We start from the raw sequence: 56317 nt of genomic DNA on the forward strand, positions 1-56317 counted from the left end.
CCGGTAGCGAGGCGAGCAGTTCGGCGACCAGGAAGTCGGCGACCGCGTGCGAGGGACGGGCCAGTGCGGCGAGGGCGGTGTCGCGGTCGGTCCCGGTGGCCGACAGACAGATCGCGGCGATGCGGACCAGTGCGGCCCAGCCACAGGTCAGGTTCTGGACCACGGCGAGCTCGTCGTCGTCGAGTCGGCAACCGTGCTGGGCGAGCAGTTGGGCGGCCCGGTCCGGGGAGAGGGCGAGTTCGGGCGCGCCGATCCGGGTGAGCCTGCCCGCCAGATCGAGGGTGTGCCAGCGTAGCGGCGGGTCGAAGCGGCTCGCGATCAACGCGGTGACCTGGGCGGGCAGGTGTGTGAGCAGGTATTCGAGGCCGGCGAGCTGCAATGGGTCGGTGAGCAGGTGGGCGTTGTCGATCACCAGCACTGTCGGCTCGACATCGGCCAGGGCGGCGACGAGGTCCGCGGCGCGGTCCATCGGCGTGTGCAGCCCGCCGGCCGGAACGAAATCCGGTGTGGGATCGAGGGTTCGGGCGATCTCGGCCAGCAGGTCGGTACCGTGCTGTTCGGCGACGGTCAACCACGCGACGCGCGCCGGGCACCGGCGGCGCACCCAGTCGACCAGCACGACGGTCTTTCCGCTGCCCGCCGGTCCGCACAGCAGCACCGTGTGCCCGGCGCCGGCCTGCGCCCGATCCAGGCGGGCGAACGCCTCGTTGCAGCGAACCGGCGCGAAGGACAGCTCGGGCAGGCCGGCGTACGGACCGACCACAGCTATCACCGAGCCGCCACTGTGAAAGTCCAGAAAACCCGACGACGAAGCCATCTTCACCCTCCTGAACACGCCATTCACCGCGCGGCGGCCGACCTCCGCCGAGATCGACGGTAGGCGAAACGGCGGCTGTTCGGTTGCTGGCCAGGTGAAGTAGGGGCGCTCGTTATCAGATCGAGTTCGACTCGTCGGTGAACGCTCAGTCGGGTAACTGGGACATGCTCAGCAGCGTGAGGCCGAGGGTGTCGATGCGGGCCATCACCCCGCGCATGGCCGTGCTGTCGGCGACGAGGCCGTAGAGGGTGGTCGTCCCGGTGGGCGAATGCGAACTGGGGCGCAGCTCGGGAAAAGCCGCGAGGACACGCTCGGACAGCTCGCCCTCGATGACGAACTGATAGCGCAGCGGACCCGACGTCGACATGGTTCCAGTGTCGCGGCCGGTCGCCGCGGCTGCCTCATCCGCTCCGGGTGAATTCGGTCGCCACCTGCGACGCAACCAGCCTCCACACTTTTAAACATCGTTATTTCAGTTTTCGGGACACGGGCCGGATCCGCTGGCTAATGTCGCGCTCATCATCAGCGCGAACAGGAGAACATCATGAAGATCTACCAGGCGCGGCGTGCCGGTTTCGGACTGACGGCCTTCACCGCGGTGGCCGCGGCCGCCGTACTGGCAGCACCGCAGGCATCCGCGCTCGTGCAGGGGATCGCGGTGAGCGGTAGCACCCACTATGTGGATACCGCCTACACCGTCACCGCCGATGTCACGGCCACTTCCTTCCTGTTCAAGGTGACCTTCACCGACAACGGCACCCAGATCGGTGAGCCGGTCTCGGTGTCGGACGGCAAGGCCACCATCACCTGGACGCCGAAGACCACCGGCGCGCACGAGATCAAGGCGGTGCAGGAGCTCATCAGCTCCAAGACCGTCACCATCACCGTCGCCCCGAAGCCGACCACGCCCGGCGGTGGGACGAGTACCGGTTCCGGCCTGGGTGGGCTGCTGTCGGGCTCGGCCGACTAGCCCGCCCGCACGCAACGGCCGCCGCGAACCTCTCCCCGCGGCGGCCGTTCGCGCGTTCAGGCCTGGTCGTAGGCCTGTTGCAGGGCGGCGATGTCGAGCTTGGACATCGAGCGCAGCGCCGTGCCGACGGCGATGACGCGCTCGGCCTCACCACCCATGAGCTTGGGCAGCACGGCCGGGACGACCTGCCAGGACACACCGAACGGGTCGGTGAGCCAGCCGCACGGGCCGGGGGTTCCGCCGCCCTGTGACAGTGCCGCCCAGAGGCTGTCGATCTCCTCCTGGGTATCCACGACCACCTGCAAAGACGCGGCATCGCTGTGCGGGTGGCCGGGGCCGCCGTTCATCAAGGTGACGGCCTGACCGTCGAGGTCGAGGGTGATGATGAAGGCCGAGCCGTCACCCTGGCGGGTGATCTCGACGATGCGCGAGTTCGGCACGGTCGCGGCATACAGTTCGGCCGCTGCTTCGGCGTCGGCATCGAACCAGAGGAAAGTGTTGACAGACATGATGTGCTCCTTCAGGTGAGTGGCTTGCTTCACCCACTGGTCGGAGCCGAACACCACGCTTCGACACATCCACCGAACTTATTTTCGCGGCAAGGTCTCGGCGAACCGCACTCCACGTTCGACCCATTCCCGCAGTGCCGTGTCGTCGTCGACCGTTGCGGGCGCCACTCGCAGCCAGCCGTGTAGTTCGCGCCCGCCCATCACCATCGGCGTGATCGCCGATCCATCGAGCAGGCCATCGCCGTCGGCCGGAGCGACCCGCACCAGCAGCCCGCCCTTGCCGCTGGCGGCCACGGCCATATTGCCGCCGATCAGAAAGGCCAGACCGCCGAACATCTTCTGCTCGGCGAGGTCGGGCCGCGGGTAGACGATCTCCCGGATCCGCTCGGCGAGTTCCTCGTCGTATGCCATCGGCTCAGTGTGCGCCGAGGCACCGACAAGAAGCGCAGATTCGAGGGCGGCGAATATCGGTACAGCCTCGGCCGCAGCTACCCCGCGTCGGGGATGGTTACCCGTGCGGCCGCGTCGGCGGTGACCACCTCGGCGAGCACCTCGTCCAGCGTCGACGCGGTGCGGCCGAAGGTGGAACGTATCGCCGAATCGTCGACGATGAACTCGCGATGGGACATGTGTCTCGTCTCGAACAGCTCAGCCCAGAACGGATCCTCCTCGGCGAGTTCGGTGATCTCCGCGTCGGTGAGCACTGCCAGTTCGGGTGTCGCGGCATCGGCCAGCGCGGCGAGCCGGTTCGCGGCCTCGCGCACGGTCGTGGTGATCACCGGGGCGTGCCAGGCCCTCCCCCACGACCGGTCGTCTCGCGCGAGGGTGACCAGTGCGGCCGCGGCATCACCGATCGCGGTGAACGAGTGCGCCAGGTCGAGTTCCTGCGGCACCCGGGCTGGGGTATTCGCCAGGACGGCGGACTGAACGAGCAGGGAGAAGATCGAGATCGCGCCCGCGCCGAGGAATTGACCCGCGCGCAGTTCGGTGACGCGCAACCGGCCCGCCTCGTGCGCGGCGAGCGCATCGGCCCACATTCTGGCTCTGACCGCCCCTTTACTACCCGTCGCGGCGAGCGGGGTGCGTTCGCTGACGACACCGTCGACCGGGCCGTAGCCGTACAGATTTCCCAGCATGACCAGGTCGGCGCCAACGGTTTCCGTCGCCGACAGAATCGAGCCGAACAAGGGCGGAACCGTGTGCGGCCAGGTGTGATACGCCGGCATCGCCAGGTTGAACACGGTGCCCGCACCGGTCGCGATCTCGGTCAGGGCGGTGGTGTCGAGTGCGTCGAGCGCGATCAGTTCCACGTCGGGATGGGTGGGGCCGAGCCCGCTCCGGCTCACCATCCGGACGCGATCCCCGGCTTCGGCTAGCGACAACGCGGTAGCGGTGGCGGTACCACCTCGGCCGATCACTACATGAGTGGACATGTGAATTCCCTTTCACAACAACATCTTTCGATGGGGCGATGGGGTTACGCCCGCACATTCAACGATGCCGTTCGCGGGACGACTAGACTAGTGGCCACAATGCCAGCTATCCCAAGGATCGGGCCATGAAGACCATTGCTGTGGTGGCCGTCCCGCCGGTGAAGTCCTTCGACCTGTCGATGCCGGAAACCCTGATGGGCTCGGTCATGATCGACGGCGAGCCCGGCTATCGGGTGGTGGTCTGCACGGCCGAGCCAGGAGTATTGCCATCGACGCCAGGCGGATTCGATGTCGTGATCCGGCACGGGCTCGACGTCCTCGACTCCGCCGACGCGGTGGTCGTGCCCAGTACGGGCAGCCGCACAGACGCGGATCCGGTGACGCTGAAGGCACTGCGCGCGGCCGTCGACCGCGGCGTCCTGGTCACCTCGATCTGCAGCGGCGCGTTCGTGCTCGCCCAGGCCGGACTGCTCGACGGCCGCACCGCGACCACGCACTGGGGCCTGGCCGAGGAACTGGCCCGCGACCATCCGCTCGTCCAGGTGCGCACCGACGCGCTGTTCATCGAGGACGGGCCGGTGACCACCGCGGCTGGCGCGGCGGCCGGAATCGACCTGTGCCTGCACCTGATTCGAGCCGACTACGGCGCCACCGTGGCCAACGCCGCCGCGCGCGCCGCGGTGGTGACACCCGTGCGGCCCGGCGGCCAAGCCCAGTTCGTCGACACCCCACTGCCCGCCGACGACGACCTCTCGCTCTCGGCCACCCGAGCCTGGGCACTGGAGCGCCTCGACACTCCCCTGTCGCTGCGTGAATTGGCCGAGCACGCCCGAACCAGCGTGCGCACCCTGACCCGCCGATTCCACGAGGAAACCGGACTCAGCCCGCAGAAATGGTTACTGGGTCAGCGCCTGCACCGAGCCCGAGAGCTGCTGGAATCGACATCGCTGCCGGTCGAACAGGTTGCGCGGCACAGCGGCATCGGGTCGGCGGAGTCGTTGCGCCAGCACATGGTTCGCCAGCTCGGCGTTTCCCCGAGCGTCTACCGGGCAAACTTCAACTACGGCGCGATAGGCGGATAGCCGGGGTAGGCCGGATAGCCCGGTGGCGTCCGCGGTGCGAAGTAGGGACCGGACATGCCGTTCCACAACAGGATCACCGCGGCCAGTCCGATAGCCAACGTGACCGTGCTGAACACCAGCGCGATACCGGCCGTCGAGGTGGCGATCGCCATCACCGTGCCGAAGACATAGAACAGCGCGTTGAGCCCGAAGAACACCGTCCCCGTGATCCGCCCCCAGTTCTTCCCCGCCCGGCAGACGAAGGCCATCCACACCCACAACCCCGCCGTCACCAGCGAACTCGCGAGGGCCCCACCGACGCTCGCGTACACGAGAAGATCCAGGTCGTCCCCCCGCAACACCCCACCCGACGCGTCGAGCGCATCGCTACGAGCCTCGTCGAGCATGGTGAGCGAGTAAGCCATCCCGAGCAGCGTGACCACGGCCCCGGCCAGCATCACGTAGAACGCGATCTGCACACTCTGCGGAACAATCCGCGGCCCGGCATCCACCGGCGGATACGCACCACCCGGCACAGGATAGGGAGCGCCCGGCCAATACGGCGACTGCGGAACAGGCGGCTGCGGAACAGGCGCGTAGCCCGAAGGATTCACCGGATACGCAGTCACCCCATCATCCTGCGATGAATACCCCTGACCTGCCGACGAATCAGACACCGAACTCCCCTTCAATCAGTACACACCACCCTATCCCCCCACCGCGAACAACGAGCGTCCCGCCCAACCGCCCAACCGCCCAAACCAACCACACCGTGCACCCCAAGCCCGCCATGACCGCCCAAACCAACCACACCGTGCACCCCAAGCCCGCCATGACCGCACCACCAACCACACCGTGCACCCCAAATCCGCCATGACCGCACTACCAGCCCCGCACTCCCGACCCCTGGGGAGGGACGGCCACGAAGTGGCCGGTCCGCGGCCGGGTCGCCGGTTAGCGCTCGAAAGCGCTGAGCCGAAGGCTCTAGTCTCGAGCGCTAACCGGCGGCCCCTTGGGGCCGCGGACACGCGCGCGCCAGCGCGCCAACAAACACAGCCCAAACCTGCCTGGGACTACCAATCCCCGGACATCAGCGCGCCCCGACCAGCTCCCGAGCCGCACTCCGATACCGATCAACAATCAACCGAACAACCCCAGGATGCACACCGATCGGCTCAGCCACCCCATCAGCCCCCGCATCATGCAACCGCTGATGAAAAAGACCGTGCGCCAACAGATAAGACGCGATGAACACCCGCGCCCCCGACTCACGAAGCGAGGCAACAACTTCAGGCACCCGAGGCGTCCCGGTCGCCACATACGCAATCTTCACCGGCGCACCGAGCTGCTCGGCAAGCATCCCCGCAGCCCGCCGAACATCCTGTCGCGCACGCGAATCCGAAGACCCGGCCGCCGCAAAAACCACCGCGTCACCCGGCTTCCACCCGACAGCCCGCAACCGCACCGCCATGATCGCGGTCAACGCCGGATCCGGCCCCATCGCCGCCGTCACCGCGACCGCGGAATGCCCACTCTCGGCGACCTCACGCGGAACGTCTTGATACACGTGATAACCCGAAGCGAGAAACGCCGGAACCACCACGGCGGGCCCGTCGAGATCGCGAAGAACCTCCGACGGTGAAGGTCCGAGCACGTCGACAAAAGCGGTCCGCAGCGCGGTATTCGGCGCCGAGGACACCGCGACGCCGAGTTCGGCGGCCACCGCATCGGCGAGCGCGGCGATCATTTCCACCCCGCGCGCACTGCGAGTCCCGTGCGCGACCAGCACCAGAGCCGGATCACCCGGCTGCGCGGCGCTCACCACGCCCCGATCGCTTGCGTGGGCCGGGGCGAGCGAGCGGGCGTCCCGATCCCCGCGGCGTGTGGTGACTGGACAGCCGCCCGCACGGGCGGAGTGTCGGAGCAGTCGGCCGCGTCCAACGCCAGCCGGTACCCACGCTTCACGACGGTCTGAATCGCCTTGGGAGTCCCGAGACCAGCCCGCAGGCGCGCGATCGCGGTCTCCACCGCATGGGTGTCGTCGCCGCCACCCGGCAGCGCGGCCAGCAGGTCTTCACGCGAGACAACCCGACCGGGCTGACGAGCCAGCGACCGCATCAACGCCATCGGAGCGGGCGCGAGCTGACGCACCTCACCGTCGACGACGACACAGCCACCACGCACGCTGATCAGATGACCGGCCGCGTAGATCCGGCTGGCGCGGCGCGGAAGTTCTTCTGCCACATGGCGAGCCAGCGCACCCAACCGGGCCCGGCCCGGCATCGTCGTCGGCACGCCGAGTTCTTCCAGCGGAGCCGCGGTGATCGGCCCGACACAGGCGGCGAGCACCCGGCCACGGAACGCGTGCAGCACCGATTCCAAGAGCCCGGTTTCCTTGGCGCGCATCAACAGCGACGCCACCGCGGGCGCGCTGGTGAAGGTGACACAGTCCAGGCTGCCGGAGATGATCGAATCGATCATCGAGTCCATCGGCCCACGATCGGCCGGCGGTTCCCACCGGTACACCGGCACCGGAACCACGTCGGCGCCCGCGCAGCGCAGCACCTCGCAGAAGTCGGGAACCGGCTCCCATTCGGTGGTCGCGCCGTGCAGCTGCACCGCGATGCGAACGCCTTCGACGCCCTCGGCGAGCAGATGATCGAGCACCTCGGCCGAGGACTCCGAGGCGGGCGACCATTCCTCACGCAGTTCGGCCGCGCGGATCGCGCCCTTGGCCTTGGGGCCGCGGGCCAGCATCCGGGTCGAGGCGAGGGTGTCGCGCAGGACCTCGGCCAGACCCCAGCCTTCGGCCGCTTCCATCCAGCCGCGGAAACCGATGCCGGTGGTGGCGACGGTGATCTGCGGCGGATCGGCGATCAGCAGCTCGGTGACACGTTCGAGCTCGGTGTCATCGGCCAGCGGGATGATGCGGATAGCAGGGGCGGACGTGACGGTCGCGCCCTTGCGGGTGAGCAGGGTGCTGAATTCCTCGGCGCGCCGCGCCGCGGTGACGCCGATGGTGAAGCCGGCAAGGCAGGGGCCAGTGTCGGTGGGTGAGGTCATGTGGTCTGCACCGGCTCGTTCGAGACCGCGACGACGCCGCCGTCGAGCTGGACGGCGTACACCGGCAGGGACTGGGACTCGTCGTCGAGACAGCGGCCGTCGATCAACGAGAAAGCCTGCTTGAGCAGCGGCGACGCGACGACGGGAACACCGCCACGGTCACCGATGATGCCGCGCGACATCACCGCGGCCCGGCCGAACGGATCAATATTGCCCACGGCGGCGAGCGTGCCGTCTGTGAGTAGGAACAGAGCCGCCTGACGGCCGCCCTTCAGCAGGACAGCAACGCCGCGCCCCGGGATCAGGAAATCGAGCCGGCAAGCCTGGGTCCAGGTCGCGGTCTCAGTGGTGATGGTGGGTGTGTCGATCACGGTCATCGGTTCCTCCTCCGAACGCCTTACCTATTGGTACAGGCGCCCTGTTTCCGCAGCGTTAAGTACTTATTTCCCGGCCGGTGCTGTGTCCGAACCAACACCGACGGGCATGCCGGGAAGACCGAGGAGCACGGGGACCTTGCGTTCTCCGCTGTCGTCGAACGAAATCGTCGCGTCGGCTTCGTCAGGGGCGTTGACGAAGGAGACGAAGCGCGAGAGCTTGTTCTCGTCCTCGAGCACGGCCGCCCACTCGTCCTTGTAGCCCTCGACGTGCTTGGCCATGGCGGCCTCGAGGTCACCGGCGATGCCGAGGCTGTCGTCGCAGACGACGGCCTTGAGGTAGTCGAAGCCACCCTCGAGGGCCTCCTGCCACGGCGCGGTGCGCTGCAGGCGGTCGGCGGTGCGGATGTAGAACATCAGGTAGCGGTCGATGTAGCTGATCAGGGTCTCGTCGTCGAGCTCACCGGCCAGCAGCACCGCGTGCTTGGGGGTCAGGCCGCCGTTGCCGCCGACGTAGAGGTTCCAGCCGTTCTCGGTGGCGATCACGCCGACGTCCTTGCCGCGGGCCTCGGCGCACTCACGCGCGCAGCCCGAGACGGCCAGCTTGATCTTGTGCGGCGAACGAAGACCGCGGTAGCGCTTCTCCAGCAGCACGGCCATGCCGACCGAGTCCTGCTGGCCGTAGCGGCACCAGGTGGAACCGACGCAGCTCTTCACCGTGCGCAGCGACTTGCCGTAGGCGTGGCCGGACTCCATGCCGACGTCGACCAGGCGCTTCCAGATCAGCGGCAGCTGATCCACGGTGGCGCCGAACAGGTCGATGCGCTGTCCACCGGTGACCTTGACGTAGAGGTCGAACTCCTTGGCGACCTCGCCGATCACGATCAGCTGGTCGGCGGTCACTTCACCACCGGGCATCCGCGGGACGACCGAGTAGGTGCCGTTCTTCTGCAGGTTGGCCAGGAAGTGGTCGTTGGTGTCCTGCAGCGCCGCCATCTCGCCGTCGAGGATGTGCTCGCTCGAGGTCGAGGCGAGGATCGAGGCGACGGTCGGCTTGCAGATATCGCAGCCCGCGCCCTTGCCGTGCTTGGCGATCAGCTCGGAGAAGGTGCGGATGCCGGTGACGGCGACCACGTCGTACAGCTCGGCGCGCGACTGCGAGAAGTGCTCACACAGCGACTTCGACACCGCGACGCCGGACTGTTCCAGGAGCTTCTTGATCATCGGCACACAGCCACCACAGGAGGTACCCGCGTTGGTGCAGCTCTTGACGGCCGGGATATCGCAGGCGCCCTCGGCGATCGCGCCGCAGATGGCGCCCTTGCTGACGTTGTTGCACGAGCAGATCTGGGCGTCGTCGGGCAGCGCGTCGGCACCGAGTTCGGCGCCGGCCGGGGAGATCAGCGCGGCGGCGTCGGCGGGCAGCGGGCGGCCGACCAGGGGGCGCAGCGCCGCGTACTGGCTGGCGTCGCCGACCAGGATGCCGCCGAGCAGGGTCTGGGCGTCGTCGGAGACGACCAGCTTGGCGTAGGTGCCCTTGGCCGCGTCGTGCAGCACGACCTCCAGGGCGCCTTCGGTGGTGCCGTGCGCGTCACCGAAGGACGCCACGTCGACGCCCATCAGCTTCAGCTTGGTGGACATATCGGCACCGGGGAACTCGCCCGCGCCGCCGAGCAGGCGGTCGGCGACGATCTCGGCGGTGGTGTAACCGGGGGCCACCAGGCCGTAGCAAACACCCTCGATCGCGGCGCATTCACCGATCGCGTAGACGCTCGGGTCGGAGGTCTGCAGGGTGAGGTCGGTCTGGATGCCACCGCGGGCGCCGATCTCGAGGCCCGAGGCCTTGGCGAGGGCATCCTGCGGACGGACACCGGCGGAGAACACCACCAGCGACGCCTTGATCTCGGCGTCGTCGGACAGGTGCACGGTGACGTTGTCGGCGCCTTCCTCCTCGATCGAGACGATCTTGGCGGTGCCGACTCCGGTGTGCACATTGAGGCCGATATCGGAGACGAGCTTCTCCAGGATCGCGCCACCGCCGGCGTCGACCTGGGCGGGCATCAGGCGGCCGTTGTACTCGATGACGTGCGGGGTCATCCCGAGCAGACGCAGCGCGTTGGCCGCTTCCAGACCGAGCAGACCGCCGCCGACGACCACACCGTGCGCGCCGGGACCGGCCGCTTCGGCGGCGGCGCGGATGCCGTCGAGGTCGTCGATGGTGCGGTAGACGAAGCACTCGGGCAGATCGTGGCCGGGGACCGGCGGCACGAACGGGTAGGAGCCGGTCGCCATGACCAGGGCGTCGTAGGCGATGACGTCGCCGCTGGTGCTGGTGACGGTCTTGGCCTCGAGGTCGATGGACTCGCCGCGCTGGCCGAGTCGCAGGTCGACCAGTGCGTCGCCGTTGTACATGTTGCCGGGCAGGGCCAGGTCATCGGCGTTCCAGTTGCCGACGTAGTAGGACAGGCCGACGCGGTCGTAGGCGGGCAGGCTCTCCTCCGACAGGATGATGACCTGCCACTGGCCTGCCTCGTCGCGCGAGCGAAGGGCTTCGACGAAGCGGTGTCCGACCATGCCGTGGCCGACCACGACCACTGTTTTGCGAGTGCTGTTCATGAGAGTGACCTCCTTGTAATGGTCGGTTGTCAGCGAGCCGACGAATTGGCCGACGAAGCGTTGGTTTCGGCCTCGAGGACCAGGGACTCGGCCTCGACCACGACAGCGGTGTCGGAGGTAAGGCGCGGACGGCGCAGGAAGACCGTCCAGGTAACGGCGGCGCAGACCACGTAGAAGGCGAGGAACACCCAGAACGCGGTGGTGGCCGAAGCGGTGCTGGCGTAGGAGCTGCGCAGCACCATGTTGATGCCGACCCCGCCGAGGGCACCGATGGCGCCGACGAAGCCGATCAGGGCGCCGGAGGTGTTCTGCGACCAGGCCGCCTGCTCGACCCGCGAGACGGGCAGGCTCTTGGACTTGGCCTCGAACACCGACGGGATGATCTTGGTGACGGCGCCGTTGCCGAAACCGGACAGAACGAACAGGGCGATGAAGCCCGCGACCAGCAGGGTCATGGTGGCGCCGGTGGCGATGCCGTTGTTGCGGTCGGCCAGCGTCGAGGCGGTGATCACGAGCAGCGCGGCGGCCATCATGGCGCCGAAGGTGACGATGGTGACCTTGCTGCCACCGATCCGGTCGGCCATCTTGCCGCCGTAGGGGCGGGCCAGCGAACCGAGCAGCGGGCCGATGAAGGCGATCGACGCGGCGTGCACGGCGGCCTGGGCGGCGGTGTCGCCACCGGCCTTGAAGCTGATCTGCAGGATCTGGGCGAAGGCGAAGCTGTAGCCGATGAACGAACCGAAGGTGCCGATGTAGAGGAAGGCGATCGCCCAGGACTGCGGCACCCGAAGGGCCTTGACCATGTAGGACAGGTCGGCCTTCTGGTTGGTCAGGTTGTCCATGAAGAACGCGGCGCCCACTGCGGTGACACCGACCAGGACGAGGTAGATGGCACAGATCACCGTGGCGTAGTCGCCGCCGAGGGTGACCAGCACCAGCAGGCCCAGCAGCTGGATCACCGGGACACCGATGTTGCCGCCACCGGCGTTCATGCCGAGCGCCCAGCCCTTGAGGCGCTGCGGGTAGAACGCGTTGATGTTGGTCATCGACGACGCGAAGTTGCCGCCACCGAAGCCGGCGAACGCGGCCACGATCAGGAACGTGGTGTAGGACGTGCCGGGCTGGTTGACGAAGTACGCGGTCAGCGCCAGCGGGATGAGCAGCATGAACGCGGAGAAGATCGTCCAGTTGCGGCCGCCGAAGCGGGCGGTGGCGACGGTGTAGGGAATGCGCAGGAACGCGCCGACCAGCGTGGGCATGGCGACCAGGAAGAACTTGCCCGCCGCGTCGATGCCGTACTTATCGGTGGGCATGAACAGCACCATCACCGACCAGATCGACCACACCGAGAATCCGACGTGCTCGGCGATCACCGACCAGATCAGGTTGCGCTTGGCGACATCCTTGCCACCGGCTTCCCAGGCCGCGACGTCCTCGGCATCCCAGTTGTCGATGTCGTGGTTCCGCTTCAGCGTGCTCAAGATTGGGCCTCCCAAAAGTGCGATGGCCCAACGGTAGGAAATGGGTATTGCCGAAATGCTGCGGGAAATGTCGCGCGAATCAACGGTTTCTCACCATCACCCGATCAGGGGGGTGAGATCAGCCCTTTTGTTTCGTGCATGTGACGCAACGATTTCCGCACGTAAGGAAGCAGCAAGAAAGCGGCAGAAACGCCCGTGAGGGTGTGATCTGCGCCGCCCCTCCGCCGATTCTACGACTGGGTCACACAGATCGCACTTCGGCAGGCAGGCGGCAGTGAGAAATTGTGCGTCAGCGAGTTACCGACGATCAGTCGGCATTTACCAGGTGTCTTCGAGCATGCGCGGTTTGCAGGCCTGCCAGGCGCCCGCGAGGAGGACACCGAGGGCGAGGAACAGCATGGCGAAGGGGACGAGCCAGCCGCCGGTCCAGGTGTGCAGCATGCCGAACAGCAGCGGGCCCAGGCAGGCGATCGCGTAGCCGACGCCCTGGGTGAAGCCCGACAGCGCCGCGGAGCCATGGGGTGTGCGGGTGCGCAGGTTGATCAGCGTCAGCGCCATCGGGAAGGTGGATGGGCCGAGACCCAGCAGCACGACCCACAGCAAGGGGGCGTGCATCGGTGCCACCAGCAGGCCGACGAAAGCGGTCGCGAACAGCACCATGCAGCCGACAACAACGGGGAACGGGTTGCGCATCCGCGAGACCACGGTGGGCGCGCCCAGTGCCGGGATCAGCCCCATCAGCGCGAACAAGCCCACCATGCTGCCGCCGAAACCGGCGCTCGCGCCCGCGTCGGACAGGATCTTGGGCAGCCAGGCGAACATCGCGTAGGTGGTCAGCGAGGTCATGCCGAACATGCCCGCCATCCCCCAAGCCACCGGCGAACGCCAGACCTTGCCGGTCTCGGGCGCTTCGGCGGGCAGCGCGGTGGTGTCGACCGTGTCGCGACCACGCCGATCGCGCAGCACCACCAACCACGGGATCGCGGCCGCGAAGCCGATCAGCGCCCACACACCCATCGAGATCCGCCAGCCGTGCGCCTCGGCCACCGGCACCGCGATGAACGCCGGAATGACAGTACTGAGCTGCACCATCACGATGTAGAGCGAGCTGATCACCGCCAGGTGATCACCGAAATACCGCTTCACCAGCGGCGGAATCACCACATTGCCGATGCCCATGCCGAGCAGCGCGACCCCGGAGAACCCCAGCAATTCGACGGTCCCGGTGGAGAACACCCGCACCAGCGACCCCGCACCGGCCAGCAGCATCGCCACCAGCACGGTCCGTTCGAGCCCGAATCGGCGCACGACCAGCGGCGCGATGAGCCCGGCGAGCCCGAACATCGCGGTCGGCAACATGCCGAACACCCCGATGATCCCCGCCCCGTACCCGACCTCGGCACCGATCCGCTCGGCAAGCGGACTGAATGCCGTGACAGCGGCGCGCAAGGTGAGCGCCGACATGATGATGGCCGCCAGAACGAGCAGCCGACCTTCGATCAGCGACCGCTCGGTGATCTCGGGAGACGGGTCGACGCGACCACGCCGGTCGTCCACAGGGGTCGACCCGGCGCCAGAAGCTGGCTGGAAATCACGGAGCGGCGGCACTCGAGAATCATAGGATGACCCGATGACTTCTACAAGCGACTGTGAGCGATCTCCCGAACGCGAGGACATGGGTAACTCACCGGGAACGGGCTGACGCACCGCCGACATCCCGCCGGCCGCCTGCCCAGGTCAACCCCGCGCACAAGTCCGGCCTGAAGTCCCGGGGAGGCGGAACAGCCCAGTACCCTTACCTACGTGCAACCCGTCCGGCGGACCAGCCTCATCGCCCAGGTAACCGAACAGCTTCGGGCCGAGATCCGTTCCGGCCGTTGGCCGGTAGGTCAGCGGATCCCCACCGAACCGGAGCTCACCGAGCTCACCGGGACCGGCCGTAATACTGTCCGCGAGGCCGTCCAGGCGCTCGTGCACGCGGGCATGCTCGAACGCCGCCAGGGCTCGGGCACCTATGTGATCGCCACCTCCGAGGTCGGCGGCACCCTTGGCAAGTATTTCGCCGACGCGCACGAACGCGACATCCTCGAGCTGCGCCAAGCCCTCGACACCACCGCGGCGGGACTGGCCGCGCGCCGCCGCGACGACGCCGATATCGCGAACCTGCAGCGCTTGCTCGCCGAACGCAGCAACCGGAATTGGGCCGAAGCCGACCCGGTAACCATTGCCGCCGATGTCGAACTGCACCGCGCGATCGTCGTCGCCAGCCACAACGCGGTGTATCTGGAGTTCTACGATTCGCTGCTGCCGATCATCGAGCAGGTGATCCACGCGCGCACCGCGAAATCCGACGACGCCTACGACACCGAGCACGCCGAGCTCGTGCAGGCCATCATCGACGGCGACTCCGAGCGAGCCGTGCAGGCCGCGAACTGCTTCCTCGGGTCACTCATCGCCGAATATCCGGACCGCTGAACAGCGCGTAGCGCCGCTTACTGAATCCAGGTAACCGGGCTGTCACCACCAGCGAATTCGCGCGGTGAGCCCGAGTTGCCTGGAATGTCACCTGAGGCCATTATCACGCAACAACCGGCTCCTACCTTTATCTCGACACCGCAAGGAGCATCGCCGAGCACCAGGCGAGCTGCTCCAATCGAGCCCGATCGAGAGGAAGCCGATGACCGCGATAGCCGCCACCGGCCATGAGACGGAAGCCCCGTCGTTCGAATACCAGAGGAAGGGCCGCTGGATTTCCCATTGGGACCCCGACAACAAAGGGTTCTGGGAATCCGGCGGCGCGAAGACCGCTAAGAAAAATCTGTACTTCTCCGTATTCGCCGAAAATCTCGGCTTCAGCTTGTGGGTCATCTGGGGCTCCATCGTCACCGCGATGGGCCCGGCCGGCTTCAGCTTCCTGGAGGGTCTCGGCAAGGGCAACGCGGTGGCCGTGAGCAACGCGCTGCTGCTCACCTCGATCCCCACCTTGGTCGGCGCGGCCCTGCGCATTCCGTACACCTTCGCCGTGCCGCGGTTCGGTGGGCGCGCGTTCACCGCGTTCAGCGCCGCGATGCTGTTCCTGCCCGCGCTCGGCATCCTCTACTTCGTCAACCAGCCGAGCACGCCCATGTGGGTGTTCCTGGTGCTGGCCTCCCTCGCCGGTGTCGGTGGCGGCAACTTCTCCTCGTCGATGTCGAACATCTCGTTCTTCTTCCCCGAGGGCAAGAAGGGCGCCGCGCTCGGCCTCAACGCCGCGGGCGGCAACCTCGGCGTCGCGCAGACCCAGCTCATCGTGCCGCTGCTGATCACCTTCGGCACGCACATCATGGCCAAGGACGCGGGCGGCTACCGCTTCGGTATCACCCTCGCCGTGCTGTTCTGGCTGCCGTTCATCGTGGTCGCGACCCTCGGCGCGCTGTACTTCATGGACTCCCTGGCCGAGGCGAAGTCCGACGGCAAGTCCTACAAGCTGGCGCTGACCAACCGGCACACCTGGATCATGTCGTTCCTCTACATCGGCACATTCGGCTCGTTCATCGGCTTCTCGTTCGCCTTCCCGACCCTGATCAAGGCCACCTTCCCCGATTTGGCCAAGATCGGCTGGATCACCACCCTGGGCAACCTGGCCTTCCTCGGCGCCCTGGTCGGTTCGTTCAGCCGCCCGTTCGGTGGTTGGGTCTCCGACAAGATCGGCGGCGGCGCCAAGATCACCGTGTTCGTCTTCGGTGGTATGTCGATCGCGGTGGCGGTCATCGTGCTCGCTGTCGACCTGAAGAGCTTCCCGATTTACCTGACCGCCTTCCTTGCCCTGTTCATCCTGGCCGGTATCGGTAACGGCTCCACCTACCGGATGATCCCGTCGATCTTCAACGCCACCGCCAAGAAGTACGCCTCCGAGCACGGCATGGACCTGACCGAGGCGGCCACCTCCGCCAAGCGTCAAGCCGGTGCCGCGATCGGTGTCATCGGCGCGGTCGGCGCCGCGGGTGGCTTCGTCGTCCAGCAGGCCCTGCGTCTGTCCAACGTCCACCTGAAGACCATGGCCCCCGCCTTCTGGGCCTACGCCGCCATCTTCCTCGTCATGGCCGCCGTCACCTGGTGGTGCTACCTGCGCAGCTCCTTCGCCACCGACAAAGCCCCATCCCTGGCCTACGCCAGCGTTTGATCCATCCACCCCGCCCAGCGGAAAGCCACGTTCGGTTCCCCTCCCGAACGTGGCTTTCGGCTGTGTGACAACACATTTCGAACCGTGTTGTGGCCGCCGCGCCCGAACTGCCCTTACTCTGGAGTTCAGACTGGCACCGGGGCGGGCAGAGGTGAGTGCTGTTGGACATCTCGAATGAGGTGGCAGAGCTACGGTTTCGAGCCGCCTCCGTCGAAGATCTGGTCGCGATAGCCGAGCTCGAATCCACCGAGTTCATGCCACTCGCCTACCCCTATTTCGCCCTGCGCCAACTGTTCGACATTCACGGATCCCATTGGGTGGTAGCGGATCTGGCTGGTTCGCTGTGTGGCTACGCGATGGTGGCCATCGGTCGGCACAACGCCTGGCTGCTGGGTCTGGCGGTGTCGTCCGGGCACCGGGGGCGCGGACTCGGCCGGCTATTGCTCGAGCGGGCGATGGCACACTGCCGGTCATCGGAGGTCGACGCGGTCTTCATCACCGTCCGTCCGTCGAATGTGCCCGCGTCGAATCTGTACAAGGATTCCGGCTTCACCTGGGCGAACTACGAGGACCAGTATTTCGGGATCGACGAACCGCGAGACCTGTTGGTCCATCGGCTCGGCTACGACTGGACCGCCACCGACCCCACCGACCGACGCTGGTTCAAAGACCGCGGACCGGTGGACGATCGATGACCGAGCACATCGGATTCGATCGTCCAGGCGATTTCGTCGCGTCCAAGACCACGCTCATCCGCCGGCATGCCAGCGCTTTCACCGACGTCGTGGCCGACTTCCTGCGATCCACGCACCGGCCGGACGAATACGAGCTACTCGATGACCTCAACCATCGGGTCGAACAGTTTCTCGCCGACTACGTCCCACCCTCGACTCGCCGGGTCGGCGACAGCCTCGTTTTCGCGCACCTCTATCGCGAGGCCGACCCCGGTGTGCTCGAATCCACCGGCCGCGAGCATTCCTGCGAAACGATATTGACGGCGTTGTTCGCCGCCGAGATCGAGTTCCGTGGGCCGTTGCGCCTGAGTCGCACGCAATCCACGCTCCTCGCCGATATCTACGAAGAGCTCGGTGGACAACTATCGGCACACCGCTTGCCTGCGCACGCCGCACTTGCCTACCGACAGGCTTATCGGCTGCACACCACCACCGAGAATCCGCGCGGCCAGGATCGTTGTGGCCTGAACATGGCGCGTGCCCGCACGAAGGCGCGCGGTCGACGCTTGCGGCGATTACCCGGCGCGGTCTCGGACCTGTTGTGTGGCTACGGTTATCGACCATTTCTTCTGCTGGCGTGGATCGCCGCGGAGATCGCGGTTTTCGTCACGGCCTTCTACGTGACCGCCCCTGACATCGAGTTCCTCGCCGCGGTACGGATCGGATTGGTCAACTTCCTGAATCCGGTCGACCCCGAGAGCGTCGGTGTGCGCAGCTTGCCCGCTAAGGCGACATTGATCGTCGAGTCGTACGCGGGCATCGTGTCAACCTCGGTGTTCTTCGCGCTGCTCGTGCGGCAGTTGTTCCGGCTGTGATCACCACCGGGACTGCGATCTGCTCAGCGCTCCCAGCGTCGCCACCGCGACACGATCGCGCAACTGACCGATCCGTGAGTTCCATTGCACGGTGAACCCGGGGTCGGTCTCGACAGCGTTCCACAACCCGCGCAGCGGTGGGGGCGTGAGTGCACCGGGAAGCCACAGGTGGACGAGATGCTCCAGCAACGGGGCGAGCACCTGAGCGGGCGAACTGCCCGACAACTCGGCCATCTCGGCCTCGTCGATCACCTCGGTGAGCACCGTCAACAGCCAGTCGTGCACCGCCAGGTCTTCGCAAAATCGTTGTGCCGCGGCCAGTTCGGTCTCATCGCCGACGACCACCGAGACGAGTCGTGTCTCGTCGTCGAGCAGCACGAACGACAGGCTCGGCGCAACGCCTGGCCGGACCTGCGCGGCCCACCGCAGCCGGGCCGCGCTGGTCTGGATCGGCGGTGTCTGGTTCAGCGTCAGATCAGTGCGCACCCGGGTGAACAGCCGGGCCGCGATGGCGCCTGGGTCGAGCGTCACCGTTGTCGGATCCGGCGGGCCGAGAAACCCGTCGACCAGTTGACCGCCGATGCCCGGCGAGAGCCGAGTGAGGGTTTCGACGGTGCCGATCCGGCCGAGGTAGTGCCCCCAGCTCCGCCGGTGCGTACCTCCACCGGCGACCACCGTGGCCATCGCCGAACTCTGCAGGATACGACCACCGCGGATCGTCGCGTGGGTGGCGACAGTGCCGACCGCGCGCACCTTACTGCGGTTCGGCGTCGCCAATCGGCAGTCGACACCTTCGTGGACGACCGGGGATTGCGCCCAGGTGACCGGCCGCTCCCGCGATTGCGCGCGGCGACCACGAACCAGGGTCAGCAGGTCTGCCGCCGATACCCGGCTCAGCGCCCGCGACTCGGGAAGTAGACCGGTACGGACCTCACCGAGAAGTGCCAGCGATCCGCCGCTGAGATGCATTGTCGCAGCGTATCCGGTATCGATCGATAATGCGGCATCGGAGCCTGGGCGCCGACTCGGGCGTGCTCGGCCTGCCGACCACCGGCTTCAGACGGCGCTCAGGAAGAAGTGCGAGAGCCGGTCGGCGACATCGCCGGTCAGCTCGATGTGCTGCTCGCGTGCCTGTCGGTTGAGCAACTCGACGACGCCGGGGTCCTGTTCGACATGGCCGAGGATCATGCGCACCGCGTGCTCGATACCCACGTAGCGCTGCGGCAGGATCGACAGCGACCGGAACGCTGCGAACGGGGCCGCGTGCTCCTGCAGCTTGATCACGCTCGGGAATTCGTCCCAGCGCGCAGGCCATTCCCTGTCCGGTCCCCATTGTTCGGCATCGACGATGGCTCGTCCTTCGAAGCGAAGCATTCCAAGACGGAGGAGCTGCCACACCGACGCCAAGAAGGGGCACGACCACAGCACATCCTGCGTCGCGGCACGGTTGCGCCACATTTCGACATCGAGGAACAGCGAATGATTGCGCGCGGCGAACTCCGCCGAGGGCCGGTAGTTCACCTCCATCGCCTGCTCCCCCTCACGATCACTCGATCGCTGGCCGTTGCAGAGCCAGCCGGATTCCGCGGTGGGCGGGCGACGTCCGGCGCTGCCAGGAGCCGGTTCCGCGATGATCGAGTCAGCGACCATCTGCGCCAACGGAATCAGTGTTTCGTCATGCTGCCTGCGCCGATGTTCGTGGCAGCCCGCCTCGCTACCGAGATAGTCGATCCGCACCCCTGACTCGGCGGCGACGCGGAGGAGGTTGGGCACGATCACGCGCGGGTCGGCGTCGGTCTGAAAGTAATCATCGAGGAGGAAGCAGGTACTCACTCGAACGCGCGATGGGCCGCCGGCAGCGGCGGCAAATTCCTGCCTCGCGACCTCGGTGAACATCTCGACCAACGGGGCTACCCGGCGAAATTGCGCGGCGATCGCCGCTTCACCGTTGATCAGGTCGGACATATAGAAATGCCCTACCTCGATGGAAACATGTGCCAACGGAACAGCTTCGACACGCACAGACGCCGTCGACTCGGCGTAGACGGCGCCAACCACAAATTCACAGCCCCTTTGTCAACCGATCCCGGACAGAACCGCGTGCGATTCTAGTCACGGAAGGGCCCTATCGGGCGACAACAACACACACGACGGCCCAATCATCCCCTCTCCCAGTCCCTTTCGCAAGTTTTGTCCCTATTGCGATGGTCGCTACACCCGCACCCAGGTCGCTCTATCCCACAGCCTGCGCGCCAACTCTTCGAAGGCCTCGACTGTCGCCCGATTGGCGATACCCGCGTTGACATCGGCGTCGAGGACGATCTGCTCCCGCCATTGCAGGACCGGCTCCACCGGCGTCTCCCCCAACAGCGCGCCCGCGCCGAGTCGATACTCCGCCGCGAGCGACTTCAGCGCGTCGTTCTGCTTGAGCAACCACGCCGCCTGTGGTCCGCCGCTGGCCGCGTGCTCATCGGTGACGCGCGGCACCGCGGTGCGGACGAAACGGATTCGGGCCAGCAGATCCTCGGCGGAATAGCCGAGGTCAACACCCGTCTTCAGCAACCCGTTGGTTCCGTGCACCAAACCCTGCGCCGCCATCAGATGCTGACGCGTCCAGCGGTGGTAGACGAGCCAGAACACCTCTTTGCCCGGCATGTCCTGCGGCCGAGTGGCTTCCAGCGCGATCTGCATGGCCACTGATCGTCCGGCGCTGAGGTCGACGATCACCACCTTGTAGGTGCTGTCCAGATCGAGCAACAGTTCACGGCAGCGGCGCACCACCTGCGAATCGTTGGCCGACATGCTCTCGCCGCCGCCCTCGTCACCCGGTAGCAGGAACAACTTGCCGCCACGTCGCTGTCCGCGCAGCGCATCCCGGTTGGTGCTCGCCCGCACATCGAGGCGCTGCGGAACACTGTTGTGGCCACGCAGATAGCTGTGCACCCCGTTGCCGGGTGTCGTGCCACGTTCGACCGAGCTGATCTCGAACAGCGCGCCCGCGGTCGGTGAACCGAAGTCGAAGTCGACGTAGACGGTGTTGATCCCGCGCAATCCCAGCCGGTAGGCAAGGTTGCAGCTGGTCACCGAGCGGCCCGTTCCACCCTTGTCGGAAGTGGCGAAGACGATCATCGGATCAGGAGCTCCTCATCGCGTCGAGGCGGGCATAGGCGAGCCGATCGAGTTCGATCAGGGCGGCCGAGGCGAGCGTGAAGGCCGTTCCCGGTTGGGTATTCACCACATTTCTGGCTCTGGCCAGTTGCTGCTCGACGCCGTCGAGCGAAATGCGATTGGCCGAGGTGTCCTCGACGCTGACGTTGAGCATCTCTTGATTGAGCAGATGTTCGGCCTCGTTGAGCAGCTCGACAGCACGAACCACCATGGCCGGGGACCGCAGGGGCGCTTCTCGGTAGGTACGGTCGGCGGTGACCAGACATTCGATCACCCGCTCGGTCATGTACCAGGACGGCAATGTCTGACCGGCGGCTGTCGCCGACCCGAACGCGGCGCCGGGATCGTCCCACAGCCCGACCGCGTCACCGTCGGTGATCATGCGCAGATCGATATGGTCCATTACCTTTTTCGCCAGCTCCATCAGCCGGTCACGCGCGGTGATGTTGCCCGAGAGACGAGCTGCCTGCAGCGAACGCTTGAGCAGCACCGGCGCGAAATCCGAGGCGACCCATTCCAATCGAGGCCCACCGCCTTCGACGAGTTCGCTCCCGCGCAGTTTCATCCGCACGCCCGGATAGTGCAGGGCGATCGACGGGTCGGCCTTCGTCGGTCGGCGGACGATTCGACCGCGGCTGGCCAGCTCGTCGAAGATCCCGATCGCTCTGGTCAGATCGTCGTCGGAGGCGGTGCGGGCCACCAGTTCCTGGATCAGCACCGCCGACACGATGAGACTGAAGTAGTCCGATTCCTCGCCATCGGAGGTGCGCCACGGAATGTCCTCCAGCGGCCATGTTCCGGTGCCGAAACGGGCGACGGTGGACCAGTAACGCTGAGTGATATCCCAGCGCACTCGCAGCGCTTCGGCCAGGCGATACTGGGTGTCGTCGAGCAGGTCGAGCTCTCTGGTTCGTTGCGAGAGAACGTCGTTGATGCCGTCGAGCGCGGTGATGGTGAAGTAGAGGTAGGGCCGAGGGTCGGCATAGCCGGTGCCGGAGCCGATCGCACTCGGTACGAAGTCGACCGGATCCGCACCCTGGACCACGCCCCAGCTCCAACCGCACTCGAAGAGCAGGTCTTCGTCGTCGAGTTCGGATTCCGGCGCCCGGCCGAGCGTGACGTCACTGCGCAAGCGGGCGCGCACGCGCTCGAGGCTGCGAGCGACGGCGTCGATCACCGATTTCTCCGGCTGCCCGGACTGATTGAGCATCTCGAGCATCGCCTTGCCCGACGGTGACCGCGGTGATGCCGTGTTGACTACGAAGCTCCGAACGAGGCCGGTCATCGCGGCCGTCAGCCGAGTACTCAGACCGGCGCTCAGATCGACGATCCGAGCACTGATGTCCTTGCGTCGCTCAGTCCGGGCCCACCGATCGAAGACCCGCGCGAAGCCGAGCGCCGCGATACACACGGTGACCGACATGGAGTACCCGTCGACGACTTCGAGCGCGTGCTGCGTCGGTGTCGGTTCACGGTCCGCGGGCGCGGACAGGTAACTCCCCGCGTCGAAGCGGGGTAGCCCGTCGGCACTCGTGTTGCGCGCCAGATACTCCTCGGTGAGACCGAGCACCGTGATGCCGATTCTGGCTTGTCCGCCGAATGCCTCCAACGCCACTTTGACGTCGTCGGACATGGCGTCCGGCCGATCCAGCGCGAAACTCTCGATCTCCGTCGCCGGGTACAGCAGGCACAGCAGCTGTTCGGAATCGCTGATCGAATTGGCGCCGAGGACGCCGTCCCAATGCCACTTCTCGTCCCGATAACAGGCCGAGAGCATGGCGCTCCAAATGTCCAGAATCTGTTGTCTGGGCTGGATTCTCACCCGCAGCAATCCTCACCGCTCGTGACGGGCCGCAGTGGATCCCCCGGGTCCAAGGCAGGACACATGGCGGCGATGCTCGATGAAGATAGCACGCGTGGCAGCAGGAAACGTTGGGTCTCAACGGATTTGAGACCACATCCGACCCATCGGTCACGATGCGCGCAATTCGCCCTTACAGCGCCAAACGGACCATGTCCGCGGTGCGGGCGAGCCCGGGGAAGGCTTCGGGGGTGGAGCGGGGGTGCAGGGCGTGCACAGCCAGGCGGAACATCAAGGCGCGTAACAGCATTTGGGGCCATTCGGGCAGCGTGGCCCAGCGGTCGAGTAAGCCGTCGTCGCCACCACCCCAGGCCAGTGCGTCGACGACCACGACCCCGGCGGCCCAGGTGGCGGGGCGCCAGTATGGGGTGATGTCGGTGAGGCCAGGGGTGTGGGCGCCGGTGAACAGGACGGTGCCGAAGAGGTCGCCGTGGACTAGTTGGTTGGGGCTACGGACGGGTTTGCGCAGCGTCGAGAGCTGGCCGATCAGTTCGAGGGAACGCTGACCGTCGGGGGTGGCCGCGACGGGGACACCGCCCGCGCGCAGGGTGCGCAGCGGGACCGATTCCCAGGCGGCGCGGTCGGCGGCGACGAACACGTCCACGTCCACCCAGGGTGCGACGGGAGGCTGGACCAGGAAGCGGGGGCGTTCCAATTCCGCTGTCGCCTTGTGCAAGCGCAACGAGACCGAGACGACCTCGTCGTGGCGGGGCTCGGGGGCACCGTCGACGAAGGTGTCGGCGCGCCAACCGGAGACCACATAGCGACCGTCGGTGGCGCGGACGGGGCGGGCCACGCGCAGTCCGTCGACCGCGAGATGTTCGCGTACTTTCGCCGACCACGCGGCCCGCGCGTGATCGGCGACGGGGCTGAGGACCACGTCACCCATGCGCCAGCCACCGTCCCAGTCCCCTAGGGAAACCGGCGTCACTTCGCGAAGCCCGAATGTGGCTCGCACATGCTCGGGAGGTTCGACTGAGGTCACGGCCGTACCGTAACCCCGCGATCACCGGAGGTGTCCCAAGGCACGCTGTGATACTCCACTTTGCGACCTCACCGCAATAAGCGGCGAGGCCGCAAACCGGCAGCTATCGGGTCAGTAGACCGGCAGCGACGGATCGACCTGCTTGGCCCAGGCCACCACGCCGCCCTGCAGATGGGTGGCGTCGGCGAAACCGGCGCGCTTCAACGCCGCCAGCGCCTCCGCGGACCGGATGCCGGTCTTGCAGTGCAGCACGATCGGCTTGTTCTGCGGCAGTTCGGCCAGTGCCTCGCCGGACAGGATGCGGTCCTTGGGGATCAGGGTCGCGCCCGCGATGTGGACGATGTCCCACTCCACCGGCTCGCGCACGTCGATCAGCTCGATCTTGTCGGCGTCGAGCAGATCCTTGAGCTCGGCGGCGGTGATGGTGGACCCGGCCGCGGCGGCGGTGCCTTCCTCCGACACCACACCGCAGAACGCGTCGTAGTCGATCAGTTCGGTGATCGGCTCACGCTGCGGATCGCGGCGCAGCTTGATGGTGCGGTAGTTCATGTCCAGTGCGTCGTAGACCATCAGACGGCCGAGCAGCGTCTCACCGATACCGGTGATCAGCTTGATCGCCTCGGTCACCATCACCGAGCCGATCGACGCGCACAGCACGCCGAGCACGCCACCCTCGGCGCAGGACGGGACCATGCCCGGCGGCGGGGCCTCCGGGTACAGGTCGCGGTAGTTGATACCGCGGCCGTCGGGGGCGTCTTCCCAGAACACCGAGACCTGGCCCTCGAAGCGGTAGATCGAGCCCCACACATAGGGCTTGCCCGCGAGGACGGCGGCGTCGTTGACGAGGTAGCGGGTGGCGAAGTTGTCGGTGCCGTCGACGATCAGGTCGTATTCGGCGAACAGTTCGACCGCGTTCTCGGGTTCCAGGCGGATCTTGTGCAGCCGCACGTCGATCCCGGAGTTGATCTCCAGGACGGAATCGCGGGCGCTGTCGGCCTTGGGCCGGCCGATATCGGATTCGCCGTGGATGATCTGGCGCTGCAGGTTGGAGGCGTCGACCTCGTCGAACTCGACGATGCCGAGGGTGCCGACACCGGCGGCGGCCAGGTAGAGCAGGGCGGGCGAACCGAGGCCGCCCGCACCGATCACGAGGACCTTGGCGTTCTTCAACCGCTTCTGCCCGTCGACACCGAGATCGGGGATGATCAGGTGCCTGCTGTAGCGAGCGATTTCGTCCTTGGTCAGTTCCGCGGCCGGCTCGACGAGCGGCGGCAACGTCCCATTGAGAGACACGTGAGAACTCCTGTATCTATGGCGGCGGGCGCGGCCCGATTACCGGTGGCCGCTCTGCTGACTACAACAAGACCTGCCGCGCTGTTCTTCCCCGTTCATGTTCCCGCATGGGCGGGGCCACTATCCGCGCGGGTACGGCCAGGGGTTGAAGCGGCAGGTTTTGCCGTCGGCGGGGACTACGCCGTGGGGGTCGAGTCGGGCGATGTCGTTGTTCCTGGTGCCGAAGGTCTGCTGCATCATGATCGGCGCGAGGCCGCCGTCGGTCTCGCACGGCTGGTGGCCGTGGTAGCCGATGGCGTGGCCGACCTCGTGGTTGATCTGGTACTGCCGGTAGGAGCCGATGTCGCCGTCGAAGGCGAGGGCGCCGCGCACCCAGCGGACCTCCGACAGCACGACGCGATCGAGGTCGGCGTTGTAGCACGACGAGTCGATCGGGATCTCGAATCCGCACGCGGCGCGGGTGCTCTCGCGCGAGGTGAGCGAGAGGCGGAAGTCGGCCGGGCCTGCGTCGATGCGCTGGAAGCCGAACTTGGGGTCGTTGGTCCAGCTCTTCGGGTTGGCCAGGGTGGTCTCCACCATTTTCGCCACGGCATCGTCGCCACCGAACGGTGAGGTATCGATGCCGTCCTCGACTTCGACGGTGTAGCGGAACACGCGCTCGGTGCCAACGCCGACCTGCGCGCTGGTGCCCGGAACGACATGCCAGGTGCCCGCCGCGCGGTCGGCGTACGCGCCACCCTCTGGCAGCGCACCGAGGGGCAGATCGGCGGGAAACTTGCCGTCGCCTGCGGGGGGTGCGCCGATGATGCCGGACTGCGCCACCTTGGGACTCAACGCGCCGAAGCCTGGATCGTTCGGTGGCGGTAGAGGGCCGGTGCGCACCGCGTCGACGGCGACGAGCACGGTGATGGCGAGCAGCACCGGCAACGCGTAGGCACGCCATCCGTAGGCGGAGACGAATCGGCCGAGCGCGCTCTGCTTCTTCGCTTCACGCAGCGGGCTGCGCGGGCGGCCGTTGTCGTGGTCGGTGGGATCCCAGCGGGCCCGCAGCGGCTGCCGGGATCGATCGGCGGGCTGATAGAGCCCGAGCGGGTCGTAGACCTGCAGTTCCCGCCCCTCCGACGCCGACGTGACAGCACCGGACTCGGAGGGTTGCGTGGAGCGAGCGACATCGCGCCCGCCGTCGGCATGGTCATCCATCCGGTCGGTCACCCCATCAGATTCTCACAGTGCGCAAATCCGCCGTGCGGGCGGCCGGAGGAGTTCGCACGGTTACGGCCCGGCGAACGCTGTGGACTGGTACTACATTTCCAGGGCGAGACGCAGGGCGAACACCGTGCGAGTATCGTTCGTGGGATACCCGGACCGCACACCCGATGGTCAGGGGAATCGACTATAGAGAGCCGAGATGACTGACCTCGTGGACCGCATGCCCTCGCGCCGATCGGTGCCGGAGACGGTCCCGGCCAAGCGCGGCACCCGCCTGCCTCGTGACGAGCGCCGCCAGCAGTTGCTGCTCGCCGCCAGCGAGGTCTTCGTCCAGCGCGGCTACCACGCGGCGGGCATGGACGAGATCTCCCAGGTGGCCGGGGTCAGCAAGCCGGTGCTGTACCAGCACTTCGCCAGCAAGCTCGAGCTATACCTGGCGGTGCTGCAGAACTACGTCGACATTCTGGTGTCGAGCGTGCGCCAGGCGCTGCGCTCCACCACCGACAACAAACAGCGCGTGCGGGCCGCGGTCGCCGCGTACTTCGATTTCGTCGACAACGAGATGCAGGGCTTCCGCCTGGTCTTCGAATCCGACCTCACCAGCGAACCGCAGGTGCAGCGCCGGGTCGAGCAGGCCACCGAGGCGTGTGTCGACGCGGTGTTCGATCTGGTCGCCCACGACTCGGGTCTGGACCCCTACCGCGCCCGGATACTGGCCGTCGGCCTCGTCGGTGCGAGCCAGTTCTCGGCGCGCTACTGGCTCGAAGCCGATCGCCCGGTGCCCAAGGACGAAGCCGTCGACACCACGGTGTCACTGGCGTGGGGTGGCCTCAAGCACGTCCCGCTGACCGCCGCCCAGCGCGCGTACTCGCAGGATTTGTAAGCCCGATTCAACAAAGAATGCCCCGCCATCTCGAAGATGACGGGGCATTTTTGTGCTCGCGGATCAGACCGTTGCGAAGCCGACTCGGCCCGCGGCGGGGGAACCGATTTCCACGTAGGCGACCTTCGCGGCCTGGATCAGGAACTTGCGGCCCTTCTCGTCGGTGAGCGACACGACGCCGGCGGAGCCGCTCAGCGCATCGGACACCAGCGCCTCGATCTCGTCAGGGCTCTGCGCACTGTTGATGACGAGCTCTCGCGGGCTATCCGAAATACCGATCTTGACCTCCACGGCCAACCTCCGAACGTAAGAGTCCTGTGTTGTCGACTCCCAGGCTAATGCAGGCGGCCGACAGTGGTGTCACAGCCGCCTGCGCTCTGAGCGAACGAGTCAGGCGTACCTCCGCCTGCGCTCCGGCCATGCGCGGCTGAGGAACGCTTCGCGTCGGCGCCCGCTACGCAGGCTCGATCAGTTCGATCTCGAGTTCGATCTTCACGGTGTCGGAGAGCATGCCCGGCATGGCGACGCCGACGCCGAAGTCGGTGCGCTTGATGGCGCCGGTGGCGGAGAAGCCCGCGTGGCGGGTGCCGTCGGGGAAGTCGGCGATGCCGCCCCATTCGACGTCGAGAGTGAGCGGCTTGGTGATCGCGCCGAGGGTGGCCTCGCCGGTGACGGTGAAGGTTTCGGCGACCTGAACCGGCTGGGTGGCACGGAAGCTCAGGGTCGGGCGGTTGGCGACGTCGAGGAAGTCGGCCTGGCGGATGTGGGCGTCGCGGTCGGCGTTGCCGGTGTCGAAGGAGTCGAGTTCGATGGTGGCGCCGAGGGTGGCCGCGCCGGTTTCGTCGACGGCGAACTCGGTCTCGAAGCGGGTGAAGCCGCCGCGCACCTTGGCGATCCCGAGGTGGCGAATGGTGAACGCGACCGAGGAGTGGGCGGCGTCGAGGGCCCAGGATCCGGTCTTCAACTGCTGGGTCTGTGTCGAGGAGGTCATGCCTCCACAGTGACCGGACTGCGGTCCGTTAACCAGACCGCGGTTATCCTGGTCCCCGCAGGGCGTGGCTGAGAATGCCATGACCAGGGAGGATCGAGACATGGTTGGCGCAGGTACCACGGATCATCCGGGCGCCCGGTCGGCGTTCGCGGAACTTCTGATCGCCCGTCGAGCCGAATTGCGCCCGGAAGACGTCGGCCTTTCCGGCGGCGGCAGGCGCCGCACCCCGGGCCTGCGCCGCGAAGAGGTCGCCGTGCTGGCCGGTGTGAGCGCGGATTATCTGGCCCGGCTCGAACAGGGCCGCGATACCAACCCGTCGATGGCCGTGGTCGACGCACTCGCCACCGCGCTGCGGTTCAACGACACCGAGCGGGCCCATTTCGGCTGGCTCGCGCTGACCACCGGCAGCGAATCCCGGTGCCCCAGTACCGCTTTCGACCCTGCCCTCGATCAGGTGCCCGCCGCGCTTCGCAGCGTGCTCGACGCGCTCGCCCCCACCCCGGCATTCGCCCTCGGCCCCCGTGCCAATGTGCTCGCCTGGAACAGCGCGTGGGCCGACCTCGCCACCCCGCTCGGTCTGCTCGACAACCCGGACATGGTCAACCTCGCCGTCTGGACCTTCCGTCACCCGCTGGCCCGCACCACGGTCACCGATTGGCCCCAGTTCGCCGATCTCCTCGCCGATCAGCTCGCCAGAACACGCCTGCGCCGCCCCGACGACGAACGCGTAGCGAGCGTCATCACCACCCTGTGCGAAGAACCCGAATTCGCCCGCCGCTGGCAACCCCACCGCCTGGCCGAGGACATCCCCACCCTCCTCGGCTTCGAGCACCCGACCCGGGGCACGCTCACCTACACGGTGCAGACGCTGTCCGCCGACAAGGATCAGCAGGTCGTCATCTGGCTTCCCCGCGAAACCGCCGCCCGCGCACCGGAATTGCGCTTGGTGCCGGGTCGCGCGGTCGGCGGATAACCAGCTACAAGCCGAGTTCGGCCATGCGGGCCGCGTGCCGTTCCTGCATGCGGTCGAACAAGGTCGCGATGCCGTTGAGGTCGCCGGTCGCGGCGAGGACCAGTTCGGCCAGCTCGTCGCGCTGGGCCATCACGAACTGTGCCTGGGTGATCGCCTCGCCGAGCAGCCTGCGTCCCCACAGGGTGAGGCGGTCGCGCTCGGAGCGGCTGGCGGCTACCGCGCTGCGGACCTCGTCGACCACGAACTGCGAGTGTCCGGTCTCGGCGAGGACGTCGCGCACCACGTCGGAGACCTCGGCGGGCAGCGCGCCGGCGATCTCGGTGTAGAAGTCGGAGGCCAGACCGTCGGCGACGTAGAACTTCACCATCGACTCGAGCCAGGTCGACGGGTCGGTGGAGGCGTGGTAGGAGTCCAGGGCGCCCTGGTACTGCGCCATCGCGGCCTCGGCGTCGGCACCGCGCTCGGTGAGCGCCGCTTCCAAGGTCTCGAAGTGCGCGAGCTCGGCGGCGGCCATCTTGGCAACACCGATCCGGCCGCGCAGCGACGGCGCCTGCTTCGCCTCCTCGGCGAGCTGATAGAACGCGGACAGCTCGCCGTAGGCGAGGACCGCGAACAGCTCCGTCACCCCCGCGTGGTCCGCGGCGAGCGGTGAGGTCGAGAAGAATTCCGGCGCGGCAGAGGTCTGGGCTCCCATGACCGTCAACACTAGTCCCGATCGATGGTCAGTCGCGTTCGGCCAGGAATTTGTCCAGGTGCGCCCAGGTGGTTTCGCGGGCTTCCGGCCCGGTGAGAATGCCGAGGTGGCTGCCCGGCACGACCTCGTAGGTGACCGACGGCGAACCCGACAGCGTGCGCAAACCGGCCTCGACGGCGGCCTTGGGGGTGATCACGTCGGACTTGCCGCCGATCAGCAGCACGGGCACGCGCACGTCGGCGAGTTCGATGGTCCGGTCGCGCAGTTCGAGCTTGCCGTTGCCGATGTCGTTGGCCAGCATCATCCGGCCCCACAGCTGGTTGTAGAAGCGGCCGGGGTAGCCGGGCATGGCGGCCTGGAAACGGTCGATGGATTCCATCTTGGCCAGGGTGTCGGTGTTCGCGATATTGCTGGCGATGAATCTCGGACGCGCCAGTTCACGGTCGTACGCGGCGAGGCGGTAGGCGAGCTTGGTGAGCGGCGCCGGGATGCCACCTGCGGCCCGGACGAGCGAGGTGGCGCCCCAGCCGCCGGTGAGGCTCACGGCGGCGCGCAGCTGCGGAATACCGAGCATCTTGTCGTAGTCGAGCGGCGGGCCGACCCCGGTGACCGAGCGGATCGGTAATTCCGGGTTCGCGGCGGCGGTGAGCAGCGAGAACATGCCGCCGATGGACCAGCCGATCAGGTCCACCGGCGCACCGCCGCGATCGGCGCTCACGCGCAGGATCGCCTCGGGCAGGATGTCGGTGACCCAGTCCTCGAAGCCCATCCGACGATCGGCGAAGGAGATGTCGCCGTAGTCGACCAGGTAGGGCGCGCGGCCGGTCTCCACCAGATAGCGCGCCAGGCTCTGATCGCGGCGCAGGTCGAAGCAGGTGGCGGGCGCGGCCAGTGGCGGCACCAGCAACACCGCGGAATCGCTTGCCGCAGACTGGAATTCGGCATCGTAGCGACGCAGCAGGCGGTGCGGCTCGTCCCACAGCACGGTCGAGGGCGCCGGGTCGACGGGCTCGATGCCTGCGCCGAAGCTCAGCGCCCACGCGTTGCGCGCGGCAGTGGTGACGGTGTCGGTGATACTCACGACTAGAAATGTCTCACACACAGTACCGCCGGTACCAGTGAGCTCGATTACACCTGTGGACATGCGCGAAATCCGGCGCTCATGAATTGCGCTGCGACACACCACCCATGCGGAGGTAATCCGCTGGCGAGCCGGTATTCGGGCGGCATTCATCCACGTCGAATTTCGGATTCCGCAGAATATCACGCTACAATCTCCGTGGACAACGCTAGTTTCGACGCCCGGACATACTCCGCGGCGTGGCAATCCACCGGCGCACAGCGCGGGCGGACAGCAGCGTTGCCCAGACAGCAATGTCGAAGAAAATGTGCGCGCAACGAATCCGCATCACCGCAGCGCCGCGCCGATGACACCGTCTCGACGACCACGCATAACGCCTGGTCGGCGATGGTTATCCGGCGCCGGCCCGGTGAATATCACAGGCGGGTATGTGGTCGTCGCGGGCCGACCGGCCCGCCCCACCTCGTGCGTGCGAGATGCAATGACGAGGAAGGCACGAACACTGAGCAAGATCACTGTCGAACAGGAACCCGGTTTGACCGACACACTCCTGACGGCCGAACTGGACAACACCCACATCCCGCCGAGTTTCGCCGAATTGGGCGTGCGCGAAGAAATCGTGCGCGCACTCGGTGAGATCGGGATCGAACGCACCTTCGCGATTCAGGAACTCACCCTGCCGCTGGCACTGGCCGGCGAGGACCTCATCGGCCAGGCCCGCACCGGCATGGGCAAGACCTTCGGTTTCGGCGTGCCGCTGCTGCACCGCATCGCCACCGCCGACTCCGGCACCACCCCGCTCGACGGCACCCCGCGCGCGCTGATCATCGTGCCGACGCGCGAGCTGTGCATCCAGGTCACCAAGGACCTGGAGAACGCCAGCAAGTACCTGACCAACCATCAGGGTGCGCTGAAGGTCGCCGCCATTTACGGTGGCCGCCCCTACGACACCCAGATCGCCGCACTGCGCGACGGCGTCGACGTGGTCGTCGGCACCCCCGGTCGTCTGCTCGATCTGGCGAACCAGAACCATCTGATCCTCGGCAAGATCGGCGTACTCGTCCTCGACGAGGCCGACGAGATGCTCGACCTGGGCTTCCTGCCCGATATCGAGCGCATCCTGTCGATGGTGCCCGACAAGCGTCAGACGATGCTGTTCTCGGCCACCATGCCGGGCCCGATCATCACCCTTGCCCGCACCTTCCTGACCAGGCCGACGCACATCCGCGCCGAGCTGGCCAACGATTCCGCGGTGCACGACCGCACCGCGCAGTTCGTCTACCGGGCCCACGCGATGGACAAGGCCGAGCTGGTCGCGCGCGTGCTGCAGGCGGAATCCCGCGGCGCGACGATGATCTTCACCCGCACCAAGCGCACCGCGCAGAAGGTGGCCGACGATCTCGCCGAGCGCGGGTTCAATGTCGGCGCTGTGCACGGCGACCTCGGTCAGATCGCCCGCGAGAAGGCGCTGAACAAGTTCCGCAAGGGCACCATCGACGTGCTCGTCGCCACCGATGTCGCCGCGCGCGGTATCGACATCGACGACGTCACCCACGTCATCAACTACCAGTGCCCCGAGGACGAGAAGACCTACGTGCACCGGATCGGCCGCACCGGCCGCGCCGGCCGCACCGGTGTCGCGATCACCCTCATCGACTGGGACGAGCTGCACCGCTGGGAGTCGATCAACAAGGCACTCGGCCTGAACATGGCCGACCCCGCCGAAACGTACTCCCGTTCGCCGCACCTCTACAGCGACCTCGGCATCCCCGAGGGCATCACCGGCGTGATCCGCAAGCCCGCGGCCCCCGCCCGTGACGATGACGCCGTAGTCGAGGAGCGCACCGAGCGTCCCAAGTCCTCGCGCAGCCGTCGCCGCACCCGCGGTGGCAAGGCCGAGGCCGAGGGCACGGAGTCGACCACGACCACCGAGTCGGCGGACAACGCCGACGAAGCGGCCGACGGCGACAAGCCCGCCCGCCGCAGGCGCCGTCGCCGCAAGCCCGCCGAGGCAGGCGAAGCGGGGACCGTCGAGTCGAGCACCAGCGAAGCCACCGACCCGCCCGAATCGGCTTCTGCCGAGGGCGACGACGCAGCCAAGCCCGCCCGCCGCAGGCGCCGCCGCAAGCCCGCGGAAGCCACCGCATCCGACGCGCCGGCCACCGTAGACGCCTGAGCAGTGGCTGGGGAGGCCGATCTCAGCCCTCCCCAGCCACGCCGCTCATCCCAAGTTCCGCCCCGCACAAACCAGCGGCCCCGCGCACACCAGCCCCCGCATGGCAAATACACTCGCGTACGTGCTCGCACCCGAACGGCGGACGCGCGCCGACATCTTCGTAGCAATCGCGATCGCCGTCACTCTCGTAGTGGCGGCGTTCGTCGTCTGGGCGCGCGCTGATGCCACCGGAACCGATTCGGTCACCGCGACGTCCCCCGCTCCCACCGTCACCGCGGCTACCCAACTGCCAACCACCCTGCGTGAGCAGTGGCATGCCGCCGACGAGTCGAGCAGGCGGGCGCTCACTTCGGGCAATGTGGTGGTGACCGGCGATCACGGCACCGTGAGCGGGCGCGATCCGATCACCGGAACCCAGCTGTGGTGGTATCGCCGGGATATGCCGCTGTGCGGGGTCGAGTCGCAGTTCGGCACCGTGATCGCCACCTATCGCGATCAGCGTGGGTGCAGTCAGTCCGTGATGCTCGAGGCTGATACCGGTGAGCGCCGGGTCGCGCGCAGCAGCTACATGGACGACGCGATTCGGGTCACCGGTGACGGCACCTATCTGCTGGCGCTCGGCGCCGACCGGTTGGAGATGTGGCGTTCGGATCTGGTGCGCACCCTCGAGTACGGCTACGTCGACGCACCGGTGAATCCGAATACCCAGCCGCGCAGCGGGTGTGCGCTGCGCTCGGCCGCGTCGAGTTCCTCGCGCCTCGCGGTGCTCGAACGCTGTCCCGGCGACACGACCGACCGGCTGACAGTGCTCAACCCGGCACCGAAGGAATCGACCGCCCCCGAGGAGTACGGCTCGCGAGTTCTCACCGCACCGGGCGCCGACGCGGCTGAAGTGCGGGTAATCGCGGTGTCGGACAACAAGATCGCCGTCTACTACCCCCCGACGGCACCCACCGCCAGCGGCCTCGGCCTGCCCGCCAGGATCGTCGTGCACGACGGCACCGGCAACGAGATCGCGACCCATCAGCTCGCCGCGCCGTGGGACGAGCGCGCCACGGTGACCCGCCTCGGCTCGGCCATCTACGTTTTCACCGGCAACAGTCTCATTGCCTTGAGCTCCAGCACATTACAGCCGGTCTGGACGGTTCGTGAGGCGATCGGCACCCCCGCGCTGATGGCAGGCAGGCTGCTGGTCCCGGTCCCCGACGGGCAGCTCGCGGTGGACAGCGGCAACGGCACGACGGTCGCCGAGATCCCGATCGAGCGCACCGACTACCGCGGCGACACCATCGCCACCGCCGTCCTCGGCAACACCGTGTTCGAACACCGCGGCGGACAGCTGTACGCGCTCCGCTGACCCGCACTGCCATGATGGACCCATGTCCACACCCGATGCCCGCCTGGTCCTGCTGCGCCACGGCGAAACCGAGTGGTCGAGTCAGCGCAAGCACACCAGCTTCACCGACCTGCCGCTGACCGAGCTGGGCGAGGCCCAGGCCGTAGCGGCCGGGCTGGTGCTGAAATCTCTCGACCTGCGCGATCCGCTCTGCTTCACCAGTCCGCGCCTGCGCGCCAGGCACACCGCCGAACTGGCCGGACTGTCGCCGATCCAGGTCGACGACGATCTGGTCGAGTGGAACTACGGCGAGTACGAGGGCATCACCACCGCGCAGATCCGCGAAACCGTGCCCGGCTGGACCGTGTGGACCGCGCCCGTCCCCGGCGGCGAGACGGCCGAGCAGGTGGGCGCCAGGGCCGACCGGATACTCGGCCGGGTCGAGCCGGAGCTGCCACAGCGCGACGTGATCCTGGTCGGTCACGGGCATTTCTCGCGGGTGTTGATCGCGCGCTGGGCGGAGTTCGCGGTGGGCGAGGGCCGCCGCTTCGCGATGTCAACCGGTGCGGTGAGCGTGCTCGGCTTCGACCACGACGCCCACTCCATCTGGGGCCACAACCTGACGACCCGTACCGAACCGATCGAAGGAGTCTCACGATGAGCGCACTCGTCCGGCGCGCCACCCCCGCCGATGTGACCGCGATGGTCGGGCTCGTCCACGATCTGGCCGAGTACGAGAAGGCGCCCGCCGAGTGCACGCTCACCCCGGAGCAGTTGCGGTCCGCGCTGTTCGGGCCGACGCCCGCGCTCTTCGCCCACGTTGCCGAGAACGACGGACAGGTGGCCGGTTGTGCGATCTGGTTCCTGAACTACTCCACCTGGGACGGCGTGCACGGCATCTACCTCGAGGACCTCTACGTGCGCCCCGAGACCCGCGGCACCGGCCTCGGCCGCGCACTGGTCGCGGCACTGGCCGCCGAGGCGGTCGAACACGGCTACAGCAGGGTGTCGTGGTCGGTGCTCACCTGGAACACACCCTCGATCGAGTTCTACCGATCCCTCGGTGCCGCACCGCAAGACGAATGGATCGGCTATCGCTTGGCCGGTGCCGAACTGGCGGCACTGGCCGCGACCGCGAGCTGAGCCGATGCGTATCGCGTTACCCCACGATTGGCCGCGGACACCCGACGAGGCGATCGCACTCCAGGACGAACTCCGCCCACTGGTGTCAACGGAAAACGTTGCGCCGCCTGAATTTTCGACGGCCGCCGGAATTGATTCGGCCTATGCCGAAGACGGTACCGTCGCGACCGCTGCGGTAATTGTCGACATCACCACCATGGAAACCGTGGAATCGGCAGTGGCACATGGGATTTCGGAATTCCCTTATGTGCCGGGACTACTCGCGTTCCGGGAACTGCCCGCAACTGTCGCGGCGTTGGAAAAGCTCACTGCCACACCGGATCTGCTCGTGTGCGATGCACAAGGTTTGGCGCATCCCCGACGTTTCGGATTGGCGTGCCATGTCGGGTTGCTCACCGGAATTCCCACCATCGGTGTCGCCAAATCGGTGTGGGGCGAATACCGCGCGCCCGGCCCGCGGCGCGGTGATGCCAGCGAGGTGACGATCGACGGCGAGGTCGTCGGCCGCGCACTGCGCACGCGCGACGACGTGAAGCCACTGTTCGTCTCGGTCGGTCACCTCATCGACCTCGACACCGCCTGCGCGCAGGTACTCGCCCTCACCCAGGGTTTCCGGCAGCCCGAGACCACCCGTCGAGCCGATCACCTGTGCCGCGAGGCGCTGCGCGCGGCAACGGCCTGACACCGAAAACCGTCAGACTACGAATCGTCCTCGGGAATTTCGCCGTAGTCCTGCCCGACAACCGTCAGACTACGAATCGTCCTCGGGAATTTCGCCGTAGTCATAAGCCATGAAGCGACTGGTGGCCGGGGCGAACAATGTCGCGAGCCCGCCTATCGCGACCAGCCCCAGCAAACTCCCCCACAACGGCTGATGCGAGTCCGTCAGCAACGACCAAGCCACCGGCAGCAACAACACGTTCGCGATGACCGCGATGGCCCGCCCCCAGCGTTTGCCACGCAGCAGCCCGATGCCCGCCGCGAGCACCCCGCCGAACAGCACCCCGAACCAGATCGCGGTGCCGACCCCGCTGGCCTCGGACTGATCGTGCCCGGTCAGCGCCCGCACGATCAGCACGATCGCGGTCACCAACCCGGCCAGTCCCTCCAGCGAAACCAGCCCACCGGCCAGCCGCACCGTCATCGGGATGCCGGTCGACACCTGTTCGCCGCCCTCGCGCTGGTCACCGTCTGTCACGTCCTGCTCTGCCACGTGCCCCAGCCTACGACGCCGCGTCGTGGCGCCCGGCGCGCGTCGGCTGTTCGCCCGCGCGCACTACCCTCGGCACTGTGCGGACGCTGCTCATTGTCAATCCCAATGCCACCTCGACGACCCCGGCCACCCGGGATCTGCTCGCTCACGCCTTGGAGAGCCGAACGCAGCTGACTGTTGCGCACACCCAGCATCGCGGTCACGCGGCCGAACTGGCCCAGTGGGCATCCACGCAGGAGATGGACCTGATCGTCGTGCACGGTGGCGATGGGACGGTCAACGAGACCATCAACGGGTTCCTGCCGGTGCCCCAGGTCGGCGACGACCAGGTGTGGCGCCCGCGCCTGGGGATCATCCCGGGCGGCTCGGCGAATGTCTTCGCCCGCGCGCTCGGCATCTCCCCCGATCCGGTGACAGCAACCAATCAGCTCATCGATCTGCTGGCTCGCGACGCCGACCGCCGGATCGGGCTCGGCCTCGCCGACGACCGGTGGTTCACCTTCAGCGCCGGCGTCGGCCTCGACGCCGATGTGTGCGAGGCGATCGACGCCGCCCGCGCCAAAGGCCGCAAGGCGACGCCCGCGCGCTATCTGCGAACCACGGTGCGTCAGTTCTTCCGGGCCCGGCGCCAGGATCCGAGCGTCATGGTCGAGGTGCCGGGACGGGATCCGCTCGAGGAGGTCTATTACGCCTTCGTCACGAATTCGAGCCCGTGGACCTATCTCGAGGACCGTCCGATTCGCACGAATCCCACCACCACCTTCGAATCGGGCCTCGGTGTGTTCGCGGTGAAGTCGATGAGTGTGACGCGCACCCTGTTGCTTGCGCGGCAGTTGCTGGCCGCGAATGGAAACCCCAAGTCGCCCATGCTTTTCCGGGCCGACGATGTGCCGTCTGTGCGAATCGAGACGGGCCAGGAGATCGGCCTGCAAATCGATGGCGACTTCATCGGAAAACGCAAGATGGTGCATTTCACATCCGTCCCCAGCGTGCTCGATGTGGTGGCCCCCAAGCCATCCTGACACCCGGACATCAAGAAAAATCTCCAGGTTGCGCTGCGAAAACCTGGAGACGCGAGTACAAAGGACCGGGCAGGTTCCCCTTGTGGGGACCTAGAGCGTGATCTCCCCCACGGTGCGCCGGAGACCTATTGACATCTACGGTGATCGTGAAAGCATTCACAAGCAACCGTGCGGAAACATTCGAGTCGCACAAGTGAACGATCCACTAACTACAGGCGCCCTTTGTGGCGCCCTCGCAAAGGAGCAGAGGAATGGACTGGCGCCACAAGGCCATCTGTCGCGATGAGGACCCCGAACTGTTCTTCCCGGTGGGTAACAGTGGTCCTGCGCTCGCGCAGATTGCCGATGCCAAGCTGGTCTGCGCCCGCTGCCCCGTCACGGCCGATTGCCTGTCATGGGCCCTGAAGTCCGGACAGGATGCCGGCGTGTGGGGTGGAATGAGCGAAGACGAGCGTCGCGCGCTCAAGCGGCGCAACGCGCGCACCCGTACGCGTACCTCCGTCTAAGTCGACGGACCTGGCGTTGCCGGGCCTACCAGCCCCGGCCCGGTAACGCATGTGTGAGAACCCGGCACCTTACGGTGCCGGGTTTATTGTTTCTCAGCGCCCGGAACGACGACCGAGCGGAACCCGCAACACCGCGTCGGTGCCCACATCGGCACCGGGATGCAAACCGATCGAGCCGCCGAGTTCCGAAGTCACCAGGGTGCGCACGATCTGCAATCCCAACCGGTCGGAACCTTCCAGACTGAACCCTGACGGCAGCCCACGGCCGTCGTCGGAGATGATCACGTCGAGCCAGCGCGCCGATCGTTCCGAGCGAATCGTCACGGTACCGTTCTCCCCCGCGTCGAAGGCGTGCTCGATCGCGTTCTGCACCAGTTCCGTCAAGACCATCACCAGCGGTGTCGCCCGTTCCGCGGAGAAAACCCCGAGCGAGCCCGCCCGGCGCACCTTGATCCGCGCGGTGTGCACCGTCGCCACATCCGCCATGATCGGCAGCAGCCGGTCGATCACCTCGTCGAGGTCGACTTCCTCGTCCACCGACATCGACAGCATCTCGTGCACCGAGGCGATGGAGGTGACCCGGCGCACCGATTCCGTCAGTGCCACTTGGGCTTCCGGGTTTTCGGTGCGGCGGGCCTGTAGCCGCAGCAGGGCCGCCACGGTCTGCAGATTGTTCTTCACCCGGTGGTGGATCTCGCGGATCGTGGCGTCCTTGCTCAGCAACGCGCGATCACGCCGCTTCACCTCGGTGACGTCGCGCACCAGCACGGCGGGCCCAGCGAGTTCCCCTCCTGGACGCAGCACCAGCGTGCGCAACAGCACGGTCGCCCCGCGTGCCTCGACCTCCATCCGGCGCCCGGTGCGCCCGGCGAGTGCGGCCTGGATATCGGCAACCACTTCCTGCGCGTCGAACGGATCGGTGATCAGGGAACGGGTGGTCACCGCGAGATCCTGACCGACAAGATCGGCCTGCATCCCCATCCGGTGATAAGCCGAGAGCGCGTTCGGGCTCGCGTAGACGACGATGCCCTCGGTGTCGAGGCGGATGAAACCGTCGCCCGCGCGCGGGCTGGAGTGCGTCGCCGCCCGATCTTCGGGCGTCGGGAAACTGCCGTCGGCGATCATCTGGCACAGATCGTCGGCGCAGGCCACATAGGCCGTTTCGAGCATGCTGCGCACGCGCGCGCGTGCCAAGTCCGAATCCCGGCTCAGCACGGCGATCACGTCGTCGCCGCAACGCACCGGAATCGCCTCGCGCACCGCGTGTACCGGGCTCGGGTGATAGACCCCGCTCACCTCGACCTCGGTGTCGGTGCGCACGGTGTTTCCGCTCAGCAGGGCATCGAAGACCTGCGGGAAATCGGCGCGCGATGCGGTGGTGTCGACCTTGTCCTCGAGATGCACGGTCGGCGCGGTCGTCGGCCGGATCTGGGCGACACACACCACATCGGATCCGTCGACGACCGGGCCGGCGCCCACCCACAGCAGCAGATCGGAGAACGAGAGGTCGGCGAGCAACTGCCAATCGCCCACCACCCGTTGCAGATGGTCCACGGCGATGCCGGGAAGGTCGGTGTGTTCGGCCAGGAGCTCGCTCAGTGTTGCCACGCTGGATCTACCGCTTCGTTGTCGTGTGACTTACGCGATGGTGGCGATGAGGTCGCCCGCCTGTAAAACCTGGCCCGGCGCGACGTCGACCGAGGTGACCTCGCCCTCGACCTCGGTGAGCACCGGGATCTCCATCTTCATCGATTCGAGCAGCACCAGTGTCTGGTCGACCTGGACGTGCTCGCCCACGGTGACCTCGACAGCGAGCACGGTCGAAACCATCTCCGCGCGCACTTCTTCAGGCATGGCACCCCGTTCATAGTCATGCGGCCACCGCGATGCGACGGTGGCCGGTATCCGCCGAAGGTACAGCCAACCACACGTGAAACAATGGCTCTCGACCAGACAGAGAAGGGAGCTCCCATGGGTAAGCGTGGACGTAAGAAGCGCAGCCGCAAGGGCAACGCCGCAAACCACGGCAAGCGTCCTAACGCTTGAGTCGTGCCGCTGCGCACAGACGACAACAGCACGCTCTCGAGGAGAGCGTGCTGTTGTCGTCTCGGGGCTGATCAGCCCTCGGTGTTCTCGATCCTGGCAACCGTGATCGTCCGGTGGATCTCCAGCTTCAGGCGCTCGCGCAGACCGTCGGGAGCGTGCTCACCACCGCATTTGCGACTGAGCAGACCCTTGATCTTCTCCTCGATGCCGTAGGCCTCGATGCACGGGCTGCAGTGGTCCATGTGCTCCTGCAGGCGCTCCCGAGTGGCGTTGTCGCACTCGTTGTCGAGCATGAGCCACACATCCGCGAGGACCGCGGTGCAGTCCATGTCGAGATCGGGATCGTCACTCACTTGACTACCTCCTGGCGTTCCCCACGGTCGAATCCACGTTCGCGCGCCACGTCGGCGAGCAGGCCCTTGAGCTGCTTGCGTCCGCGGTGCAGCCGAGACATCACGGTACCGATGGGGGTGCCCATGATGTCGGCGATTTCCTTGTACGGGAAGCCCTCGACATCGGCGTAGTACACCGCCATCCGGAATTCCTCCGGTAGCTGCTGCAGCGCGGACTTGATCTGGTCGTCGGGCAGCGCGTCCAGCGCCTCCACCTCGGCCGAGCGCAGGCCCACCGAGGAGTGCTCGGCGGTGGCCGCCAGCTGCCAGTCGGTGATCTCGTCGGTCGGGTACTGCGCGGGCTGACGCTGCTTCTTGCGGTAGGAGTTGATATAGGTGTTGGTCAGGATCCGGTACAGCCAGGCACGCAGGTTGGTGCCCTCCCGGAACGACTTGAACCCCTGGAACGCCTTCACGAACGTCTCCTGCACCAGGTCCTCGGCATCGGCCGGGTTCCTGGTCATCCGCAGGGCGGCGCCGTAGAGCTGATCGATCATCGGGAGCGCATCGCGCTCGAACCGGGCCGCCAGCTCGGCTTCGTCGACTTCCGCGCCGGACCCGCCTGGCACCACGTCGTCGTCGCTCGTCACACCAATCCCTTCGATCGCCGTAGTAGCCGAATCTACCGGCACAACGGAATCGATCGGCAATCGCGCACCCTGTGGCAGGAGAGGACGCTCCTCGAGCAGCAGTGTCACTATCTCTCCTTCACGTCTTCCCGGACCGCGTGGGCTTGTCACTTGTGTGCAACATGCACCCCCGCATTCGTGTTCCCATACCGGGAGAAATGTGGTTGCCGAGTGGGTGTGGTCGGCGATTAGGGTGACCGCTATGTCGACTCCCGCGATCAAGGCGCTGCGCGGTATCGCGCACCGGGTGCACTCCTATTCCCACGATCCGCGGGCGGAGTCCTATGGCGACGAGGCCGTCGACGCACTCGGCGACGAGCTGGGCGTGCACGCCGCGCAGATCTTCAAGACGCTGGTGATCGAACTCTCATCCGGTGCGCTGGCGGTCGCCGTGGTGCCGGTGCCCGCGCGGTTGTCGTTGAAGGCGGCGGCCGCCGCTCTCGGCGCGTCGAAGGCGAGTATGGCCGACAAGACCAAGGCCGAGCGCACCACCGGCTATGTGCTCGGCGGGGTTTCGCCGCTGGGTCAGCGCAAGAAGTTGCCCACTGTTGTCGACGCCTCCGCGCTCGACTGGGATCGGGTGCTGTGCAGCGCGGGTAAACGCGGTCTCGAGATCGAGTTGGCGCCCGCGGACCTGGTGCGCGCCTGCGCGGCCGTCACGGCTCCGATCACCAGCTGAGGCAATCCGATCGGCTTCTGGCTCCGAATTCACTTCGGTGCATTCTGCGCCCGGTACGACCGATTCGATTCGACCAGAGGATGTGATGCGAAAATGTCCGCTCGTTCGACGATCGCCGCCCTGTCCGGTGCCTTGTTGATCACCTTCGGCGCTGCCGCCTTAGCCCCTGCCACCGCGGCTCCACAGGTGGTCCCGCCATCGCAGGCCGAACCCGGCGACTATCCGCTCAACGGCCAAGGGGCCACTCCGAGGAGTTCGCCGGGAACCACGCCGGGAACCGATCAGAGCTCCGATAAGGCGGAGAAGCTCGGCGGCGGGGTCGCCACCGAGGTCATCGATCTGGTCACCGGAATCATCAAGTGTGGGTTGAACATCGCCACCGATTCGGTGCCCTGCTCGCTCTGACGACTCGCACGCGGCCGGGTGAAGGCGTCCACACGACACCCCGCCCGGCCGCGGTGCCATTCGCGACCATCTCCGACAGCACGGCTCCGCCACCGGGTGCCACGCTCAGCGCGCGAGGTCGCTGGTCCCGTCGGGCAGCAAGAGTTCCGGCCCGTTGTTGCGCACGTTGTTGACCAGGGTGGAGACCGGACGCACCACGATCGTGGCCAGCTCCGCCGGTGCGGGCGGTTGCAACAGGTCGGCCGGCGCCGGGTGGTCCGGGTCCAACCACGCGTCCCAGTGTTCCCGCGGCATCGGCAACGGCATCCGGTCGTGGATGTCGGCCAGCTCGCCGCTCGCGTCGGTGGTCAGGATCGTGCACGACATGAGCGGCTCGGAATCGGGTTGGCCGCGATCACGCCAGACCGACCACAGTCCGGCCATATAGAGCAGGGAACCGTCGCTGTGCGACATATAGAAGGGCCGCTTCACCGCCTTGCCCTTGCCGGTCGGCGCGGGCTCGACCAGCCACTCGTACCAGCCGTCCATCGGCACCAGACAGCGCTTGTGTTTGACGGCATCGCGGAACGACGGCGCGGTGCTCGCCTTGTCGGCACGCGCGTTGAACAGCGGCTTCCCCTTGGCGGGCACGCCGGGCTCGGCCGCCTTGGTCCAGTGCGGGATCAGGCCCCAGCGCATGCGCCGGATCCGCAGACGCGGATCGTCGTCGGGTTCACCGTGCGCGTGCCGCTCCACCACGGTGAGCACCTGGGTGGTCGGCGCGACGTTGTAGCTGACGGCGGCGTCCGGCTCGTCGAGCCCCGTCTCGTCGACAGCGTCCAGTTCAGCCGCCAACCGGCCCGGATTCGTGGTCGTCGCATATCGTCCACACATAAAGGTCAAGATACGCGCGGGGACCGACAGAAGACCCTGCCGACGACACCACCCCACGCCGAAACGCGCACCACCGGTGCGTCCGAACCGCACATAAGCGAAGATGGGGGCGTGAGTTTCTGGCCTGCGCCCCATATCGAGGTCCCCGTCCACGCGACCGTGACCCTGCCCGGATCGAAGTCCATCACCAACCGCGCGCTCATCCTGGCCGCACTGGCCGATGGGCCGTCCACGCTCACCGGTGCGCTGCGCAGCCGCGACACCGACCTGATGATCGGAGCCCTGCGCGCCCTCGGCACCGAGATCACCGGCGACGCCGAGACCCTCGACATCACCCCGGCTCCCCTACGCAGCGCCGCGGTCGACTGCGGCCTCGCGGGCACCATCATGCGATTCCTGCCGCCCGCCGCCGCACTGGCCACCGGCGATGTCGCGTTCTTCGGCGACGAGCAGGCGAAGCTGCGCCCGCTCACCACCATCCTCGACGCCTTGCGCAAGCTCGGTCTCGATGTCGACGGTGACGCGCTGCCGTTCGTCGTGCACGGCACCGGCGCCCTGCGCGGCGGCACCGTCACCATCGACGCCTCGGGTTCCTCGCAGTTCGTTTCGGGCCTGCTGCTCTCGGCCGCCCGCTTCGACGAGGGCATCACCGTCCACCACGACGGCAAGGCGCTGCCGTCCATGCCGCACATCGAGATGACCGTCGAAATGCTGCGTCGCGCCGATGTGGCCGTGCAGACCCCCGCCGATTCCGGCAACGCCCAGACCTGGACCGTGGCACCCGGACCGATCCGCGCGGTCGATTGGGACATCGAACCCGATCTGTCCAACGCCACCCCGTTCCTCGCCGCGGCCGCGGTAACCGGCGGCGAGGTGAGCATCCCGATGTGGCCGCGCGGCACCACCCAGCCCGGTGACGTGATCCGCGAGATCCTCGTTCGGATGGGCGCCGAAGCCCGCATCTTCGACGGCATCCTCACCGTGGCAGGCCCAGAACGCCTGGCGGGCATCGACATCGACCTACACGACGTCGGCGAACTCACCCCCACCGTCGCCGCGCTGGCCGCACTGGCCGATTCACCCTCGCGACTGCGTGGCATCGCCCACCTGCGTGGACACGAAACAGACCGTCTCGCAGCACTTTCCACCGAGATCAACCGTCTCGGCGGCAATGTCACCGAGACCGAGGACGGCCTCGAGATCGTGCCTGCCCCGCTGCACGGCGGTCAGTGGCACTCCTACGCCGATCACCGAATGGCCACCGCCGGTGCGATTCTCGGGCTGCGCGTGCCCGGCGTGGAGATCGAGGACATCGGCACCACCGCCAAGACCCTGCCGACCTTCGTCGCGCTGTGGGAACAGATGCTGGCACCCGCGTTATCCGGCGAGGGAGTGGCGCGCTGAGCCGCCAGGGGCGATCCTCAGCCAGCTACGACGAATCCGATGTCCGGGTGCGCCCGGGTAAGGCGTCGTCGCGTCCCCGCACCAAGACCCGGCCGCAGCACTCCGACGCCGAGGCTGCCATGGTGGTGGCCGTCGACCGCGGCCGCTGGGGGTGTGTGCTCGACGGCGATGCCGACCGGCGCATCGTCGCCATGCGCGCCCGCGAGCTGGGCCGCACCCCGATCGTCGTCGGTGATCAGGTCGACGTGGTCGGCGACCTCACCGGCAGGCCCGACAGCCTGGCCCGCATCGTGCGGGTGAGCAACCGCAGCACCGTATTGCGCCGCACCGCCGACGACACCGATCCGTTCGAGCGCATCGTCGTCGCCAATGCCCAGCAGCTGTTCATCGTTGTCGCGCTGGCCGATCCGCCGCCGCGCACCGGTTTCGTCGAGCGGGCGATGGTGGCCGCGTATGCCGGTGGGCTGGAACCGATTCTGGTGCTGACCAAGCGCGATCTGGTCGCGGAATCCGAATTCGCCTCCGCCTTCGACGGTCTCGACCTCGAGATCCTCTACGCCGGCATCGACGACCCGATGGAGCCGGTGCTCGAGGTTCTGAACGACCGGCTCACCGCGCTGATCGGACACTCCGGTGTCGGCAAGTCGACAATGGTGAATCGTCTTGTGCCCGATGCCTATCGGGCGGTCGGCGAGGTGTCCGGGGTCGGCAAGGGCAAGCACACCTCCACCCAGTCGGTGGCCTTGCCGCTGCCCGACGGCGGCTGGGTGATCGACACTCCCGGCGTGCGCTCGTTCGGCCTTGCCCACATCACCCCCGACGATGTGATCGCCTCGTTCACCGACCTCGCGGGTGCCATCGAGGACTGTCCGCGCGGCTGCACCCACCTCGGCCCACCCGCCGATCCGGAATGCGCGCTCGATCAGCTGCCCGGCACGGAACGGCGGGTCGCCGCGATTCGCACGCTGCTGACCGCGCTCATCTCCAATGATGCTTGGTAGCAACCGTTTCCGTGCCGGGTCTACTCGTTAGAAGCTGAACGACCCGGTATCGACGCCCCCGCCACCACCGCCACCGTCGGTCGGCACTTCGGCCACGGTGACGGTTTTGGTGCTCGACGAACTCGCCACACCGCTGCGCCCGGAGAAGGCCGCGCCGATGCTGTAGGACCCTGGGGCGCCCGGTGTCCAGACGATGCTCGCCTTGCCGTTCGCGCCGACCGGGATGTCGCCCAGTACGTTGTCGCCCGCCTTGAACTGGACCGTGCCGCCCGCGGCCGCCGGGGTCACGCTGGCCTCCAGTGTGACGGCCTTGCCGACCTGCGCGCCCGACACATCGGTGATGGTGGTGCTGGACACGGCGTCACCCGAGACCGTGATGGCCGGTCCCTTGCCCTGATAAGTGCCGTCGCCGAGTGAGCCGCCATAGTGCATCGACGTCGGCAGCGGGGTATCGCGGGCGCAGTTCACACCGACCTTGTACTGAATCTCGAAGGTCTGCGATTTCGGCGAAATATTCGGGTACACCGGGTATTTGGTGGCGCCGAACTCAGCACGGATCCAGTCCGAGGACGACGTGTCGATCGACACGACATCACCCGACATCTTCGCCGAGCCCGCGACCGGGGTCAGGCACGCCGGGTGCAGGTCCTTGATCGAGTAGATGTATTCCACCGGAATGCCGGTGCGCTCGAACTTCGTCGTCACGGTCACCGTGTCGCCGACGACCGGGTTGGTGTTCGACACCGTCCTGGTGAAACGACTGCTGCCGTCATCCCAGGTGATTGCCCCCGGAGCGGCCACGGCCGATCCGGGAAACGCCGCCATCGCCAGCCCCGCCGCGGCCGCGAACGTGGCCACACGCTGCACTCTTCTGTCCACCATCATCTATCTCCAAGTACGCCGGACGCCCTCGACGTCGTCGAGGCGCTGATTCGCCCGAGTGGCGAGCAGTAGATCACGCCCTCGTTCCCGGCGGATCCAAATCCGAAATAGATCTCGTTCAGATTTCGAATTCGACTCGCGTCGGCTCGCGTTCACAACCCCGACACGGTCCGCCGGTACCGTCATGCCCATGAAGCCACCGGCGATCGGTTACCTGCGCCGCGACATCTCAGGTGTCGCTCAGTCCTGGGACGAAACGCAGATCCGTTCCCTAGCCGAGCGCCTCGGTTACCGCTTCACCAAGACCGTCGTCTTCAGTGACCGCACCGACGACCCGATCGGCCGCCTGCTCGACGTGGTCACCACCACCGAAACCGCCGCGATCGTCACCCCCAGCCTCACCCACCTCGGCACCGACCTGCCCCACCGCATCGTCGCCGCGTGCGACATCATCACGGTCTCCCCGGAAATCACCCACGCGAGAACCCTCCCCGCGCTTCCCGCTTAGGTCACGCTGGTCGCCACACGAATGTCGTTATGCCGCCGCCCTGTTGGACGGTAATCCGTTCACCCGACTCGATCGGGGTGGAGTTCCAGGGCGCCTGCGGTGAGGCCGGTAGCGATGAGGTCGGCGGCTCGGCGGGCGGCGGTGGCAGTGGTGTGGGCGGCTACTCGCAGGTGGTGGAGGCGGCGGAAGGCTTCGCCGTAGATCTTTTGCTCGGGGAGCGCGAGCAGGGGAATGCGGAGGCGGGCGGGGTCCAGCCGGATGGTGGTCGTGCCGTACATGGCGGCGGCGTTGTCGGGGCTGCCGATGAATCCGGCGAAGAACCAGGGGTCTATGCGGGTGGGGTCGGTGCGAAAGACGAGGACACCGGGGGCGGGGACGGCACCGATGTCGGCGCCTTCGGCGACGCGGGTGCCCTGGGCGGCGCCGTGGTCGTCGCGCAGGCGGGCGACCAGGACATCGCCCTCCTCGATCGGGTCACCGACGGGCGCACCGGGGGCGGTGAGCCCGGAGGGGGCTCGGCTGTCGAGAAGGTCGTGGCCGGTGAGGACCGGGCGTTGAGTGGCGCCGTCGGCGACGGCGTCGGACGTGGCGCTGACGATACGCACGGCTTTGCCCGCGATCAGGTTGCCGACCGCCACATACCGCCACACAGTGCCCGGTGCTGAATCCCATTCGCGGACAGCATCAGCGGTGGAATGCAGTCGCGTGAGGTCCTCACCGAGCTGACCGATGGCGGCGCGGGCCGAAGCCGAGGCGCTGTCGGGGTCGACGGCGGCGCGCACCTGCCGGGCAGGCGTGAGATCGACGTCGTCGTCGAGGACGTCCATGACCCGGACCACGGCGGTCACATCGGGGACGGTCGCGTCGTCACCCTTGTCGAAGGCATGCCACGCGTTGACGACTGTTTCGGCGAGGACCTGCCAATCCGGTTGGTCTCCACCATGATCGGGTAAGCGGGTCGTGTCGGCGAACAACAATGTGTCTGTCGGATTCCCCTTGCCGGGACGCCGGAGTACCCATAGTTGCAGCCCTACCTGTCGCGGAGTCGACGCGCCGGGCGGCAGGGCGATCACGGCACGTAATGCGCCCGCCCGCAACAGTTCCATTCTGATCCGGCGACCCGAAGACCTCGCCGCGACAGCAGGCGGGAGCAGCAGAACAGCGGTGCCGCCGGGGTGTAGATGGGCGATGGCGTGCTGCACCCAGGCGAGTTCGGATTCGCTGCGCGGGGGGACCGAGTACACCCAGCGCGGATCCAGCGCAAGTTCGTCGGCGCTCCAATCACGTTGTGAATAGGGCGGATTCGATAGCACCGCGTCGAATTCGACATCGGTGAACGCATCGGCGAGCAAGGCATCACCCGTGCGGATATCCGCTTCGGCCCGGGGAGCCAGGGTGCTGAGCAGCGCGGCGGTGCGGCTCGCCTGCACAGGCAGTATGTCCTGACCCGCCAGCCGGTCGGCGCCGATCCGGGCGGCCTCGAGCAACAGGGTGCCGCCTCCACAGGCCGGGTCGAGCACCGAGTGCGGACCGGGCGACGCGGACGCGGCGAGTACATCGGCCATCAAGGCGGCGACAGGTTGATCTGTCGGGTAGATGCCGGTACTCGGACCGTCGAGGCCACGTTCGGCCAGCACGGCGAGTGTCTGCTGCACGCCGACTTCGCCGATCGCGGCACGCACCGCCTCGTGCGCGGCATCCTTCGCACCACTCGTGGGGTCTGCCACGAACGCCATCAGCCCCGCGATATCCCCGGGTGCGACCTCGGAGCGCAGCACGGTACGCAGGCGCTGCACCGGCGAATCCGCCGCGGTGACCCCATGTCCGCGCAACCACTGCTGCACCTCGGCGAGGTCGAACAGCGGGCGCGATTCGGAGCCCCCCGGCACCGGCGCGGGGAAGTCGGCGTGCCGGCGGCGCCAATTGCTCACGGTCGCGCGGGTGACGCCGGCCAGCCGGGAGATCTCGGCGGCGGCGACGGTGGGCGTCGAGTCTGACAAGAGGTCTCCTATGGTCAAGGTCGAACCTTACACATCATCGTTGACATAAACCCACGTCAGCGTGCGTGGTTTCGATGTCCACAGTGAATACATCGCTTCCCTGTTGCGAATACCCTCCTCCCGGAGTGCGGCCGTTGCGGTCTCGTGCGGGAAAATGGGGCGGTGACCACCGAGAACGAGCGTCCTGGACCGCCGGCGATGAGCCCGAGCATTGTGGTGATCACGATGTCACGGCGGGTGGAGGCGGCGTTGGGGGTGGAGTTGGGGGAGCTGGATTTGACGGTGGCTCGGCTGGGGTTGCTCGGGCATATCAATGGGGTGCCGGGGGCCTCGTTCAGTGAGTTGGCGCGGATGTCGGGGACGAGTGTGCAGAGTGTGCATGCCGCGGTGAAAGGCCTTGTCGGGGCGGGGTTGGTGCAGGATCGGACGGCGCGGGCGGGGTCGGCGTCGGCGATCGAATTGACCGAGGCGGGGGCGGAGTTGCTCGCGGAGGCGCGAAAGGCAGTGGCGCGAGTGGACACTCAGCTGTTCGGGGCGGAGGCGGATCCGATTCTGCGACGGGTCGGCACGGCGATCGTCGACGCGTTCGCCGGAGAATTCCCACCTCGTCCACAAGCGTGACGAATCCAACCTTCAATATGACTGAAGCTCGAGCTAGGCTTCAATCACATTGAAGGTCGGAGGGAGTCGGTAGTTGGAACACGTCTTGTTGTCCGTGCATGTGCTCGCGGGCATCGTCTTCGTCGGCGGCTCAGCGGTCGCCACCAGTCTTTTTCCCCGGTACGCGCCGGTCGCCGGTGGGCCCGATCCAGAGTCGGTGCGCAGCAGGCCGGTCGCGGTCGCCATGCACCGGATCACCGGGAACTACGCGAAACTCGCGATCATCGTGCCGGTGATCGGCATCGTGCTGGCCACGATCCAGGGCCGGATGAACGAAATCTGGATCACCACGGCGATGGTGACCACCGCCGTGGCGGGTGGGCTGCTCGCCGTACAGATCGTGCCGCTGCAGCGCGAGGCCCTCGACGAGCCCGACGACGGCAAGCGCCTGCGCGTGCTGTCGATGCTCGCGGGAATCTACAACCTGCTGTGGACGGCCGTGGTCGTGCTCATGATCGTCCGTCCCGGATCCGCCACGTGAGCACTTACAGAAGGTCGAGCACCGCCGCGACCAGTGGGCCGGCCGAGGCGGGGTTCTGACCGGTGTGCAGATTGCGGTCGGCTTGGTGGAATTTCGACGTCAGTGCTTGGCGCCGATGGTGTGGAGAATTTCGTGGATGATCGGGTCGGTGAGCCGGTTGGTGACCGATCGGCCTTCGCGGCTCGAGGTGACGCAGCCCTCGTGGCGCAGCACGCGCAGAGCCTGGGAGATCGCGTTCTCGTTGCGGCCGACCGCGGCGGCCAGTTCGCCGACGCTGATGCCGGGTGAGCGGTGCAGGCACAGCAGGATTTCCAGGCGCCCTGGATCTGACAGCAGGTCGAAGCGTTGCGCCCATTCCCGGATCTCGACATCGCCGATCGCGCGACGGCCGAGTTCGACCGGCGACCCGTGCAGTGTGCGTGGCTCTCCCATGGCGGTGCCCAGCTTAATCGCCGAGTGGACAGCACGGCACCGTCCGCGACTATTATCTGTTCATCTGTACAGATAAACACGAGTTGGGATGATGGATGCGCACTCGGCCGCTGTTCGCTCTGGGGGCCACGCTGGCGGTCGTGCTGACATCGTGCGGCGCTCCCGACAGCGGGTCCACCGACTCGCTCGTGCTCGCCGATGCCTATGAACTGGGCGGATACAACCCCGTCGCCGGTTATGGCGCGGCAGGCGAGGCCAAGGTCTATGACGGATTGCTGCGGCTGACCGGCGGCACCGGCGTACCCGGCTTCGCCCCGGCCCTGGCAACGGAACTGCCGAGGCCCGACGCCGACGCGACCGTGTGGACGGCACCGCTGCGCACCGGGGTGCGGTTCAGTGACGGGTCGGCGTTCGATGCCGCCGATGTGGTGGCGACCTATCGGGCGATTCTGGATCCGGCATCGGCCTCGGAGGTGCGGTCGTCGTTTTCGATGATCGAGCGAGTCGATGCTGTCGATCCGCTGACGGTGCGTTTCACCTTGCGTCATCCCTATGCCGCGTTCCCGACCAAACTGCTGATCGGGATCGTTCCGTCGGAAGCCGTCGCGACGCCAGGACCCGCGACCGAATCGCCGCTCAATACCGCGCCGATCGGCACCGGCCCCTATCGGCTCACCGCACTCGAGCCGACTCGGGCGATCTTCGAGGCGAACGAAAGCTATTGGGGTGGTGCACCTTCAGTGAAGAAGCTGACGGTGCTCTACGTGCCCGACGACAACACCCGCGCGCAGCGGATGGCCGCGGGCGAACTCGACGGCACGTCGCTGCCGCCCTTGCTGGCCGCCACCTTCGAGCAGCGAATGCCGGTGCAGGCCAACCTATCCGCCGACTGGCGCGGTGTGTCTATGCCCGAGAGTGATCCCGTCGCCGGGGACTCCGCTATCCGGCTGGCACTGAACCACGCGGTGGACCGCCGGGCGATGATCGACAATATTCTCGGTGGCTACGGCCGCCCGGCCTACACACCTTTCGCCGACGTCTACGGTGAATCCCACAATCCAGCAGTCTCTTTCGCCTTCGATCGAGCCCGCGCCGAGCAGATCCTCGATGCCGCGGGATGGCGGGTCGGCGCCGAGGGTGTGCGCGCGAAAGATGGTGTGCGCGCGCGATTCACCGTGATGTACAACTCGACCGACACGGTACGCCGCGATCTCGCACTGGCTTTCGCCTCCGATGCTCGACGGGTCGGTATCGAGGTCGATCTCGAAGCGCTCTCCTGGGATCGGATCGAGCCGCGCATCGCGCACGCCGGAATTCTGCTCGGCGGCGGTAGCGAGCCCTACGATCCCGACACCCAGGCCTACAACACCCTGCACTCGCCACTGCTCGACCCGAGCGCGAGCAGCCCGTACGACAATGCGAGCAGGCACGCCGATCCCGCGATCGACGCTCAGCTCGAAACCGCCAGGCGCAGTATCGATCCCACCGTGCGCGCCGCCGCGTATCGGGAGGTGCAGAGCCGGTATGCCCAGGATCCGAGCCACGTGTTCCTGGTGCATCTCGATCACACCTACGTGGTGAAGGATTCCTCCTGGAAGATGTCGGGGCCGATACTCGAGCCACACGCGCACGGTGTCACCTGGGGACCGTGGTGGTCGCTGCAGACGTGGACCCGTTGATGGCGCGCAGCCGCTTTCGCGGGCGCGGCCTGCGGGCGATGGTCGGGTGGCGCCTGCTGACGTTGATCCCGGTGCTCGCCGCCGTGTCGGCCGCTCTTTTCGCCGCGGCGGCGGTGTCGCCGTTCGATCCGCTGGTCGGGTATCTCGGCGCGCGCTATGAGACGACGAGCGCATCGGATCGGCTCCTGCTCACGAATCAACTCGGGCTCGACGCATCGTGGTACCAGCTGTACGGACGCTGGATCGGTGATCTGTTCAGCGGCGATCTCGGTATTTCGCGCGGGTTCGCGCAGCCGGTGAGCACCCTGCTCGCCCAACGGATTCCGTGGACGGTGCTGCTGGTCGTCGTCGCGATGAGCGTGGCGATCGTCGTCGCGCTCGGTGCGGGCGTCTGGGCGGGTATGCATCGTGGTGGGTTGATCGACCGGCTGGTCACCGCGTCGTGCGTGGCGATGCAGGGGCTACCGCCGTTCGTGGTCTCGCTCGCCGCGATCGCCCTGTTCGCGGTCGGACTCGGCTGGTTACCGCCCGCGGGGCTCACCGATGCCGGGGCCGAGGTCGGATTCGGGCAGGTGGTGCGACATCTCGTGCTGCCCGCCGCCGCGTTGGCGGTCTCGCAGGTGCCGTGGTTACTGCTGGCCGTGCGGGAATCGGTGTCGGGCAATCGCGGTGAGGATTTCGTGGTCGGGGCGGCCACGCGCGGCATCGATACCGCGACCATCACGCGCAGACATATCCTGCCGTCGTCGCTGGCCCCGTTCGTGACGATCCTCGGCGCGCGACTACCGGAGGTCGTGGTCGGGGCGGTGCTGGTGGAGGAGATCTTCTCGTGGCCGGGGATCGCGGGCGCGTTCGTCGGGTCGGCGAAAGATCTGGACATGGCGCTGCTGGCCGTTCTCACTGTCGGCACGACCTGCGCGGTGATGCTCGGGTCGCTGCTCGCCGATGTCGCGGTGGTGCTGCTCGATCCGCGGGTGCGCGCCGATGGGTGAGCGGTGGCGGATTCTCACGCAGCGTGGAGCACCTGAGCAGCGGCGGGATCTACCTGGCGGTGGTGTCTCGTCCGTCGGCAAACGCGGGGCCGCCGAGCGACGGCTGTATCTCGCGCTATCGGTGCTGGTCGCGGTGGTGCTGTACGCGGTGATCGTGCCGTGGGTCGGCGGGGTCGACGATCGGCTGACCGATTTCGCGAGTGCGCGGCAGGCGCCGTCGGGGCAGTGGTGGTTCGGGACCGACTCGGCGGGGCGGTCGCTGTTCGTGCGGATCGCGGCGGCACTGCGGACCTCGCTGATCGTCGCCGCGTGCGCGGCGGCAGTGTCGACGGTGATCGGGGTGCTGGTCGGTGCCGTGTCCGCGCTGGCCGGCGGGTGGGTGGATCGGGTGGTCATGCGCTTCGCCGATACCGCGAACGCGCTGCCGCACCTGCTGCTCGGGATCGTGATCGTGGCACTGTTCCGGGGGAACGCGGTGGCGGTGGTGTTGTCGATCGGGCTCACACACTGGGTACAGGTGGCGCGGATCGTGCGCGCGGAGAGTTTGAGTCTGCGCGAGCGCGAGTACGTGTCGGCGGCGGTGCTCGCGGGCGCGAGCCGTACTCACCTGCTGATCCGGCATCTGCTGCCCGCGGTCGCTCCGCAGGCGCTGATCGCGGTGGTTCTGCTTCTGCCCCACGCGATTTGGCACGAGTCGACGTTGTCGTTCCTCGGGTTCGGGTTGCCGCCACACGAACCGAGCCTGGGCACCCTGCTGGAGGAGGCGCGCACTTCGCTACTGCTGGGTGGGTGGTGGACGCTGGTGTTCCCAGCGGGATTGCTGGTGCTGACGACAGTGGCGGTCGCTGTCGCGGGATCATCACTGCGCGGGCTCCTGGCACCGCCGAAACCTTCGAGGATGCCGCGATGAAACGACAGCGTCGAACACCCCGAACGAGGCGCGCTTTCCGGTCCGCGCTCCCGCGTCAGGCAGCACGAAACTCACTATTGCCGGGATTCGGCTCCGGCCTCCGGTGTCGTGCCGCGACGGCCGAGGAGGCCGTGTGACCAGCGCGAGGCATCAGGGCACCCGCCTGTCCATCGACGCGCTGACCGTGCGAATTCCGGTGCGCCGTGGCGATGTGGTGCATGCGGTGACCGACTTGTCCCTCGACATCACGGCAGGCGCGGTCACCGCGCTCGTCGGCGAATCCGGTTGCGGGAAGTCGATTGTCGCGAGTGCGGTAATGGGCGTGCTGCCTAGCGAAGCCGTCACCACCGGGTCCGTTCGTCTACAACTCGGTGCTGCGGGCCTGGCTCACACAACGGCCGAACCCATCGAGATCCTCGCCGACCACCCGCCGTATCGCGGCCGCCACATCGCCCTGGTCCCGCAGTCGCCGAGTACCTACTTCACCCCGGTGCGGACCGTCGGATCCCAGCTCAGGGAAGCGATCACCGCGCTCGGCACCGCACACACCCCCGCCGACCTCGTCGAGCGCGCCGGCCTGTCCGTCGCCGCGCTCGAGCTGTATCCGCACGAACTCTCGGGCGGCATGGCCCAACGGGCAGCCGTGGCGGCGGCATTGGCAGGCGACCCCGAGGTGATCATCGCCGACGAACCCACTTCCGGGCTCGATCGCGCACGCACCGACCAGATCGGAAAACTGCTGCGCGAGTGTGCCGATGGTGGTGCCGCGGTCCTGCTGATCACGCACGATCTCGGGCATCTGATCCGCGCCGGCATCGCCGACACGGTCGCCGTCATGTACGCGTCACGCCTGATGGAAGTCGGCCCCGGCGCGCACGTGCTCGACGATCCGTGGCACGACTACACACGCGACCTGCTCGCCGCCCTGCCCGAACGGGGCCTGCACCCGCTCCCCCATCCCCCGCGAACGCTGACGAACCTGTCCGAGATCTGCCCCTACGCGGGCGGCCCGACGCAGTTGATTCCACAGCGGCAGCGCATGATTCGCCGGCCGAGGTCCTGATGCTGATCGCCGATTCCATCACCGCGGGCTACGGCTCCAAACCCGTCATCGGCGGGGTCGACCTGCGGGTTGCCCCGGGAGAGATCGTCGGGATCACCGGCGACTCGGGCTCCGGGAAAACCACACTCGCCCGGACGATGGCGGGGCTGCTGAGGCCCACCTCCGGCACGGTCACCGTCGACGGACAGACACCCCGGCAAGCCCGCGGCACCATCGCCATGGTCTTCCAATCCCCCCGTGCCGCAACGAATCCCCACTTCACCGTCGCGCAGATCATCGCCGAACCCGCCCGCATCCGCCGTACGCCGGTCCCCGATCTCGCGGCGCTGGCCACCACCGTCGGCCTCACCCCCGACCTACTCGACCGCCGCCCGCACGCCCTCAGCGACGGCCAACTCCAACGCGCCTGCCTGGCCCGAGCCCTGGCCCAGAACCCCCGCTATCTCATCCTCGACGAAGCCACCGCCATGCTCGACGCCGCCACCACCGCCACCATCATCCGCCTGGTCATCGACCGAGCCACCCACAGCCTCGGCGTCCTGCTGATCAGCCACGACGAGCCCCTGCTCGACGCCGCCTGCACCCGCGTCGCGACGATGCACGAGGGCACACTGACCACGCGGCGAGCATCTCCGCAATAACCGCACGAATACCTCAGGCTGCGCACAGGAACCCGTTTTAGCGTGGGCCCCTGTGACATTCACGCACGGGA

At 67.3% G+C, this 56317-nt stretch carries 61 protein-coding genes (2 of these 61 only partly in view); 29 read left to right on the forward strand and 32 right to left on the reverse strand.

The features are described from left to right. Both ACFWO8_RS00245 and ACFWO8_RS00250 read right to left on the reverse strand, forming a co-directional pair. Positions 1-817: the 5' end (the start) of a LuxR C-terminal-related transcriptional regulator gene (locus tag ACFWO8_RS00245; protein ID WP_378940256.1), read on the reverse strand. The gene continues 1781 nt to the left of window position 1, outside the view; only the first 817 of its 2598 coding nucleotides appear in the window; it begins with the start codon at positions 815-817; its stop codon lies off the left edge, out of view. Positions 818-962: 145 nt separating this feature from the next. Beyond that, on the reverse strand, positions 963-1184 hold the full coding sequence (locus ACFWO8_RS00250) for a hypothetical protein (RefSeq protein ID WP_378940258.1): 222 nt from the start codon (positions 1182-1184) through the stop codon (positions 963-965). A gap of 177 nt (positions 1185-1361) precedes the next feature. Here ACFWO8_RS00250 and ACFWO8_RS00255 point away from each other — a divergent pair, with 177 nt between their 5' ends. After that, complete coding sequence (locus ACFWO8_RS00255; RefSeq protein WP_378940260.1) at positions 1362-1787, forward strand: Ig-like domain-containing protein; 426 nt, start codon at positions 1362-1364, stop codon at positions 1785-1787. Positions 1788-1843: 56 nt separating this feature from the next. Here the strand turns inward: ACFWO8_RS00255 and ACFWO8_RS00260 are convergent, their stop codons facing one another. From ACFWO8_RS00260 to ACFWO8_RS00270, 3 genes are all read right to left on the reverse strand, one after another. Next, positions 1844-2296 (reverse strand): VOC family protein, encoded by a 453-nt coding sequence (locus ACFWO8_RS00260; protein WP_378940262.1) that lies wholly within the window; start codon positions 2294-2296, stop codon positions 1844-1846. A gap of 78 nt (positions 2297-2374) precedes the next feature. Further along, positions 2375-2707 carry a TfoX/Sxy family protein gene (locus tag ACFWO8_RS00265; protein ID WP_378940264.1) on the reverse strand — a complete coding sequence of 111 codons (333 nt, stop codon included), beginning with the start codon at positions 2705-2707 and terminating at the stop codon, positions 2375-2377. A 77-nt stretch (positions 2708-2784) separates the two neighbouring features. Then, complete coding sequence (locus ACFWO8_RS00270) at positions 2785-3729, reverse strand: NAD-dependent epimerase (RefSeq protein WP_378940266.1); 945 nt, start codon at positions 3727-3729, stop codon at positions 2785-2787. 125 nt (positions 3730-3854) lie between these two features. On the opposite strand from ACFWO8_RS00270, the gene ACFWO8_RS00275 reads away from it, so the two are divergent. Beyond that, positions 3855-4811: a GlxA family transcriptional regulator gene (locus ACFWO8_RS00275; protein ID WP_378940268.1), complete on the forward strand. Its 957-nt coding sequence runs from the start codon at positions 3855-3857 to the stop codon at positions 4809-4811. On the opposite strand, the gene ACFWO8_RS00280 is transcribed toward ACFWO8_RS00275, so the two are convergent. The 7 genes from ACFWO8_RS00280 to ACFWO8_RS00310 all read right to left on the reverse strand — a co-directional run bounded on the left by ACFWO8_RS00280 (position 4790) and on the right by ACFWO8_RS00310 (position 13788). Further along, entirely contained in the window at positions 4790-5419 is a 630-nt protein-coding gene (locus ACFWO8_RS00280) for a hypothetical protein (protein ID WP_378940270.1), read from the reverse strand. The two genes, ACFWO8_RS00275 and ACFWO8_RS00280, sit on opposite strands and share 22 nt — an antisense overlap. A 461-nt stretch (positions 5420-5880) precedes the next feature. After that, positions 5881-6615: a sirohydrochlorin chelatase gene (locus tag ACFWO8_RS00285; RefSeq protein ID WP_378940272.1), complete on the reverse strand. Its 735-nt coding sequence runs from the start codon at positions 6613-6615 to the stop codon at positions 5881-5883. Then, complete coding sequence (locus ACFWO8_RS00290; RefSeq protein ID WP_378940274.1) at positions 6609-7853, reverse strand: uroporphyrinogen-III synthase; 1245 nt, start codon at positions 7851-7853, stop codon at positions 6609-6611. The genes ACFWO8_RS00285 and ACFWO8_RS00290 overlap by 7 nt, the downstream gene beginning before the upstream one ends. Next, positions 7850-8230, reverse strand: a complete 381-nt coding sequence (gene nirD / locus ACFWO8_RS00295) for a nitrite reductase small subunit NirD (protein WP_378940276.1) — start codon at positions 8228-8230, stop codon at positions 7850-7852. Before nirD ends, ACFWO8_RS00290 begins: the two co-directional genes overlap by 4 nt. A 63-nt stretch (positions 8231-8293) precedes the next feature. Further along, complete coding sequence (gene nirB / locus ACFWO8_RS00300; RefSeq protein WP_378940278.1) at positions 8294-10843, reverse strand: nitrite reductase large subunit NirB; 2550 nt, start codon at positions 10841-10843, stop codon at positions 8294-8296. A 29-nt stretch (positions 10844-10872) separates the two neighbouring features. After that, positions 10873-12327, reverse strand: coding sequence for a nitrate/nitrite transporter (locus tag ACFWO8_RS00305; RefSeq protein ID WP_378942918.1), 1455 nt, complete (start codon positions 12325-12327; stop codon positions 10873-10875). 315 nt (positions 12328-12642) lie between these two features. Next, positions 12643-13788, reverse strand: coding sequence for an MFS transporter (locus tag ACFWO8_RS00310; RefSeq protein ID WP_378942924.1), 1146 nt, complete (start codon positions 13786-13788; stop codon positions 12643-12645). A gap of 339 nt (positions 13789-14127) precedes the next feature. Here ACFWO8_RS00310 and ACFWO8_RS00315 point away from each other — a divergent pair, with 339 nt between their 5' ends. The 4 genes from ACFWO8_RS00315 to ACFWO8_RS00330 all read left to right on the forward strand — a co-directional run bounded on the left by ACFWO8_RS00315 (position 14128) and on the right by ACFWO8_RS00330 (position 18035). Beyond that, positions 14128-14799 (forward strand): FadR/GntR family transcriptional regulator, encoded by a 672-nt coding sequence (locus ACFWO8_RS00315; protein ID WP_378940280.1) that lies wholly within the window; start codon positions 14128-14130, stop codon positions 14797-14799. A 202-nt stretch (positions 14800-15001) separates the two neighbouring features. Next, positions 15002-16486 carry an MFS transporter gene (locus ACFWO8_RS00320; protein ID WP_378940282.1) on the forward strand — a complete coding sequence of 495 codons (1485 nt, stop codon included), beginning with the start codon at positions 15002-15004 and terminating at the stop codon, positions 16484-16486. A 161-nt stretch (positions 16487-16647) separates the two neighbouring features. Further along, positions 16648-17181 (forward strand): GNAT family N-acetyltransferase, encoded by a 534-nt coding sequence (locus ACFWO8_RS00325; protein WP_378940284.1) that lies wholly within the window; start codon positions 16648-16650, stop codon positions 17179-17181. Then, a complete protein-coding gene (locus tag ACFWO8_RS00330) occupies positions 17178-18035 on the forward strand; it encodes a hypothetical protein (RefSeq protein ID WP_378940286.1) in 858 nt (285 codons plus the stop codon). The genes ACFWO8_RS00325 and ACFWO8_RS00330 overlap by 4 nt, the downstream gene beginning before the upstream one ends. Here the strand turns inward: ACFWO8_RS00330 and ACFWO8_RS00335 are convergent, their stop codons facing one another. The 7 genes from ACFWO8_RS00335 to ACFWO8_RS00365 all read right to left on the reverse strand — a co-directional run bounded on the left by ACFWO8_RS00335 (position 18036) and on the right by ACFWO8_RS00365 (position 26542). Beyond that, complete coding sequence (locus tag ACFWO8_RS00335; protein WP_378940288.1) at positions 18036-19004, reverse strand: SCO2521 family protein; 969 nt, start codon at positions 19002-19004, stop codon at positions 18036-18038. Positions 19005-19091: 87 nt separating this feature from the next. After that, positions 19092-20093, reverse strand: a complete 1002-nt coding sequence (locus ACFWO8_RS00340) for an SCO2522 family protein (RefSeq protein ID WP_378940290.1) — start codon at positions 20091-20093, stop codon at positions 19092-19094. Positions 20094-20246: 153 nt separating this feature from the next. Continuing rightward, a complete protein-coding gene (locus ACFWO8_RS00345) occupies positions 20247-21164 on the reverse strand; it encodes an SCO2523 family variant P-loop protein (RefSeq protein WP_378940292.1) in 918 nt (305 codons plus the stop codon). Positions 21165-21168: 4 nt separating this feature from the next. Beyond that, the gene (locus tag ACFWO8_RS00350; protein WP_378940294.1) at positions 21169-23025 is read right to left on the reverse strand and encodes an SCO2524 family protein; all 1857 of its coding nucleotides are present in this window, start codon (positions 23023-23025) and stop codon (positions 21169-21171) included. A 172-nt stretch (positions 23026-23197) separates the two neighbouring features. Next, the gene (locus ACFWO8_RS00355; RefSeq protein WP_378940296.1) at positions 23198-24049 is read right to left on the reverse strand and encodes a TIGR02569 family protein; all 852 of its coding nucleotides are present in this window, start codon (positions 24047-24049) and stop codon (positions 23198-23200) included. Between the two features lie 111 nt (positions 24050-24160). Continuing rightward, positions 24161-25342 (reverse strand): adenylyltransferase/sulfurtransferase MoeZ, encoded by a 1182-nt coding sequence (gene moeZ, locus ACFWO8_RS00360; protein ID WP_378940298.1) that lies wholly within the window; start codon positions 25340-25342, stop codon positions 24161-24163. Between the two features lie 120 nt (positions 25343-25462). After that, on the reverse strand, positions 25463-26542 hold the full coding sequence (locus ACFWO8_RS00365) for a DUF3152 domain-containing protein (protein WP_378942932.1): 1080 nt from the start codon (positions 26540-26542) through the stop codon (positions 25463-25465). Between the two features lie 208 nt (positions 26543-26750). On the opposite strand from ACFWO8_RS00365, the gene ACFWO8_RS00370 reads away from it, so the two are divergent. Then, positions 26751-27434 carry a TetR/AcrR family transcriptional regulator gene (locus ACFWO8_RS00370; RefSeq protein WP_056812916.1) on the forward strand — a complete coding sequence of 228 codons (684 nt, stop codon included), beginning with the start codon at positions 26751-26753 and terminating at the stop codon, positions 27432-27434. A 63-nt stretch (positions 27435-27497) separates the two neighbouring features. On the opposite strand, the gene ACFWO8_RS00375 is transcribed toward ACFWO8_RS00370, so the two are convergent. Next, positions 27498-27725: a DUF3107 domain-containing protein gene (locus ACFWO8_RS00375; protein WP_194826377.1), complete on the reverse strand. Its 228-nt coding sequence runs from the start codon at positions 27723-27725 to the stop codon at positions 27498-27500. A gap of 163 nt (positions 27726-27888) precedes the next feature. Beyond that, complete coding sequence (locus ACFWO8_RS00380) at positions 27889-28425, reverse strand: YceI family protein (RefSeq protein ID WP_378940300.1); 537 nt, start codon at positions 28423-28425, stop codon at positions 27889-27891. Positions 28426-28525: 100 nt separating this feature from the next. Between ACFWO8_RS00380 and ACFWO8_RS00385 the strand changes: the two genes are divergently transcribed. Further along, positions 28526-29398, forward strand: a complete 873-nt coding sequence (locus ACFWO8_RS00385) for a helix-turn-helix transcriptional regulator (RefSeq protein WP_378940302.1) — start codon at positions 28526-28528, stop codon at positions 29396-29398. Positions 29399-29402: 4 nt separating this feature from the next. Here the strand turns inward: ACFWO8_RS00385 and ACFWO8_RS00390 are convergent, their stop codons facing one another. Together ACFWO8_RS00390 and ACFWO8_RS00395 are read right to left on the reverse strand one after the other, a co-directional pair. Beyond that, positions 29403-30092: a ferritin-like fold-containing protein gene (locus ACFWO8_RS00390; RefSeq protein ID WP_378940304.1), complete on the reverse strand. Its 690-nt coding sequence runs from the start codon at positions 30090-30092 to the stop codon at positions 29403-29405. Positions 30093-30120: 28 nt separating this feature from the next. Next, complete coding sequence (locus ACFWO8_RS00395) at positions 30121-31173, reverse strand: alpha/beta fold hydrolase (RefSeq protein ID WP_378940306.1); 1053 nt, start codon at positions 31171-31173, stop codon at positions 30121-30123. Positions 31174-31654: 481 nt separating this feature from the next. On the opposite strand from ACFWO8_RS00395, the gene ACFWO8_RS00400 reads away from it, so the two are divergent. The 5 genes from ACFWO8_RS00400 (at position 31655) to ACFWO8_RS00420 (ending at position 36510) form a co-directional block, all read left to right on the forward strand. Continuing rightward, positions 31655-33349 carry a DEAD/DEAH box helicase gene (locus ACFWO8_RS00400; protein WP_378940308.1) on the forward strand — a complete coding sequence of 565 codons (1695 nt, stop codon included), beginning with the start codon at positions 31655-31657 and terminating at the stop codon, positions 33347-33349. A 100-nt stretch (positions 33350-33449) separates the two neighbouring features. Then, positions 33450-34706, forward strand: coding sequence for a hypothetical protein (locus ACFWO8_RS00405; RefSeq protein WP_378940310.1), 1257 nt, complete (start codon positions 33450-33452; stop codon positions 34704-34706). Between the two features lie 22 nt (positions 34707-34728). Further along, entirely contained in the window at positions 34729-35346 is a 618-nt protein-coding gene (locus ACFWO8_RS00410) for an acid phosphatase (protein WP_378940312.1), read from the forward strand. Next, a complete protein-coding gene (locus ACFWO8_RS00415) occupies positions 35343-35828 on the forward strand; it encodes a GNAT family N-acetyltransferase (RefSeq protein WP_378940314.1) in 486 nt (161 codons plus the stop codon). Before ACFWO8_RS00410 ends, ACFWO8_RS00415 begins: the two co-directional genes overlap by 4 nt. Before the next feature lie 4 nt (positions 35829-35832). Then, positions 35833-36510 (forward strand): endonuclease V, encoded by a 678-nt coding sequence (locus ACFWO8_RS00420; protein ID WP_378940316.1) that lies wholly within the window; start codon positions 35833-35835, stop codon positions 36508-36510. A 69-nt stretch (positions 36511-36579) separates the two neighbouring features. Here the strand turns inward: ACFWO8_RS00420 and ACFWO8_RS00425 are convergent, their stop codons facing one another. Further along, positions 36580-36972 (reverse strand): hypothetical protein, encoded by a 393-nt coding sequence (locus tag ACFWO8_RS00425; protein WP_378942939.1) that lies wholly within the window; start codon positions 36970-36972, stop codon positions 36580-36582. A 146-nt stretch (positions 36973-37118) separates the two neighbouring features. Here ACFWO8_RS00425 and ACFWO8_RS00430 point away from each other — a divergent pair, with 146 nt between their 5' ends. Beyond that, complete coding sequence (locus ACFWO8_RS00430; protein ID WP_378940318.1) at positions 37119-38063, forward strand: diacylglycerol/lipid kinase family protein; 945 nt, start codon at positions 37119-37121, stop codon at positions 38061-38063. 251 nt (positions 38064-38314) lie between these two features. Beyond that, positions 38315-38569 (forward strand): WhiB family transcriptional regulator, encoded by a 255-nt coding sequence (locus ACFWO8_RS00435; RefSeq protein WP_022567051.1) that lies wholly within the window; start codon positions 38315-38317, stop codon positions 38567-38569. Positions 38570-38662: 93 nt separating this feature from the next. Here ACFWO8_RS00435 and ACFWO8_RS00440 read toward each other — a convergent pair whose 3' ends face one another. Both ACFWO8_RS00440 and ACFWO8_RS00445 read right to left on the reverse strand, forming a co-directional pair. After that, positions 38663-40177 (reverse strand): sensor histidine kinase, encoded by a 1515-nt coding sequence (locus ACFWO8_RS00440; protein ID WP_378940320.1) that lies wholly within the window; start codon positions 40175-40177, stop codon positions 38663-38665. Positions 40178-40207: 30 nt separating this feature from the next. Then, on the reverse strand, positions 40208-40423 hold the full coding sequence (locus ACFWO8_RS00445) for a biotin/lipoyl-binding carrier protein (protein WP_378940322.1): 216 nt from the start codon (positions 40421-40423) through the stop codon (positions 40208-40210). Between the two features lie 117 nt (positions 40424-40540). Here ACFWO8_RS00445 and ACFWO8_RS00450 point away from each other — a divergent pair, with 117 nt between their 5' ends. After that, complete coding sequence (locus ACFWO8_RS00450) at positions 40541-40615, forward strand: 50S ribosomal protein bL37 (protein WP_022597109.1); 75 nt, start codon at positions 40541-40543, stop codon at positions 40613-40615. Positions 40616-40686: 71 nt separating this feature from the next. On the opposite strand, the gene rsrA is transcribed toward ACFWO8_RS00450, so the two are convergent. After that, positions 40687-40944, reverse strand: coding sequence for a mycothiol system anti-sigma-R factor (gene rsrA / locus ACFWO8_RS00455; protein WP_378942953.1), 258 nt, complete (start codon positions 40942-40944; stop codon positions 40687-40689). Between the two features lie 20 nt (positions 40945-40964). Next, entirely contained in the window at positions 40965-41675 is a 711-nt protein-coding gene (locus ACFWO8_RS00460; protein ID WP_378942958.1) for a sigma-70 family RNA polymerase sigma factor, read from the reverse strand. A 163-nt stretch (positions 41676-41838) separates the two neighbouring features. On the opposite strand from ACFWO8_RS00460, the gene ybaK reads away from it, so the two are divergent. Together ybaK and ACFWO8_RS00470 are read left to right on the forward strand one after the other, a co-directional pair. After that, positions 41839-42315, forward strand: a complete 477-nt coding sequence (gene ybaK / locus ACFWO8_RS00465) for a Cys-tRNA(Pro) deacylase (RefSeq protein ID WP_378916694.1) — start codon at positions 41839-41841, stop codon at positions 42313-42315. Positions 42316-42408: 93 nt separating this feature from the next. Then, on the forward strand, positions 42409-42720 hold the full coding sequence (locus ACFWO8_RS00470; protein WP_378940324.1) for a hypothetical protein: 312 nt from the start codon (positions 42409-42411) through the stop codon (positions 42718-42720). 105 nt (positions 42721-42825) lie between these two features. Here ACFWO8_RS00470 and ACFWO8_RS00475 read toward each other — a convergent pair whose 3' ends face one another. Then, positions 42826-43593, reverse strand: a complete 768-nt coding sequence (locus ACFWO8_RS00475; protein ID WP_378940326.1) for an SOS response-associated peptidase — start codon at positions 43591-43593, stop codon at positions 42826-42828. A gap of 111 nt (positions 43594-43704) precedes the next feature. Here ACFWO8_RS00475 and aroA point away from each other — a divergent pair, with 111 nt between their 5' ends. Both aroA and rsgA read left to right on the forward strand, forming a co-directional pair. Continuing rightward, entirely contained in the window at positions 43705-44997 is a 1293-nt protein-coding gene (aroA, locus tag ACFWO8_RS00480; protein WP_378940328.1) for a 3-phosphoshikimate 1-carboxyvinyltransferase, read from the forward strand. After that, positions 44973-45998, forward strand: coding sequence for a ribosome small subunit-dependent GTPase A (gene rsgA / locus ACFWO8_RS00485; protein ID WP_378942966.1), 1026 nt, complete (start codon positions 44973-44975; stop codon positions 45996-45998). The genes aroA and rsgA overlap by 25 nt, the downstream gene beginning before the upstream one ends. Positions 45999-46025: 27 nt before the next feature. Here rsgA and ACFWO8_RS00490 read toward each other — a convergent pair whose 3' ends face one another. Continuing rightward, positions 46026-46856: an Ig-like domain-containing protein gene (locus tag ACFWO8_RS00490; RefSeq protein ID WP_378940330.1), complete on the reverse strand. Its 831-nt coding sequence runs from the start codon at positions 46854-46856 to the stop codon at positions 46026-46028. A 214-nt stretch (positions 46857-47070) separates the two neighbouring features. Here ACFWO8_RS00490 and ACFWO8_RS00495 point away from each other — a divergent pair, with 214 nt between their 5' ends. Further along, positions 47071-47388, forward strand: coding sequence for a hypothetical protein (locus ACFWO8_RS00495; RefSeq protein WP_378940332.1), 318 nt, complete (start codon positions 47071-47073; stop codon positions 47386-47388). A gap of 59 nt (positions 47389-47447) precedes the next feature. On the opposite strand, the gene ACFWO8_RS00500 is transcribed toward ACFWO8_RS00495, so the two are convergent. After that, the gene (locus ACFWO8_RS00500) at positions 47448-49388 is read right to left on the reverse strand and encodes an N-6 DNA methylase (protein WP_378940334.1); all 1941 of its coding nucleotides are present in this window, start codon (positions 49386-49388) and stop codon (positions 47448-47450) included. Positions 49389-49550: 162 nt separating this feature from the next. Between ACFWO8_RS00500 and ACFWO8_RS00505 the strand changes: the two genes are divergently transcribed. Both ACFWO8_RS00505 and ACFWO8_RS00510 read left to right on the forward strand, forming a co-directional pair. Beyond that, positions 49551-50009, forward strand: coding sequence for a MarR family winged helix-turn-helix transcriptional regulator (locus ACFWO8_RS00505; protein WP_378940337.1), 459 nt, complete (start codon positions 49551-49553; stop codon positions 50007-50009). 73 nt (positions 50010-50082) lie between these two features. After that, the gene (locus tag ACFWO8_RS00510) at positions 50083-50529 is read left to right on the forward strand and encodes a hypothetical protein (protein WP_378940339.1); all 447 of its coding nucleotides are present in this window, start codon (positions 50083-50085) and stop codon (positions 50527-50529) included. A gap of 99 nt (positions 50530-50628) precedes the next feature. On the opposite strand, the gene ACFWO8_RS00515 is transcribed toward ACFWO8_RS00510, so the two are convergent. After that, on the reverse strand, positions 50629-50961 hold the full coding sequence (locus ACFWO8_RS00515; RefSeq protein ID WP_378632642.1) for an ArsR/SmtB family transcription factor: 333 nt from the start codon (positions 50959-50961) through the stop codon (positions 50629-50631). A 95-nt stretch (positions 50962-51056) separates the two neighbouring features. Between ACFWO8_RS00515 and ACFWO8_RS00520 the strand changes: the two genes are divergently transcribed. From ACFWO8_RS00520 to ACFWO8_RS00545, 6 genes are all read left to right on the forward strand, one after another. Continuing rightward, positions 51057-52640, forward strand: a complete 1584-nt coding sequence (locus ACFWO8_RS00520) for an ABC transporter substrate-binding protein (RefSeq protein WP_378940341.1) — start codon at positions 51057-51059, stop codon at positions 52638-52640. Further along, on the forward strand, positions 52640-53632 hold the full coding sequence (locus ACFWO8_RS00525; RefSeq protein ID WP_378942970.1) for an ABC transporter permease: 993 nt from the start codon (positions 52640-52642) through the stop codon (positions 53630-53632). Before ACFWO8_RS00520 ends, ACFWO8_RS00525 begins: the two co-directional genes overlap by 1 nt. Beyond that, entirely contained in the window at positions 53625-54542 is a 918-nt protein-coding gene (locus ACFWO8_RS00530; protein WP_378940343.1) for an ABC transporter permease, read from the forward strand. Before ACFWO8_RS00525 ends, ACFWO8_RS00530 begins: the two co-directional genes overlap by 8 nt. A gap of 133 nt (positions 54543-54675) precedes the next feature. After that, positions 54676-55605, forward strand: a complete 930-nt coding sequence (locus ACFWO8_RS00535; RefSeq protein ID WP_378940345.1) for an ATP-binding cassette domain-containing protein — start codon at positions 54676-54678, stop codon at positions 55603-55605. After that, a complete protein-coding gene (locus ACFWO8_RS00540; RefSeq protein WP_378940347.1) occupies positions 55605-56246 on the forward strand; it encodes an ABC transporter ATP-binding protein in 642 nt (213 codons plus the stop codon). The genes ACFWO8_RS00535 and ACFWO8_RS00540 overlap by 1 nt, the downstream gene beginning before the upstream one ends. Positions 56247-56298: 52 nt before the next feature. Then, positions 56299-56317 carry the start of an FAD-binding protein gene (locus ACFWO8_RS00545; RefSeq protein WP_378940349.1) on the forward strand. 1379 nt of this gene lie beyond the right edge of the window, so only the first 19 of its 1398 coding nucleotides appear in the window; the start codon lies at positions 56299-56301; the stop codon falls past the right edge of the window.

The organism is Nocardia sp. NPDC058480, assembly GCF_042720495.1.
GTDB lineage: Bacteria > Actinomycetota > Actinomycetes > Mycobacteriales > Mycobacteriaceae > Nocardia.

Coding starts and splice junctions, on each gene's coding strand:
- ACFWO8_RS00390 (WP_378940304.1), bottom strand. CDS start 30,092: ATGGGAGCCCAGACCTCTGCCGCGCCGGAATTCTTCTCGACCTCACCG.
- ACFWO8_RS00495 (WP_378940332.1), top strand. CDS start 47,071: ATGAAGCCACCGGCGATCGGTTACCTGCGCCGCGACATCTCAGGTGTC.
- nirD (WP_378940276.1), bottom strand. CDS start 8,230: ATGACCGTGATCGACACACCCACCATCACCACTGAGACCGCGACCTGG.
- ACFWO8_RS00415 (WP_378940314.1), top strand. CDS start 35,343: ATGAGCGCACTCGTCCGGCGCGCCACCCCCGCCGATGTGACCGCGATG.
- ACFWO8_RS00320 (WP_378940282.1), top strand. CDS start 15,002: ATGACCGCGATAGCCGCCACCGGCCATGAGACGGAAGCCCCGTCGTTC.
- ACFWO8_RS00270 (WP_378940266.1), bottom strand. CDS start 3,729: ATGTCCACTCATGTAGTGATCGGCCGAGGTGGTACCGCCACCGCTACC.
- ACFWO8_RS00330 (WP_378940286.1), top strand. CDS start 17,178: ATGACCGAGCACATCGGATTCGATCGTCCAGGCGATTTCGTCGCGTCC.
- ACFWO8_RS00385 (WP_378940302.1), top strand. CDS start 28,526: ATGGTTGGCGCAGGTACCACGGATCATCCGGGCGCCCGGTCGGCGTTC.
- ybaK (WP_378916694.1), top strand. CDS start 41,839: ATGTCGACTCCCGCGATCAAGGCGCTGCGCGGTATCGCGCACCGGGTG.
- ACFWO8_RS00260 (WP_378940262.1), bottom strand. CDS start 2,296: ATGTCTGTCAACACTTTCCTCTGGTTCGATGCCGACGCCGAAGCAGCG.
- ACFWO8_RS00275 (WP_378940268.1), top strand. CDS start 3,855: ATGAAGACCATTGCTGTGGTGGCCGTCCCGCCGGTGAAGTCCTTCGAC.
- ACFWO8_RS00520 (WP_378940341.1), top strand. CDS start 51,057: ATGCGCACTCGGCCGCTGTTCGCTCTGGGGGCCACGCTGGCGGTCGTG.
- nirB (WP_378940278.1), bottom strand. CDS start 10,843: ATGAACAGCACTCGCAAAACAGTGGTCGTGGTCGGCCACGGCATGGTC.
- ACFWO8_RS00525 (WP_378942970.1), top strand. CDS start 52,640: ATGGCGCGCAGCCGCTTTCGCGGGCGCGGCCTGCGGGCGATGGTCGGG.
- ACFWO8_RS00410 (WP_378940312.1), top strand. CDS start 34,729: ATGTCCACACCCGATGCCCGCCTGGTCCTGCTGCGCCACGGCGAAACC.
- ACFWO8_RS00405 (WP_378940310.1), top strand. CDS start 33,450: ATGGCAAATACACTCGCGTACGTGCTCGCACCCGAACGGCGGACGCGC.
- ACFWO8_RS00425 (WP_378942939.1), bottom strand. CDS start 36,972: ATGACGGTGCGGCTGGCCGGTGGGCTGGTTTCGCTGGAGGGACTGGCC.
- ACFWO8_RS00255 (WP_378940260.1), top strand. CDS start 1,362: ATGAAGATCTACCAGGCGCGGCGTGCCGGTTTCGGACTGACGGCCTTC.
- ACFWO8_RS00310 (WP_378942924.1), bottom strand. CDS start 13,788: ATGTCGGCGCTCACCTTGCGCGCCGCTGTCACGGCATTCAGTCCGCTT.
- ACFWO8_RS00370 (WP_056812916.1), top strand. CDS start 26,751: ATGACTGACCTCGTGGACCGCATGCCCTCGCGCCGATCGGTGCCGGAG.
- ACFWO8_RS00435 (WP_022567051.1), top strand. CDS start 38,315: ATGGACTGGCGCCACAAGGCCATCTGTCGCGATGAGGACCCCGAACTG.
- ACFWO8_RS00475 (WP_378940326.1), bottom strand. CDS start 43,593: ATGTGTGGACGATATGCGACGACCACGAATCCGGGCCGGTTGGCGGCT.
- ACFWO8_RS00515 (WP_378632642.1), bottom strand. CDS start 50,961: ATGGGAGAGCCACGCACACTGCACGGGTCGCCGGTCGAACTCGGCCGT.
- ACFWO8_RS00365 (WP_378942932.1), bottom strand. CDS start 26,542: ATGGATGACCATGCCGACGGCGGGCGCGATGTCGCTCGCTCCACGCAA.
- ACFWO8_RS00265 (WP_378940264.1), bottom strand. CDS start 2,707: ATGGCATACGACGAGGAACTCGCCGAGCGGATCCGGGAGATCGTCTAC.
- ACFWO8_RS00470 (WP_378940324.1), top strand. CDS start 42,409: ATGTCCGCTCGTTCGACGATCGCCGCCCTGTCCGGTGCCTTGTTGATC.
- ACFWO8_RS00345 (WP_378940292.1), bottom strand. CDS start 21,164: ATGATCGTCTTCGCCACTTCCGACAAGGGTGGAACGGGCCGCTCGGTG.
- ACFWO8_RS00250 (WP_378940258.1), bottom strand. CDS start 1,184: ATGTCGACGTCGGGTCCGCTGCGCTATCAGTTCGTCATCGAGGGCGAG.
- ACFWO8_RS00335 (WP_378940288.1), bottom strand. CDS start 19,004: ATGCATCTCAGCGGCGGATCGCTGGCACTTCTCGGTGAGGTCCGTACC.
- ACFWO8_RS00530 (WP_378940343.1), top strand. CDS start 53,625: ATGGGTGAGCGGTGGCGGATTCTCACGCAGCGTGGAGCACCTGAGCAG.
- ACFWO8_RS00445 (WP_378940322.1), bottom strand. CDS start 40,423: ATGCCTGAAGAAGTGCGCGCGGAGATGGTTTCGACCGTGCTCGCTGTC.
- ACFWO8_RS00400 (WP_378940308.1), top strand. CDS start 31,655: ATGACGAGGAAGGCACGAACACTGAGCAAGATCACTGTCGAACAGGAA.
- ACFWO8_RS00540 (WP_378940347.1), top strand. CDS start 55,605: ATGCTGATCGCCGATTCCATCACCGCGGGCTACGGCTCCAAACCCGTC.
- ACFWO8_RS00380 (WP_378940300.1), bottom strand. CDS start 28,425: ATGACCTCCTCGACACAGACCCAGCAGTTGAAGACCGGATCCTGGGCC.
- ACFWO8_RS00290 (WP_378940274.1), bottom strand. CDS start 7,853: ATGACCTCACCCACCGACACTGGCCCCTGCCTTGCCGGCTTCACCATC.
- rsrA (WP_378942953.1), bottom strand. CDS start 40,944: ATGGACTGCACCGCGGTCCTCGCGGATGTGTGGCTCATGCTCGACAAC.
- ACFWO8_RS00420 (WP_378940316.1), top strand. CDS start 35,833: ATGCGTATCGCGTTACCCCACGATTGGCCGCGGACACCCGACGAGGCG.